General features: G+C 56.7%; 35 protein-coding genes and 1 riboswitch. Of the genes, 19 read left to right on the forward strand and 16 right to left on the reverse strand.

Going from position 1 to position 43294, the window contains the following annotated elements; all coding sequences use genetic code 11:
- Window positions 1-12: 12 nt before the first annotated feature.
- A complete protein-coding gene (gene zapB, locus AC0TOY_RS03725; RefSeq protein ID WP_010436935.1) occupies window positions 13-252 on the forward strand; it encodes a septal ring assembly protein ZapB in 240 nt (79 codons plus the stop codon).
- 567 nt (window positions 253-819) lie between these two features.
- Here the strand turns inward: zapB and rraA are convergent.
- The 7 genes from rraA to priA form a co-directional block, all read right to left on the reverse strand.
- Window positions 820-1305 carry a ribonuclease E activity regulator RraA gene (gene rraA / locus AC0TOY_RS03730; protein WP_023309687.1) on the reverse strand — a complete coding sequence of 162 codons (486 nt, stop codon included), beginning with the start codon at window positions 1303-1305 and terminating at the stop codon, window positions 820-822.
- Between the two features lie 92 nt (window positions 1306-1397).
- The gene (gene menA / locus AC0TOY_RS03735; RefSeq protein WP_032648463.1) at window positions 1398-2318 is read right to left on the reverse strand and encodes a 1,4-dihydroxy-2-naphthoate polyprenyltransferase; all 921 of its coding nucleotides are present in this window, start codon (window positions 2316-2318) and stop codon (window positions 1398-1400) included.
- A gap of 68 nt (window positions 2319-2386) precedes the next feature.
- Entirely contained in the window at window positions 2387-3721 is a 1335-nt protein-coding gene (gene hslU / locus AC0TOY_RS03740) for an HslU--HslV peptidase ATPase subunit (protein WP_023309685.1), read from the reverse strand.
- 9 nt (window positions 3722-3730) lie between these two features.
- Window positions 3731-4261, reverse strand: coding sequence for an ATP-dependent protease subunit HslV (gene hslV / locus AC0TOY_RS03745; protein ID WP_008501802.1), 531 nt, complete (start codon window positions 4259-4261; stop codon window positions 3731-3733).
- Between the two features lie 94 nt (window positions 4262-4355).
- Window positions 4356-5351, reverse strand: coding sequence for a cell division protein FtsN (gene ftsN / locus AC0TOY_RS03750; protein WP_148769941.1), 996 nt, complete (start codon window positions 5349-5351; stop codon window positions 4356-4358).
- A gap of 93 nt (window positions 5352-5444) precedes the next feature.
- Entirely contained in the window at window positions 5445-6470 is a 1026-nt protein-coding gene (gene cytR, locus AC0TOY_RS03755) for a DNA-binding transcriptional regulator CytR (protein ID WP_023309683.1), read from the reverse strand.
- 119 nt (window positions 6471-6589) lie between these two features.
- Window positions 6590-8785, reverse strand: a complete 2196-nt coding sequence (gene priA / locus AC0TOY_RS03760; RefSeq protein ID WP_473721506.1) for a primosomal protein N' — start codon at window positions 8783-8785, stop codon at window positions 6590-6592.
- Between the two features lie 200 nt (window positions 8786-8985).
- On the opposite strand from priA, the gene rpmE reads away from it, so the two are divergent.
- A complete protein-coding gene (rpmE, locus tag AC0TOY_RS03765) occupies window positions 8986-9198 on the forward strand; it encodes a 50S ribosomal protein L31 (protein ID WP_003862040.1) in 213 nt (70 codons plus the stop codon).
- A 48-nt stretch (window positions 9199-9246) separates the two neighbouring features.
- On the opposite strand, the gene metJ is transcribed toward rpmE, so the two are convergent.
- On the reverse strand, window positions 9247-9564 hold the full coding sequence (metJ, locus tag AC0TOY_RS03770; RefSeq protein ID WP_015966498.1) for a met regulon transcriptional regulator MetJ: 318 nt from the start codon (window positions 9562-9564) through the stop codon (window positions 9247-9249).
- 276 nt (window positions 9565-9840) lie between these two features.
- Between metJ and metB the strand changes: the two genes are divergently transcribed.
- From metB to katG, 4 genes are all read left to right on the forward strand, one after another.
- The gene (gene metB / locus AC0TOY_RS03775; protein ID WP_148769937.1) at window positions 9841-11001 is read left to right on the forward strand and encodes a cystathionine gamma-synthase; all 1161 of its coding nucleotides are present in this window, start codon (window positions 9841-9843) and stop codon (window positions 10999-11001) included.
- Between the two features lie 2 nt (window positions 11002-11003).
- Complete coding sequence (locus tag AC0TOY_RS03780) at window positions 11004-13436, forward strand: bifunctional aspartate kinase/homoserine dehydrogenase II (protein WP_024909187.1); 2433 nt, start codon at window positions 11004-11006, stop codon at window positions 13434-13436.
- Between the two features lie 226 nt (window positions 13437-13662).
- On the forward strand, window positions 13663-14553 hold the full coding sequence (gene metF / locus AC0TOY_RS03785; protein WP_024909186.1) for a methylenetetrahydrofolate reductase: 891 nt from the start codon (window positions 13663-13665) through the stop codon (window positions 14551-14553).
- 209 nt (window positions 14554-14762) lie between these two features.
- Window positions 14763-16943 carry a catalase/peroxidase HPI gene (katG, locus tag AC0TOY_RS03790; protein ID WP_473721507.1) on the forward strand — a complete coding sequence of 727 codons (2181 nt, stop codon included), beginning with the start codon at window positions 14763-14765 and terminating at the stop codon, window positions 16941-16943.
- An 83-nt stretch (window positions 16944-17026) separates the two neighbouring features.
- Here katG and gldA read toward each other — a convergent pair whose 3' ends face one another.
- From gldA to ptsP, 3 genes are read right to left on the reverse strand one after another with little or no spacing between them, the layout of a single operon-like run.
- A complete protein-coding gene (gene gldA, locus AC0TOY_RS03795; protein ID WP_008501794.1) occupies window positions 17027-18130 on the reverse strand; it encodes a bifunctional L-1,2-propanediol dehydrogenase/glycerol dehydrogenase in 1104 nt (367 codons plus the stop codon).
- Window positions 18131-18142: 12 nt separating this feature from the next.
- Window positions 18143-18805: a fructose-6-phosphate aldolase gene (gene fsa, locus AC0TOY_RS03800; protein WP_148769935.1), complete on the reverse strand. Its 663-nt coding sequence runs from the start codon at window positions 18803-18805 to the stop codon at window positions 18143-18145.
- A gap of 14 nt (window positions 18806-18819) precedes the next feature.
- Window positions 18820-21321, reverse strand: coding sequence for a phosphoenolpyruvate--protein phosphotransferase (ptsP, locus tag AC0TOY_RS03805; RefSeq protein WP_248166383.1), 2502 nt, complete (start codon window positions 21319-21321; stop codon window positions 18820-18822).
- Between the two features lie 303 nt (window positions 21322-21624).
- Between ptsP and AC0TOY_RS03810 the strand changes: the two genes are divergently transcribed.
- The 5 genes from AC0TOY_RS03810 to AC0TOY_RS03830 are packed head-to-tail and all read left to right on the forward strand — an operon-like array spanning window position 21625 to window position 26588.
- Entirely contained in the window at window positions 21625-22704 is a 1080-nt protein-coding gene (locus tag AC0TOY_RS03810; protein ID WP_024909181.1) for a PTS fructose transporter subunit EIIC, read from the forward strand.
- 14 nt (window positions 22705-22718) lie between these two features.
- A complete protein-coding gene (locus tag AC0TOY_RS03815; protein ID WP_024909180.1) occupies window positions 22719-23039 on the forward strand; it encodes a PTS fructose-like transporter subunit IIB in 321 nt (106 codons plus the stop codon).
- A gap of 51 nt (window positions 23040-23090) precedes the next feature.
- Window positions 23091-25388: a formate C-acetyltransferase gene (locus AC0TOY_RS03820; RefSeq protein WP_290094198.1), complete on the forward strand. Its 2298-nt coding sequence runs from the start codon at window positions 23091-23093 to the stop codon at window positions 25386-25388.
- Window positions 25354-26229 (forward strand): [formate-C-acetyltransferase]-activating enzyme, encoded by an 876-nt coding sequence (locus AC0TOY_RS03825; protein ID WP_267217757.1) that lies wholly within the window; start codon window positions 25354-25356, stop codon window positions 26227-26229. Before AC0TOY_RS03820 ends, AC0TOY_RS03825 begins: the two co-directional genes overlap by 35 nt.
- Before the next feature lie 2 nt (window positions 26230-26231).
- Window positions 26232-26588: a PTS fructose-like transporter subunit IIB gene (locus AC0TOY_RS03830; protein WP_024909177.1), complete on the forward strand. Its 357-nt coding sequence runs from the start codon at window positions 26232-26234 to the stop codon at window positions 26586-26588.
- Here AC0TOY_RS03830 and AC0TOY_RS03835 read toward each other — a convergent pair.
- From AC0TOY_RS03835 to argE, 3 genes are all read right to left on the reverse strand, one after another.
- Window positions 26575-27423 carry a helix-turn-helix transcriptional regulator gene (locus tag AC0TOY_RS03835; RefSeq protein ID WP_267217756.1) on the reverse strand — a complete coding sequence of 283 codons (849 nt, stop codon included), beginning with the start codon at window positions 27421-27423 and terminating at the stop codon, window positions 26575-26577. The two genes, AC0TOY_RS03830 and AC0TOY_RS03835, sit on opposite strands and share 14 nt — an antisense overlap.
- A gap of 93 nt (window positions 27424-27516) precedes the next feature.
- Window positions 27517-30168, reverse strand: a complete 2652-nt coding sequence (gene ppc, locus AC0TOY_RS03840) for a phosphoenolpyruvate carboxylase (protein ID WP_024909175.1) — start codon at window positions 30166-30168, stop codon at window positions 27517-27519.
- 271 nt (window positions 30169-30439) lie between these two features.
- The gene (gene argE / locus AC0TOY_RS03845) at window positions 30440-31591 is read right to left on the reverse strand and encodes an acetylornithine deacetylase (RefSeq protein WP_008501790.1); all 1152 of its coding nucleotides are present in this window, start codon (window positions 31589-31591) and stop codon (window positions 30440-30442) included.
- An 88-nt stretch (window positions 31592-31679) separates the two neighbouring features.
- Between argE and argC the strand changes: the two genes are divergently transcribed.
- From argC to oxyR, 4 genes are all read left to right on the forward strand, one after another.
- Complete coding sequence (argC, locus tag AC0TOY_RS03850) at window positions 31680-32684, forward strand: N-acetyl-gamma-glutamyl-phosphate reductase (protein ID WP_024909174.1); 1005 nt, start codon at window positions 31680-31682, stop codon at window positions 32682-32684.
- 6 nt (window positions 32685-32690) lie between these two features.
- Window positions 32691-33467, forward strand: a complete 777-nt coding sequence (gene argB, locus AC0TOY_RS03855; RefSeq protein WP_090420882.1) for an acetylglutamate kinase — start codon at window positions 32691-32693, stop codon at window positions 33465-33467.
- Window positions 33468-33544: 77 nt separating this feature from the next.
- Window positions 33545-34918, forward strand: a complete 1374-nt coding sequence (argH, locus tag AC0TOY_RS03860; protein ID WP_048989422.1) for an argininosuccinate lyase — start codon at window positions 33545-33547, stop codon at window positions 34916-34918.
- Window positions 34919-35225: 307 nt separating this feature from the next.
- On the forward strand, window positions 35226-36152 hold the full coding sequence (gene oxyR, locus AC0TOY_RS03865) for a DNA-binding transcriptional regulator OxyR (protein ID WP_023333839.1): 927 nt from the start codon (window positions 35226-35228) through the stop codon (window positions 36150-36152).
- Here the strand turns inward: oxyR and sthA are convergent.
- Window positions 36126-37526, reverse strand: coding sequence for a Si-specific NAD(P)(+) transhydrogenase (gene sthA, locus AC0TOY_RS03870; protein WP_008501785.1), 1401 nt, complete (start codon window positions 37524-37526; stop codon window positions 36126-36128). The two genes, oxyR and sthA, sit on opposite strands and share 27 nt — an antisense overlap.
- A gap of 196 nt (window positions 37527-37722) precedes the next feature.
- On the opposite strand from sthA, the gene fabR reads away from it, so the two are divergent.
- A complete protein-coding gene (gene fabR, locus AC0TOY_RS03875; protein WP_008501784.1) occupies window positions 37723-38361 on the forward strand; it encodes an HTH-type transcriptional repressor FabR in 639 nt (212 codons plus the stop codon).
- Between the two features lie 9 nt (window positions 38362-38370).
- A complete protein-coding gene (locus AC0TOY_RS03880) occupies window positions 38371-38730 on the forward strand; it encodes a YijD family membrane protein (RefSeq protein WP_008501783.1) in 360 nt (119 codons plus the stop codon).
- A gap of 89 nt (window positions 38731-38819) precedes the next feature.
- Here AC0TOY_RS03880 and trmA read toward each other — a convergent pair whose 3' ends face one another.
- The gene (gene trmA / locus AC0TOY_RS03885; RefSeq protein ID WP_473701775.1) at window positions 38820-39920 is read right to left on the reverse strand and encodes a tRNA (uridine(54)-C5)-methyltransferase TrmA; all 1101 of its coding nucleotides are present in this window, start codon (window positions 39918-39920) and stop codon (window positions 38820-38822) included.
- A gap of 104 nt (window positions 39921-40024) precedes the next feature.
- Window positions 40025-40200, forward strand: a riboswitch (cobalamin riboswitch).
- Between the two features lie 66 nt (window positions 40201-40266).
- On the opposite strand from trmA, the gene btuB reads away from it, so the two are divergent.
- Together btuB and murI are read left to right on the forward strand one after the other, a co-directional pair.
- Window positions 40267-42120: a TonB-dependent vitamin B12 receptor BtuB gene (gene btuB / locus AC0TOY_RS03890; protein ID WP_061716301.1), complete on the forward strand. Its 1854-nt coding sequence runs from the start codon at window positions 40267-40269 to the stop codon at window positions 42118-42120.
- The gene (murI, locus tag AC0TOY_RS03895; RefSeq protein ID WP_048989427.1) at window positions 42065-42916 is read left to right on the forward strand and encodes a glutamate racemase; all 852 of its coding nucleotides are present in this window, start codon (window positions 42065-42067) and stop codon (window positions 42914-42916) included. The genes btuB and murI overlap by 56 nt, the downstream gene beginning before the upstream one ends.
- The last annotated feature ends 378 nt before the right edge of the window (window positions 42917-43294 follow it).

Raw genomic sequence — 43294 nt, forward strand, 5'->3', positions numbered from 1 at the left:
AGAGGTAGCATCATGTCTTTAGAAGTGTTTGAGAAACTGGAATCGAAAGTACAGCAGGCGATTGACACCATCACCCTGCTGCAGATGGAAATTGAAGAGCTGAAAGAGAAGAACAACAGCCTGGCGCAGGAAGTACAGAACGCGCAGCACGGCCGCGAAGAACTGGAGCGCGAAAACAACCAGCTGCGCGAACAGCAGAACGGCTGGCAGGATCGCCTGCAGGCGCTGCTGGGACGTATGGAAGAAGTCTGATTCCCATTGGGATGAACTGAACAGGCCGGGTAAGGCGATGCCGCTACCCGGCTTTTTTTATGCCAGTTATAAAAAAGGCCGCCAGAGGCGGCCTTAACGCTACTTGTCCTGCGCTGTCATAGCAAAAGCAACGAACACATTCGGTTCATCACTCTTTACAACGAGTACGCTGGCGACAATGAACGCGATACATAAATAGCGTTTCATTATGCGGTCCCTGCAGCTAACCGCTCCACCGTTCACCACCGGTGATAAGTCGGTGGACACAAGCCCGGTTAAAGGTTGCTTTACGGTTGTGAATACACCTTTCCCTGGACCGATGCCCATGTGCGAGATGGCGGAAAGGGACGATGCATCATAATGAGCAGCAGCAGCGTAGTTAAGGTTTTAATAGTTAATTAGGAATTTATAAAGGGTCGATGGGGTTACCTGAGATTTGAACCAGGGTAAGATAAAAATCCTGGTTAAAGGTTGCAAAACTTCCCAACGGACCGCGAATCCCGAGGGACAAAAAAAACCGCCACATTGCTGCTGGCGGTTTTTTTATGGTTCACGCTTACGGTTTTACTACTCGATATCCAGCGGATCTTCGGAAAGGATAATGCCGGTGTTATCGGCGTAGAGATGGTCGCCGGAGAAAAAGGTCACGCCGCCGAAGTTAACGCGCACGTCGCTTTCGCCGATGCCGTCACCCGCCGCCCCTACCGGTATGGCCGCGATGGCCTGAATCCCGATATCCAGGTCTTCCAGATCGTCCACCTGGCGCACGGAGCCGTATACCACAAGGCCTTCCCACTCGTTCTGCACGGCAATGCCGGCCAACTCAGCATCAATCAATGCACGGCGCACGGAACCGCCGCCATCGACCACCAGTACGCGGCCGCGGCCGTTCTGTTCGAGCAGATCGTACAGCAACCCGTTGTCCTCGAAACATTTCACCGTGACGATCTGTCCGCCAAACGACGACCGCCCACCAAAGTTGGAGAACAGCGGTTCAACGACGTTGACATCTTCCTGGTAGATGTCACAAAGCTCGGAGGTATCGTATTTCATAGGTTTAACGCTCAGTTGCTGCGAATGTGTTCAGTATATCGTGCGAAATGCGTTGTTGGCAAAATCATCAATTGTTAATTGATATTTGTCAGCTAACTTAGCGTCTGGCTTAATACAATCCCGATGACGAACAACAGGTTAGTCAGCAGCGCGCCTTTTACCGTGCGCTCCAGCATCGGCGGCATGGCGGACGGGCTGAGCTCACGCATCACAAAGCGGGCCTGCTTAATCAGCAGCGGCGCGGCAAGCACAAACAGCCAGCCCCACACGCTCTGCAACGAAATCAGGTTAAACAGCGCCAGGCAAACCAGCGCGCCAGTGAGCAGGCAGGCATGATAGCGGCGCGCATTCACCGGCCCCAGACGCACGGCCAGGGTATTTTTGCCATTCTCGCGATCGCTGTCGATGTCGCGCAGGTTGTTGATGTTGAGCACCGCCGTCGCCAGCAGGCCGCAGGCGGTCGCGGGCAGGAACAGGGCAGGGATCACCGTATGCGCCTGCAGGTACCAGCTTCCCATCACGCTCAGCCAGCCGAAGAAAACCAGTACGGAGATATCACCGAGCCCAATATAACCGTAAGGACGCGTGCCGACGGTGTAGGTAATGGCTGCGATAATGGCCAGTAAACCCAGCACCAGGAAGCCAATGAAATCGCTGGGAGTCTTAGACGCCACCGTCACCAGCGCCAGGCCGGATGCACAGATCAACACCACGGTGATAATCAGCGCGCGCTTCATCTGCGCCTGGGTAATCACCCCTTTCTGCATTCCGCGCAGTGGCCCTATGCGGTCCGGCTTGTCGCTGCCTTTTACCGCGTCACCGTAGTCGTTGGCGAGATTGGAGAGGATTTGCAGCAGGCCGGCGGTAATCAATGCCAGCGCGGCGACCAGCGGATCAAAATAACCCTGCCACCAGGCAAGGGCGGTGCCGACGATAATCGCGGCAAAGGCCAGAGGAAGTGTTTTAGGGCGCAGACTTTCGAGCCACGCCTGAGTACGGCTGATGTCAGTCATAAGTATTTAGCCAATAAAAATGGGGGCATTAGCCCCCATTAAACGTGATGAGAATCCAGTAACCGCGATTATAGGATAAAACGGCTCAGATCTTCATCTGCCACTAACGCATCCAGATGTTTACTCACATATTCTGCGTCAATGGTAACGGTTTGACCGTTCAGGTCGCTCGCGTCGTAAGAGATATCTTCGACCAGGCGTTCCAGCACGGTATGCAGACGACGCGCACCAATGTTTTCGGTGGTTTCGTTCACCTGCCATGCAGCCTGAGCAATACGTTTGATACCGTCTTCGGTGAACTCGAGGTTCACGCCTTCGGTCGCCATCAGCGCTTTGTACTGTACGGTAGCAGAGGCGTTTGGCTCAGTCAGGATACGTTCGAAATCTTCGGTGGTCAGCGCCTGCAGCTCAACGCGGATAGGCAGACGGCCCTGCAGTTCCGGGATCAGATCCGACGGGCTGGCAACCTGGAAGGCACCTGATGCGATAAACAGGATGTGGTCCGTTTTCACCATGCCGTGCTTGGTGGAGACGGTGCAGCCTTCAACCAGCGGCAGCAGGTCGCGCTGAACGCCTTCGCGGGACACGTCCGGGCCGGAGCTGTTGCCGCCGCGCTTACAGATTTTGTCGATCTCGTCGATAAACACGATGCCGTGCTGCTCAACCGCGTCGATAGCGTCCTGCTTCAGCTCTTCCGGATTCACCAGCTTCGCGGCTTCTTCTTCAATCAGCAGCTTCATTGCGTCTTTAATTTTCAGCTTACGCGCTTTCTGCTTCTGGCCGCCCAGGTTCTGGAACATGGACTGCAGCTGGCTGGTCATCTCTTCCATGCCCGGAGGCGCCATGATTTCCACACCCATTGGTGCGGCAGCGAGATCGATCTCAATCTCTTTGTCGTCCAGCTGGCCTTCACGCAGTTTCTTGCGGAACGCCTGACGCGCAGCGGACGGTTCCGCCTGCTGTTCTGCCTGGCCCCAGTTGTTTTTTGCCGGTGGGATCAGCACGTCGAGAATGCGCTCTTCGGCCATCTCTTCCGCGCGATAGCGGTTTTTCTCGATCGCCTGGACGCGCACCATTTTGATCGCCGAGTCGGTCAGATCGCGGATGATGGAGTCCACTTCTTTACCCACGTAGCCCACTTCGGTGAACTTGGTGGCTTCAACTTTGATGAACGGCGCGTTGGCCAGCTTCGCCAGACGACGGGCGATTTCGGTTTTACCGACGCCGGTCGGGCCGATCATCAGAATGTTCTTCGGCGTGACTTCGTGGCGCAGCTCTTCGTCAAGCTGCATACGACGCCAGCGGTTACGCAGGGCGATAGCCACGGAGCGCTTGGCGTTATCCTGGCCGATAATGTGTTTGTTCAGTTCGCTGACAATTTCGCGTGGGGTCATTTCAGACATGGGAGATCCTTACGCTTTGGAGGTCAATTCTTCGATGGTGTGGTTGTGGTTGGTATAGATGCAGATATCACCTGCAATATCCAACGCCTTCACCGCGATATCACGCGCGTTCATGTCGGTATTTTCCAACAGCGCGCGGGCTGCAGCCTGGGCATAAGGGCCGCCAGAGCCGATGGCAATCAGGTCATTTTCCGGCTGAATCACGTCACCGTTACCGGTGATGATAAGCGATGCGGTCTCATCGGCTACCGCCAGCAGCGCTTCGAGCTTGCGCAGCATGCGGTCGGTACGCCAGTCTTTCGCCAGCTCAACGGCAGCTTTCACCAGATGACCCTGGTGCATTTCCAGTTTGCGTTCAAACAGTTCAAACAGCGTGAAGGCATCCGCCGTGCCGCCTGCAAAACCGGCGATCACTTTGTCGTTGTAGAGACGGCGCACTTTCTTCACGTTGCCTTTCATGACGGTATTACCCAGCGTGGCCTGGCCATCACCGGCGATTACCACATGGCCGTTACGGCGTACACTTACTATTGTTGTCACGAGCAGACCCCCTGGTTACAGAATCGGGAAACAGAAGCCCTGAGCCTGTGCTCAGGGCTGAATTAAATGATAGATGGGGGGGATTTCGGGGGTTTCAACCCCCGGAGGCGAGTCGAATGCAGTTTGTGTGGCCGGCGACTTTCAAACGCGAAATGGTGCCATCGGCATTTTCTTTGCCTTTGACCGGACCAATCACCACGCGATTCCAGCCGTTATTGGTGGTAATACGCGAATCAAACCCTTCAAAGGCCAGCTGAGCACGTACCGTTTCCGCCTGCTCGGCACCTTTGAACGAACCGCACTGTACCATCCAGCGGCGCTCATCTTTTTTCTCGGTCGTCTGCTTCGGCGCTTCGGTCTCTTTGGTGACCGGTGCGGCCTGCTGCGTTTTCGGCTGCTGCGCGGTGGTATGCGCTGGCGTCTGGAGCAGATCCTGATACGGCTGAGCCGCCTGTTTCTGCGGCTGCGTTTTCGGCTGCTGTTGGACAGGCTGAGACTGCACCGTACGCGTCTGCTGCTGGTATGGTTGTTCCGTTACCCGCGGCTGCGCTTTAGGCTGCTGCACCGGCTGGGTTTGCGCCCACTGCTGCTGCTGTTGCTGCTGAATCTGCTGTTGTGCCTGACGTCGCTGCAGCGTTTGCTGGCGCTGCGCTGGCGTCTGTTCATTCCACGGCACTTCGTTCAGCTGCGTAGGCTGCTGGCGCATATCGGCCTGCATTTGTGCCAGCAGCTGACGCTGTTCATCCGTCAGCTGATTCGCATTCTGTACTTCACCACCCGCAGAAGGTTCGGTTGGCGCACGTACCCCAGGCTGACGGCTTTCCAGCTCTTTGATATAGCGCCAGCGCTCTTCAGGCTTCGGAGGAAGGCCGTTTCCGGCGACTTTACTGGCCTGAAGCGCCTCAGACTCTTCTTTTTTATGGTGCGTGATAAAGTACAGGCCACCAATAAAGGCGACGACTACAGCCGCAGCAATAGCGACCATTGCTGGCGAGACAGCAGGCAGGTTACGTTGCTTTTTTCTTGAGCTACTCTTTTTGCGTCGCGAAGGTGCCGGCTGGCCGCGACGTACATAATCTCGTTGTGCCACTATCGTTTCGCTGTATTTATTCGTTCGTCAGCCCGCCATGTTACTTAAGCGGCGGGGCTTTGACCAGATAAGGGTATCCGAAAGACGTTTACTTTAAGTCAATGCCTGGGTCGTGCCGCGAACAATCAGTTCGCAGTCCAGCAACCGCGAGCCGCTGCTAACTGTTTGACCGTGAAGCTGATCCAGCAGCAGAAGCATCGCTTCGCGGCCGATTTGATAGCGCGGCTGAGCGACCGTTGAGAGCGGCGGATCGCAAAACTCCGAAAGCGAAATATTATCGAATCCGATGATCGATAAATCTTTCGGTATGCGAAGGCCGCGACGTTTGGCATACGATAATGCACCCAGCGCCATCACGTCGCTGTGACAAAATACGGCGGTTGGCGGCTCAGGCAGGTCCAGAAGTTTCTCCAGCGCCTGTCCACCCGCAGCGAAGGTAAAATCACCGCGCGCAATGTAGTGCGGATCGACGGTGACGCCGGTACGGCGCAGCGCCTGAACGTAGCCCTGTAAGCGGTAGTGACACAGCGGCATCTCTTCCGGTCCGGCAATACAGCCAATACGCTTATGCCCCAGTTCCTGGAGATAGTTTACGGCGTTGAACGCGGCGGTAAGGTTATCGATATGGACCGTCGGCAGCTCCAGCTCCGGCGCAAACTCGTTGGCCATGACCATCGGCGGTAAATTACGCTGCTCTTCGATGCTGGCATCAAACGGCAGGCGAGAGCCAAGCAGCAGCATGCCGTCGATCTGCTTGGTGATAATGAGGTCGATGAAGGTTTTTTCCTGTTGGTTCTGATGGGCGCAGTCGCCAATCAGCACCAGGTAACCCTGTTCCGCTGCGGTGACTTCAATACCGCGGATAATCTCGCTGAAGAAAGGGTCACAGATGTCCGGTACAATCACCAGGATGGTGCGCGACTCATTGCGTTTGACGTTACGCCCCATCGCCTGTGGGAAATAGCCCACTTCAAGCGCAGCCTGCTCCACCCGGTTACGGGTCGCCTGGGAGACTTTATCCGGGTTCATTAATGCGCGGGATACCGTTGCCGTAGAGACCTGCGCTTTCTGGGCAACGTCTTTCATGGTCGCCGGTGCAACCTCTTTCCTGGACTTCAACGTCTTCTCCTCGCCTGAACACCGAACTTCTGACATCACCATTTTTACAGATAGTTAATGGAATCGGTTACAGAATTTTCATAAAAAGTGTGAGGAGCGTTAAATTTTTCGATCCAGCTTCAGCCTTCGATAGGGTCGACGTCCAGGACCCACTTCACTTTTCGCGCTTCGGGCAGGGTGTTAATCAGCACCAGCGCGCCGCTAACAATATGCTGAAGACGAATGCGCGAGGGGTGCTGGAGCAAGATCTGCCAGCGGAAACGGCCGCCGCGTTTTGGCGCGAGGGCAGGGACCGGGCCCAAAATCCACAGCTGACTATCCACCAGCGGGCTGGCCTGCAGGAGGTTTCTCAGCTGCTGCAGGAAAAGTGGCGCCTGCTGGTTGTTATGATCTTCCGCGCGGATGATGACGTGGCTGGTCCACGGCGGTAGCTGCATGGTCTGGCGTTCGGCCAGTGCCTGCTCGGCAAAGGCGTCATAGCCTTTGTGCAGAAGGGTTTGCAGCAGCGGGTGCTCCGGGTGGTGCGTTTGCAATACCACTTCGCCCTGTTTACCAGCACGTCCGGCGCGCCCTGCCACCTGGGTATAAAGCTGAGCGAAGCGCTCGGCTGAGCGAAAATCTGCCGAGAACAGCGCGCCGTCCACGTCCAGCAGGGCGACCAGCGTCACGTCCGGGAAGTGGTGGCCTTTTGCCAGCATCTGAGTGCCAATCAGGATGCGTGCGCCGCCGCGATGCACTTCCGCCAGCTGCTGCTCCAGCGCCCCTTTGCGGCTGGTGGTGTCCCGGTCGATTCGGGACAGGGGCACGTCGGGGAAGAAGGGCGCAAGGGCCTGTTCCAGCTGTTCCGTTCCCAGCCCCACCGGCACGATATGCGTTGAGCCACATGACGGACACTGGCGCGGCACCGGACGCTGGCTGTCGCAGTGGTGGCAGCGTAAATGCCGCTGGGCCTGGTGGAAGGTATAGTAGTGGTCACAGCGCGGGCACTCGGCAATCCATCCGCAGTCGTGGCACAGCAGGGCAGGTGCAAATCCGCGACGGTTAAGAAACAGGATCACCTGATTGCCCGCCTGCAGGTGCTGGCGCATGCGGGTAATCAGTGCAGGCGCAAGCCCGGCCTGGACCTGCTGACCTTTCAGATCCAGTACGTGCTGAATGGCCGGACGGGCATTCCCCGCGCGACGCGTCAGGCGCAGCATATGGTATTTACGCTGGCGCACGTTGTGCAGCGTTTCGAGCGCAGGCGTGGCGGAGCCGAGAATAATAGGAATTTGCTCGCTGTGGGCGCGATAAACAGCCAGATCGCGGGCGTGATAGCGCCAGCCTTCCTGCTGTTTATAGGAGCTGTCGTGTTCTTCGTCGATCACGATAACGCCAAGATTTTTAAACGGCGTAAACAGCGACGAGCGAGTGCCGATCACAATCGCCGCTTCGCCGTTTTTCGCTTTCAGCCAGGCGCTGAGGCGTTCGCTGTCGTTCAGGCCAGAGTGCAGCACCTCAACCGGCGCATTAAAGCGTTCGCGAAAGCGGGCGATGGTTTGCGGCGTCAGGCCAATTTCCGGCACCATCACCAGCGCCTGTTTGCCCTGCGCAAGCACGTTTTCCAGCACGCTCAGGTAGACTTCCGTCTTGCCGGAGCCCGTCACGCCCGCCAGCAGCCAGGCGGAGAAATGATCGGAGGCGCTATGAATCGCGCCCACGGCGGTGGCCTGTTCGGTATTCAGACGCAGGCGATCCCCTGAAACGGAGAAACTCTCGCGCCAGTCGTAAAGGGCAGGCGCTTCGCTTGCCAGGTCGCTCAACCCTTTCTTTCTTAATGCCTGTAGCGCCGTTTCGCTGACTTCAAGTTCGTCGATCTGATGCCGCCAGATTTTCCCCTGACGCAGCGCCGCCAGGGCCTGCTGCTGTTTCTGTGAGCGCTTGAGGCTGTTAATGTCGACGGCCTGGCCATCTTCCGTAGCAAACCAGTACCACATCGGCGCATGGCTGGCGCTTTTGCCCTGGCGCAGCATGATGGGCAGGGCGTGGAACAGGACGTCGCCAATGGGGTGATGATAATAATCCGCCGCCCATAGCAGCAGTCGCCAGGTGCTGGTGGAATAAACGGGCTCGCTGTCGAGCACCTCAACCACCGACTTCAGTTCATTGAGCGGCAGTTCGCTTCGATCGCTGACGGAGACAATAATTCCCACGCGCTGCTGCTTGCCAAACGGCACGGTCACGCGACAGCCCGCTTTGGCGCTCATGCTGTCGGGCAGCAGGTAGTCAAAGGTGCGGGGAAGCGGAACGGGCAGGGCAACGTGAGCGACGGGCATCGAATCTTCCTGACTTGAAAAGTGGCGCGTTAGTATACACATTAGTGAAAGCGGCGTGCGGATCAGTTTGCATACGTTGGTCAAATTCTGTATGATTCGCCGCCTTTGGTGTACTTTACGCCAAAGAACTTACAATCAACATCGCGTGGTGTCTGGCGTTAGGGCTGGAAGAGCGACGCGGCCTTAACTGAGGTTCTCCCATGAAAAAAGATATTCACCCGAAATACGAAATGATTACTGCAAACTGTTCTTGCGGTAACTCTATCCAGATCCGCTCTACCGTGGGTCACGATCTGAACCTGGACGTGTGCGGCAAATGCCACCCGTTCTACACTGGTAAGCAGCGTGATGTTGCAACCGGTGGCCGTGTTGACCGCTTCAACAAGCGTTTCAGCATCCCGGGCGCTAAATAAGTTTCCCGAAAAAAAGGCACCGCAAGGTGCCTTTTTTGTATCCGCTTCTCAGTATTCCCACGTCTCCGGGTCAATACCCAGTTCACGCATGATCACCTTCGCCTCTTCCGGGATTTCATCACTGCGTTCTTTACGCAGATCTTCATCGTTCGGCAACGGTTGACCGGTAAACGCATGCAGAAACGCTTCGCACAGCAGCTCGCTGTTGGTTGCGTGGCGCAGGTTGTTCACCTGACGACGCGTACGTTCATCGGTGAGGATCTTCAACACCTTCAGAGGAATAGAAACCGTAATTTTTTTTACTTGTTCACTCTTCTTACCGTGCTCAGCGTATGGGCTGATATATTCGCCGCTCCATTCAGCCATGAGATACCTTTAATCCTCTCAGTCATTTATCTAAAGGTGCAAAACCTGTAACCACTCGTTTTGAACCGCAATCTTGCCTAGTTTACCGTAGAGACGATACCGTGGCACGGATATTGCCGCTGCAGCGTGCACTAAAGCATATAATTTTAACGGCTATTTGCGCATTGCTCAATCTATACGCAAAGAAGTTTAGATGTCCAGATGTATTGACGTCCATACTTTCAATGTTTACTCTGGTGCCTGACTTTTCACCTCATTCGCCAGGAAGCCCTCACCATGACGCGTAAACAGGCCACTATCGCAGTGCGTAGCGGATTAAATGATGACGAGCAGTACGGCTGCGTTGTCCCGCCCATTCATCTTTCCAGTACCTACAACTTCACCGGATTTAATGAACCCCGCGCGCATGATTACTCGCGTCGTGGCAACCCTACGCGTGACGTGACCCAGCGCGCGCTGGCCGAGCTGGAATGTGGCGCAGGCGCCGTATTAACCAATACGGGGATGTCCGCCATTCACCTGGTGACCACCGTGTTCCTGAAACCAGGTGACCTGCTGGTTGCGCCGCACGATTGCTACGGCGGCAGCTATCGCCTGTTTGATAGCCTGGCAAAACGCGGCTGCTATCGCGTACTGTTTGTCGATCAAAACGATGAACAGGCGCTGAAACAGGCGCTGGCAGAGAAGCCAAAGCTGGTTCTGGTGGAAAGTCCAAGCAATCCATTGTTGCGCGTTGTCGATATTGCGAAAATTTGTCAGCTCGCAAGGGATGCGGGAGCGATAAGTGTAGTGGATAATACGTTCCTCAGTCCGGCCCTTCAGAACCCACTCGCACTGGGTGCCGATCTGGTATTGCATTCATGCACTAAATATCTGAACGGCCATTCTGATGTGGTCGCGGGCGTGGTGATTGCCAAAGATCCCGACGTTGTCACCGAACTGGCATGGTGGGCCAATAATATTGGCGTCACCGCGGGCGCCTTCGACAGCTATCTGCTGTTGCGCGGCATTCGCACGCTGTCGCCGCGCATGGAAGTGGCGCAACGCAATGCCCAGGCGATTGTCGATTTCCTGAAAACCCAGCCGCTGGTGAAGAAGCTCTATCACCCGTCGCTGCCGGAAAATCAGGGGCACGAGATTGCCGCGCGCCAGCAGAAAGGGTTTGGCGCGATGTTAAGTTTTGAACTGGACGGTGACGAGCAAACGCTGCGTCGCTTCCTGAGCGGGCTGTCATTGTTTACGCTGGCGGAATCCTTAGGTGGGGTTGAAAGCTTGATCTCCCACGCCGCGACCATGACGCACGCAGGTATGGCACCGGAAGCACGTGCCGCCGCCGGGATTTCTGAGACGCTGCTGCGGATCTCAACCGGTATTGAAGATTCTGAAGATTTAATTGCCGATCTGGAAAATGGCTTCCGGATCGCAGCCAAGGGGTAATCATGAGTGTGATAGCGCAGGCAGGGGCGAAGGGTCGTCAGCTGCACAAGTTTGGTGGTAGTAGTCTTGCTGATGTGAAATGTTACCTGCGTGTCGCAGGGATCATGACGGAATATTCACAGCCGGGTGACATGATGGTTGTCTCGGCGGCGGGCAGCACCACCAACCAGTTGATTAGCTGGCTGAAACTAAGCCAGACCGATCGCCTTTCTGCGCATCAGGTGCAACAGTCCTTACGCCGTTACCAGAGCGAGCTGATTGCCGGCCTGCTGCCTGCGGACGTAGCGGACGGGCTGATCAGCGCCTTCACGCATGACCTTGAGCGTCTGGCCGCCCTGCTGGACAGCGGGATCACCGATGCGGTGTATGCCGAAGTGGTGGGCCACGGTGAAGTGTGGTCCGCGCGCCTGATGGCCGCCGTTCTGCAACACCTGGGCGTGGAGGCGGCCTGGCTCGATGCGCGTGATTTCCTGCGCGCCGAACGCGCCGCGCAGCCGCAGGTGGATGAAGGCCTGTCCTACCCGCTGCTGCAACAGCTGCTGGTGCAGCATCCGGGCAAACGTATTGTCGTCACCGGCTTTATCAGCCGTAGCAACGCGGGTGAAACCGTGCTGCTGGGCCGTAACGGCTCCGACTACTCGGCAACGCAAATCGGTGCCCTGGCGGGCGTGTCCCGCGTCACCATCTGGAGCGACGTGGCCGGTGTTTACAGCGCCGACCCGCGTAAAGTGAAAGATGCCTGTCTGCTGCCGCTGCTGCGTCTCGACGAAGCCAGCGAGCTGGCGCGTCTGGCGGCGCCGGTACTGCACGCGCGTACGCTGCAGCCGGTTTCCGGTAGCGATATCGACCTCCAGCTGCGCTGCAGCTACACCCCGGATCAAGGCTCTACCCGTATTGAACGCGTGCTGGCCTCCGGTACGGGCGCGCGTATTGTCACCAGCCACGACGACATCTGCCTGATTGAGTTCCAGGTGCCTGCGGGCCAGGACTTCAAACTGGCGCATAAAGAGATCGACCTGGTGTTAAAGCGTGCTCAGGTGCGCCCGCTGGCCGTTGGCGTTCACAATGACCGCCAGCTGCTGCAGTTCTGCTATACCGCTGAAGTGGCGGACAGTGCCCTGAAAATTCTGGATGAAGCGGGCCTGCCGGGCGAGCTTCGCCTGCGTCAGGGGCTGGCGCTGGTGGCGATGGTGGGCGCGGGCGTCACCCGTAACCCACTGCACTGCCACCGCTTCTGGCAGCAGCTGAAAGGCCAGCCGGTGGAATTTACCTGGCAATCGGAAGAGGGTATCAGCCTGGTGGCAGTTCTGCGCAAAGGGCCAACCGAAAGCCTGATTCAGGGTCTGCATACCTCCCTGTTCCGCGCGGAAAAGCGCATCGGCCTGGTGCTGTTTGGTAAAGGCAACATCGGTTCCCGCTGGCTGGAGCTGTTCGCCCGCGAACAGGTCACGCTCTCGGCGCGTACCGGGTTCGAATTCATTCTCGCGGGCGTCGTGGACAGCCGCCGCAGCCTGCTGAACTACGAAGGGCTGGACGCCAGCCGCGCGCTTGCCTTCTTTAATGATGAAGCCGTAGAGCAGGATGAAGAGTCGCTGTTCCTGTGGATGCGCGCGCACCCTTACGATGACCTGGTAGTGCTGGACGTGACCGCCAGCGAGCAGCTTGCCGATCAGTACCTTGATTTCGCCAGCCACGGTTTCCACGTTATCAGCGCGAACAAGCTGGCGGGGGCGAGCAGTACCGATAAATACCGTCAGATCCACGACGCGTTTGAAAAAACGGGGCGCCACTGGCTTTATAACGCCACGGTAGGGGCTGGCCTGCCGGTTAACCACACCGTGCGTGACCTGATTGAAAGCGGCGACAGCATTCTGGCGCTGAGCGGTATCTTCTCCGGCACGCTCTCCTGGCTGTTCCTGCAGTTTGACGGCACCGTTCCGTTCACCGACCTGGTGGATCAGGCGTGGCAGCAGGGCTTAACGGAACCCGATCCGCGTGTTGATCTCTCCGGTAAAGACGTGATGCGCAAGCTGGTGATCCTGGCGCGGGAAGCCGGTTATGACATCGAACCGGATTCCGTCCGCGTCGAGTCGCTGGTGCCTGCCGGTTGTGAAGAAGGTTCTGTGGACCATTTCTTTGAAAATGGGGAAGAGCTTAACGAGCAGATGGTACAGCGTCTGGAAGCCGCGAACGAGATGGGGCTGGTGCTGCGCTACGTGGCGCGTTTCGAGGCCAACGGAAAAGCGCGAGTCGGTGTCGAGGCGGTGCGTCCTGAACATCCGCTGGCGGCGCTGCTGCCGTGCGATAACGTCTTCGCCATCGAAAGCCGCTGGTACCGTGATAACCCGCTGGTGATCCGCGGTCCGGGCGCCGGGCGCGACGTTACCGCCGGGGCCATCCAGTCCGACATCAACCGTCTGGCTAAACTGCTGTAAAAACTCAATTTCCCTCTCCCTGTGGGAGAGGGTTAGGGTGAGGGCATCAGACTGCACTCACCCCCATCATGAATTTCCCTCATCTTCCCTGAGCAAACCTCACCGTTATTGTTGATTATTTCTATTGACGTCCCTCCGCTTTTCCGTCATTTTTACATCTGGACGTCTAAACGTATAGAAGTTCACAACACAACAGACAATGACACGCGATTGATAGGGGTAGGGTATGAGCTTTTTTCACGCCAACCAGCGGGAAGCACTGAACCAGAGCCTGGCTGAAGTAAACGGCCAGATTAACGTCTCTTTTGAATTTTTCCCGCCGCGCACCAGTGAAATGGAGCAAACCCTGTGGAGCTCTATCGATCGTCTCAGCAGCCTGAAACCGAAGTTTGTCTCCGTGACCTACGGTGCGAACTCCGGCGAGCGTGACCGTACCCACAGCATCATTAAAGGCATCAAAGATCGTACCGGTTTGGAAGCGGCGCCGCATCTCACCTGTATCGACGCCACCCGCGACGAGCTGCGTGCCATCGCCCAGGATTACTGGAATAACGGCATTCGGCATATTGTTGCACTGCGCGGCGATCTGCCGCCGGGCAGCGGTAAGCCGGACATGTATGCCGCCGATCTGGTCGGGCTGTTGAAGGGCGTGGCTGACTTTGATATCTCCGTTGCCGCCTATCCTGAGGTTCATCCGGAAGCGAAAAGCGCCCAGGCGGATCTGCTTAACCTCAAGCGTAAGGTGGATGCCGGCGCGAACCGCGCCATTACCCAGTTCTTCTTTGATGTCGAAAGCTATCTGCGCTTCCGTGACCGCTGCGTCTCCGCGGGCATCGACGTTGAAATTATCCCGGGTATTCTGCCGGTCTCTAACTTCAAACAGGCGAAGAAATTTGCTGATATGACCAATGTGCGTATTCCGCTCTGGATGTCTAAAATGTACGAGGGGCTGGACGATGACCCGGAAACACGCAAGCTGGTGGGCGCAAACATCGCGATGGACATGGTGAAGATCTTAAGTCGTGAAGGGGTGAAGGATTTCCACTTCTACACGCTGAACCGTGCTGAGATGAGTTACGCCATATGCCACACGCTCGGCGTTAGACCAGGCGTGTAACAAAAAAGAGCCCTCTTCGGAGGGTTTTTTGATTTATAAGGGTTTTATTTTCCTGCCATATCAGCAATGCTGCCTTAGACGTACAAAACTCATGTATTTTCCATGGGAAATTAAACGGATTTAACTATCGAATCTGTGGGTTATCTCAACTATACCTTATCAACAAGGGCGTATATCGTAACGGTAACACTGTAAAAGGGAGCATAGCGATGAGCACGTCAGACGAGACCAATAAAGCGGCATCAGTCGGCAAATGCCCGTTCCATCAGGGCGGCGTCGATCACAGCGCGGGCGCAGGTACAGGCAGCCGCGACTGGTGGCCAAAACAACTCCGCATCGATCTTCTTAACCAACATTCCAATCGTTCGAACCCGCTGGGTGAAGACTTCGACTACCGCAAAGAATTCAGCAAACTTGATTACTCTGCCCTTAAAGGCGATCTTAAAGCACTCTTAACCGACTCTCAGCCGTGGTGGCCAGCCGACTGGGGCAGCTATGCGGGCCTGTTTATCCGTATGGCGTGGCACGGCGCGGGTACCTATCGCTCCGTTGACGGGCGCGGTGGGGCTGGACGCGGTCAACAGCGCTTTGCGCCGCTGAACTCCTGGCCGGATAACGTGAGCCTGGATAAAGCGCGCCGTCTGCTGTGGCCCATCAAGAAAAAATACGGACAAAAAATCTCCTGGGCTGACCTGTTTATTCTCGCGGGTAACGTGGCGCTGGAGAATTCGGGCTTCCGCACCTTTGGTTTCGGTGCCGGGCGTGAAGACGTCTGGGAACCGGATCTGGACGTGAACTGGGGTGATGAAAAAGCCTGGCTGACCCACCGCGATCCGGAAGCGCTGGCGAAGCGTCCTCTGGCCGCCACCGAAATGGGCCTGATCTACGTGAACCCGGAAGGGCCAAACGCCAGCGGTGAACCGCTGTCAGCGGCGGCAGCGATTCGCGCGACCTTCGGCAACATGGGCATGAACGATGAAGAGACCGTGGCGCTGATTGCAGGCGGCCACACCCTCGGCAAGACTCACGGCGCGGGTGAAGCCACCCACGTGGGCACCGACCCGGAAGCCTCACCAATTGAAGCGCAGGGCCTGGGCTGGGCGAGCACGCTCGGCACGGGCGTGGGCGCTGATGCCATTACCTCCGGTCTGGAAGTCATCTGGTCACAAACCCCGACGCAGTGGAGCAACTACTTCTTCGAGAACCTGTTCAAATACGAATGGGTGCAGACCCGCAGCCCGGCAGGGGCGATTCAGTTTGAAGCCGTTGATGCACCGGAAATCATGCCCGATCCGTTCGACCCGTCGAAAAAACGCAAACCTACCATGCTGGTCACCGACCTGACGCTGCGTTTTGACCCGGAATTCGAGAAAATTTCCCGCCGCTTCCTGAACGACCCGCAGGCCTTCAACGAAGCCTTCGCGCGTGCCTGGTTCAAGCTGACCCACCGTGATATGGGGCCAAAATCGCGTTACCTTGGCCCGGAAGTGCCGAAAGAAGATCTGATTTGGCAGGACCCGCTGCCGCAGGCGGTGTTCAACCCGTCGAAAGAAGACATTGAAAGCCTGAAGGCGGAAATTGCGGCCTCTGGTCTGTCAGTGAGCGAACTGGTTTCCGTTGCCTGGGCGTCAGCTTCAACCTTCCGCGGTGGCGATAAGCGTGGCGGCGCTAACGGCGCGCGTCTGGCGCTGGCGCCTCAGCGCGACTGGGATGTGAACGCCGCGGCGGTTCGCGCGTTGCCGGCTCTGGAAGCTATTCAGCGCACCACCAACAAAGCCTCACTGGCCGATATCATCGTGCTGGCGGGCGTGGTAGGCGTTGAGCAGGCCGCAAAAGCCGCAGGCGTGTACGTCACCGTACCGTTCGCCCCAGGCCGCGTGGATGCGCGTCAGGATCAGACGGATATCGAGATGTTTAACCTGCTCGAACCGGTTGCCGATGGTTTCCGCAACTATCGTGCGCAGGTGGATGTGTCTACCACGGAGTCACTGCTGATCGACAAGGCCCAGCAGCTGACGCTGACCGCACCGGAGCTGACGGTGCTGATCGGCGGCCTGCGCGTGCTGGGTGCCAACTTTGATGGCAGCAAGAATGGCGTGTTCACTGACCGCGAGGGCGTGCTGAGCAACGATTTCTTCGTGAACCTGCTGGACATGAACACGCAGTGGAAGGCGACCGACGAATCCAATGAGCTGTTTGCCGGAAGCGATCGCGCCAGCGGTGAAGTGAAATATACCGCCACCCGCGCCGATCTGGTCTTCGGTTCGAACGCCGTTCTGCGCGCGCTGGCAGAGGTTTACGCCAGCGATGATGCGCATGAGAAGTTTGTCCGCGACTTCGTTGCCGCATGGGCGAAGGTGATGGATCTGGACCGGTTTGATCTGCAGTAACCCTTGTGCCGGGTGGCGCTAACGCTTACCCGGCCTACGGGCAAAAAAATCCCCGCTGATGCGGGGATTTTTATTCACGCTATTTACTCCCACTCCTGCAGGAACCGTTGCCCATACTGGTCGGCTACCAGCAGTGCCGCATACACCTGATCCGGCGTTACGCCGCCGGGCATGTTGTGGATGGTTTCTCCTTCCGCACAGGACGCTTCCGCGATCAGACGCATTTTGGCCGGAATATCCTCTTTGATGTTCAGCTGTGCCAGGGTGATCGGCAGCCCAACGCTGTGACAAAGCGCGGCGACGGTCTCTATTTCTTCTACCGGCGCGTTTTCCAGTACCAGCTGCGTCAGCGTACCAAACGCCACTTTTTCGCCGTGATAGAAGTGATGCGCGTCCGGCACTGCCGTCATGCCGTTATGAATAGCGTGTGCTGCCGCCAGCCCGCCGCTTTCAAAGCCTACGCCGCTGAGATAGGTGTTGGCTTCGATAATGCGTTCCAGCGCCGGTGTAACCACATGCTGTTCCGCCGCCAGCATGGCTTTTTCACCCTCTTCAACCAGCGTGTTGTAGCACAGCTCGGCCAGCGCGAGTGCTGCCTGCGTACATTTGCCGCCCGCCATGGTGGTCGCACCGCTGCGTGAGCAGGCGCGTGCTTCAAACCACGTCGCCAGCGCATCGCCAATCCCGGCGGCCAGCAGACGTGCCGGCGCACCCGCCACCACTTTGGTATCGACGATAACCATGTTCGGGTTGTGCGGCAGCATCAGGTAGCGATCGAACTCACCGCTGTCGGTGTAAATGACGGAAAGGGCGCTGCATGGCGCATCGGTGGAGGCGATAGTTGGCGCAATGGCGACGGGTACGTCCATGAAATGGGCCAGCGCTTTGGCGGTATCCAGCGTTTTACCGCCGCCAATGCCCAGCACTGCCAGGCAGTCGGCGCTGTCGGCCAGCTTTTTCAGGCGATCGATTTCATTTTGTGAACATTCACCACCAAACGGCGCGATTTCAGCATGCAGTTCGGCTTTTTTAAAACTCTGACGCAGGGTCTCTTCGGCAAAACCCAGCACAAATTTATCGCCGACCACCAGCCAGCGATTGGCCAGGGGTTTCAGGTAGTCGCCGAGACGGGTAAGCACATCAGCGCCCTGGATATATTTCCCCGGCGATTGAATGATACGGTCCATAACAGTTCTCCCTTAGAGGTTGAGGTTACCAAACGCGTTTTTCCAGTCCTGCTCAAACTTCTCTATGGCTGACTCTACCGCTGGCGTGCCGAGCATGTGTTGCGCTACGTCTAAGGGAAGCGTGATTGCCTCGCATCCCGCCAACAGACAGTCCAGCGCCTGACGCGGCGTTTTGAAGCTGGCGGCCAGCATCTTGCTTTCCGGCGCGTGCAGTTCCAGCAGAGACTGCAGCTCCTGCACCATGCGAATGCCGTCACCGCCCTGCGCATCAACGCGGTTTACGTACGGCGCGACATATTTCGCCCCGGCCAGCGCGGCGAGCAACCCCTGTGCGGCGCTATAAACGGCGGTCCCCAGCGTGATTATCCCCTCTTTTTTCAACGCCTTGATCGCGGTAAGGCCCTCAGCCGTGACAGGGATTTTCACCACGATGTCCGGTATGGCATTACTCAAACGTTTGGCTTCCGCCACCATGCCTTCGGCATCGCGGCTCATGGTTTGAGCAAACAGCGTGCCTTCCGGTCCGATGGCTTTTTGCAGACGCGGCAGCACGTCCCAGATGGATTCGCGGCTGGCGGCGATGATGCTCGGGTTGGTGGTGACGCCCGCAATAGGAAAGATGCGCGCCAGACGTTCAACTTCCGCCACGTTGGCGGTATCCAGATACAGTTCCATTACTCTTCCTCGTTTCAGAGTTCTAATTCGTGTTGCAGCAGGGAGGCGATGGCCTCTTCTGAGCTGGCGTTGACCAGCGCGCTGCGGAAATCGTCATGCATGATGCGGCGTGCCAGACGGGAGAAAATACGCATATGCTGATCTCCCGCGGCGTGTTTATTCAGCGTCAGCATGATGATGAATTGCGCTTCTTCATCGCCCCACATGACCGGCGATTTCAGGCGTGCGACGCTGATGGTGGATTGCTCAATGTGCTCAGACTTGCTGTGCGGAATGGCGAAGCTGAAGCCAAGACCGGTAGAGAATACGGCTTCGCGCGCCCACAGATCGGCCTCCAGCTTGCGGGGGTAGCGGCAACGTCCGGCGAGCAGCAGGTTATCGGTCATCCCTTTCATGACCTCTTCTTTACTGTTCCAGTCATTGTCCAGCGAAATACAGCGAGGTGTGACCAACGGCGTGTCCTGCTGATTCATGCGGAACTGTGCCAGCAGGTGTTCCACTTCAAGCGAGGTGCGGCACGCCATGGCCTGGTTCAGCAGCTGGCGGCAGGCGCGGCTATCAAGCTGTGCCAGACGCGCTTTGGTTGCCGGAATGGCGGGCGACCCCATGCTCAGTTCGTCCAAACCCAGACCCACCAGCAATGGCAGCACCGAACCTTTTGCACCCAGTTCGCCGCACAGGCCAATCCATTTCCCCTGGCGATGGACGGCTTGCACCGCGTAATCCAGCGCCCGCAGGAAGGCTGGGTTCAGGCTGTTGTAGTGGCGTGTGACTTTGGCGTTGTCGCGGTCGACGGCCAGCAGATATTGCGTCAGGTCATTGCTGCCGATGCTAAAGAAATCAATCTCTTCACAGCACTGATCGATGATGAACATTACCGAAGGCACTTCCAGCATGATGCCGAGCGGGATTTTTTCATCAAACGGAATATGTTCAGCCCGGAGCTGCTGTTTCGCTTCGGCAAGTTTCTCTTTCACCCACAGGATCTCTTCCATAGAAGAGATCATCGGGATCATGATCTTCAGGCTGCCGTGAGCAGAGGCGCGCAGGATCGCCCGAAGCTGGGTGGTGAAAAGCGCTGCATACTCTTCGTAAATGCGTACGGCGCGGTAGCCGAGGAACGGGTTGTTTTCGGCCGGGATATTCAGGTACGCCACCGGCTTATCGCCGCCGATATCCATGGTGCGCACGATAATGCTGCGCCCGTTTGCACTCTCCAGCGCCTGACAGAAAATGTTGTACAGCTCGTTTTCACCGGGTGCGCTGCTGCGGTCCATATACAGCATTTCGGTGCGAAACAGGCCAACGCCCTCGGCGCCGTTCCCGAATGCTGCCTGCGCTTCCACCGCGTGGGCGATGTTCGCGGCAATCTCAACGCGCAGGCCATCGGCGGTTCTGGCTTCCCGATCGAGCCAGATACGCTGCTGCTCGCGTAGTGCCTGTTGTACTCGTGCTTCCTGGCGGTAGTAGCGTGCCACCGCATCGCTGGCGTTGACCACGACCGCACCGGCATTGCCATCAATAAATACGGGTTTATTGCGCCACTGCAGCAGGCTTTCACTGTCGACGCCCACCAGCGTCGGAATATTAAAGGAACGTGCAAGAATGACAGTGTGCGAGGTGGTTCCGCCGCTTTTTAACAGCAGCCCCTTAAGTAAGGTTTTATCGAGTTCCAGGAACTGGCCGGGCGTAAGATCATCAGCCAGACAAACGCTCTGTTGAGTGAGCTGTCCCGGTGCGGGGAAGCGTTGTTCACCATAAATCTGTTGTAAAAGTTGATAGCAGACATCGCGCACATCCAGCGCACGTTCCCGTAAGTAGCTGCTGCTGGAACGAGAGAACGTATCGCAGAAATGGTTGGCTGTGGCGATTGTCGCTTGCGCACAGCTTAGCCCCTGGCTTACGCCCGCAAGAAGATGCTGGCGCAAAGAGGTATCCGTAGCCAGCGAACGATGGGCTTCAAGAATGGCGCTGGCGGTGCTGTCGCTGTCCAGCGCGCGCAGCTCAATATTTTTCACCAGCAGGGTGAGGCCGCTATCCAGCGCTGACTGCTCTTCTTCCACGTTTTTCGCGTCGGGTAAATCCGTCAGTGCATTGAGATCCAGCGAGGTCAGCAAGGTCAACACGCCCTGGGCGCTACCGCTGCAAACGGGCAGGGCGCGGAAAAGCGTTGGATTAAGGCGCGCGAGGGATTCTGGCAGCGGATCGCGCTCAATATTGATGGCTTCTGCGAGCGTCGCATCACAGTGTGGAAACTCTTCCCGGAGCCATTGTTCCAGCTGTTGATGGGCGCTCTGCTCATCTTCACCGTGGATCACCAGACGACAGGCGTCGCCTGCCAGCGTGTCGGTGCCAATAAGTGCCAGTGCGCTCTTGGCATTCCCTTTTCGGTCGGTGCGCAGATTATGCCATTCGATCTGTGAGATAAACGTATTGCACAGCGTCTCCACATGACTTGCCGGACGCGCGTGAACCCCGTTGGGTAATTCACAGGTAAATTCCACTACCAGAGCCATACACACTCCTGAAAGCAATCAACATTCATTGGGGAACAGCATACGAGCGTGGTGATGATGCGCGCCATGTGACAAATATGCCAAACACTGGATAAATGTAATATCACGCGAAAAGTGAGATTTGACTCACAGGTTATTAATTTTTGCTTAGCGCCGGAGTGCTTCGAAATGTCGAGGCGGATCGCATTTTCATTTCGACATTACAAAAATCCAGTAAATGGCCTTTTTGTCTCCTGTCCGCCGTCTTCCTGATTGCCTATTGTTTGCCACAACATCTTTATGGTTTTAGGCCTGGAGCGACATATGAAAGAGTTGGTGCATATTCTCAAGAACACGCGGCAGCATCTGATGACCGGGGTGTCGCACATGATCCCGTTCGTGGTCGCGGGCGGTATTTTGCTGGCGGTTTCAGTCATGCTGTACGGCAAGGGCGCGGTACCGGATGCCGCAACCGATCCCAACCTCAAAAAGCTATTCGATATCGGCGTGGCGGGGTTAACGCTGATGGTGCCTTTCCTGGCCGCCTATATTGGCTACTCCATTGCCGAGCGCGCCGCGCTTGCTCCCTGTGCTATTGCCGCGTGGGTTGGTAACAGCTTCGGTGCGGGTTTCTTCGGCGCCATTATTGCCGGGATCCTCGGCGGGATTGTGGTCTGGTATCTGAAAAAACTGCCGGTCCCGAAAGTCCTGCGCTCCGTCATGCCTATCTTCATCATCCCTATCATCGGCACCTTTGTTACCGCGGGCATCATGATGTGGGGTCTGGGCGAACCTGTTGGTGCGTTGACGACGGGCTTAACCCAGTGGCTGCAAGGGATGCAGCAGGGCAGCATCGTCGTGCTGGCCATCATCATGGGGTTGATGCTGGCCTTCGACATGGGCGGCCCGATTAATAAAGTCGCCTATGCCTTCATGCTGATCTGCGTTGCTCAGGGCGTCTACACCGTGGTGGCGATTGCGGCGGTAGGCATCTGCGTGCCTCCTCTGGGCTTAGGCCTGGCGACGTTGATTAATCGCAAGAATTTTACCGGTGAAGAGCGCGAAGCGGGCAAGGCTGCATTAGTGATGGGCTGCGTGGGGGTCACCGAAGGGGCCATTCCGTTCGCCGCAGCCGACCCTCTGCGTGTCATTCCCTCCATCATGTTGGGATCCGCGTGCGGCGCAGTGACGGCTGCCGTGATGGGCGCGCAATGTTATGCCGGATGGGGCGGGCTTATCGTTCTCCCTGTGGTGGAGGGCAAGCTGGGCTACATCGCGGCGGTTGCCGTAGGGGCTGTGGTGACTGCCATTAGCGTCAACGTGCTGAAGAGTATTGCCCGCAAGAATGCAAAACAGGTCGATGAAAAAGAGGACGACCTGGATCTGGATTTCGAAATTAACTGAGTGAGGAAGAGAACATGGCCCGAATTATCGCAGTAACAGCATGCCCGTCAGGTGTTGCCCATACCTACATGGCGGCCGAAGCGCTGGAAAGCGCCGCTAAAGCCAAAGGCTGGGAAGTGAAGGTTGAAACGCAGGGGTCGATTGGTCTTGAGAACGAACTGAATGCTGAGGACATCGCCGCAGCGGATATGGTGATCCTGACCAAAGATATTGGCATTAAGTTCGAAGAACGTTTTACCGGGAAAACCATCGTGCGCGTCAACATCAGCGACGCGGTGAAACGCGCTGACGCCATCATGAACAAAATTGATGCCCACCTGGCGCAAACCGCCTGACGCTCTCCCGCCCTTCGGGGCGGGCTCGTTTTCCGTTACAGGAGTTCCCTCATGACGAATCGTACCCAGCGTTTGAAAGACGCACTTTTTGCCAGCCCTCGTGAAATCTCGCTTGAGCGTGCTTTGCTCTATACCGCCAGCCATAAGCAGACGGAGGGCGAGCCGGTTATCCTCAGGCGTGCAAAAGCCACGGCGTACATTCTTGACCATGTGAACATCGCGATTCGTGATGAGGAACTGATTGCCGGAAACCGGACCGTTAAACCGCGTGCGGGCATTATGTCTCCTGAGATGGATCCCTACTGGCTGCTTAAGGAGCTGGACCAGTTTGCCAGGCGTCCGCAGGATCGCTTTGAAATCAGCGATGAGGATAAGCAGATCTACCGTGACGTGCTGTATCCCTACTGGGAAAAACGGTCGATGAAGGATTTCATTAACAGCCAGATGACGGATGAGGTGAAAGCCGCTGTGGGGACGCAAATTTTCAGCGTCAACCAAACGGACAAAGGGCAGGGGCATATCATTATTGATTATCCGCGCCTGCTCAATAACGGCCTGGGTGTGCTGGTGGAGGAATTGCGCGAACACTGCGCCCGCGATGCGCAGAACACGTTCTATGCCGCCGCGCTGATTCTGCTTGAAGCGTCCCAGCGTCATATTCTGCGCTACGCCGCGCTGGCTGAAACCCTTGCTACCGTCTGTGATGAAGCTTCACGGCGTGAAGAATTACGGAAGATGGCAGAAATCTCGCGCCACAACGCGCAGCATAAGCCGCAAACGTTCTGGCAGGCGTGTCAGCTCTTCTGGTACATGAACGTCATTTTGCAGTATGAATCTAACGCCAGCTCGCTCTCCATCGGGCGCTTTGACCAGTACATGCTGCCCTTTTATCAGGCCTCGCTCTCACAGGGCGAAGAACCCGCGTTCCTGAAAGAGATTCTGGAATCGCTGTGGGTGAAGTGCAATGACGTGGTGCTTTTACGCTCCACCAGCAGCGCCCGCTATTTTGCCGGGTTCCCGACCGGGTATACCGCACTATTGGGCGGCCTGACGGAGAGCGGGCGTAGCGCGGTTAACGTGCTCTCCTTCCTGTGTCTGGATGCTTACCAGAGCGTTCAGCTTCCTCAACCGAACCTCGGCGTGCGGGTTAACGAACTCATCGACCGGGCATTCCTGCTTAAAACGGCGGAAACGATCCGCCTGGGTACCGGCATCCCGCAGATCTTTAACGATGAAGTGGTGGTGCCTGCCTTCCTCAACAGGGGAGTGTCGCTGGAAGATGCGCGCGACTACGCGGTGGTTGGCTGTGTAGAGCTGTCAATTCCGGGTAAAACCTACGGTCTGCACGATATCGCGATGTTTAACCTGCTGAAGGTGATGGAAATCGCGATGCAGGAGAACGAAGGCAACGTAGCGCTGAGTTATGAAGGCTTGCTGGAGCATATTCGCGCCAAAATTAATCACTACATTGCGCTGATGGTTGAGGGGAGCAATATCTGCGATATCGGCCATCGTGACTGGGCTCCGGTGCCATTGCTCTCTTCTTTTATCAGCGATTGCTTAGCATCAGGGAAAGACATCACCGACGGTGGCGCGCGCTATAACTTTTCCGGCGTGCAGGGCATCGGGATAGCGAATTTGAGCGACTCGCTGCACGCCCTGAAAGGGCTGGTCTTTGAACAGCAGCGCTTAAGTTTTGACGCGCTGTTAGCCGTGTTAAACGCTAACTTTGCCACGCCTGAGGGCAAAAAAATCCGCGCCCGGTTGATCAATCGCTTCGAAAAATACGGCAATGATATCGATGATGTCGACAACATCAGCGCTGAACTGCTGCGCCACTACTGTAAAGAGGTCGAAAAATACCGCAACCCGCGCGGCGGGCAGTTCACCCCGGGTTCTTATACCGTATCGGCACACGTGCCGCTGGGGGCGGTGGTGGGGGCAACGCCCGATGGCCGTTTTGCCGGGGAACAACTGGCAGACGGTGGGCTTTCGCCGATGCTTGGACAAGATATGCAGGGCCCGACGGCGGTACTGAAATCGGTAAGTAAGCTGGATAACTATCTGTTATCTAACGGCACGCTGCTAAACGTTAAATTCACCCCTGCGACGCTGGAAGGCGATGCCGGGCTGCAAAAGCTGGCGGATTTCCTTCGCGCCTTCACCCAGCTTAAGTTGCAGCATATCCAGTTCAACGTGGTGAATGCGGAAACACTGCGTGAAGCGCAACAGCGTCCGCAGGATTTTGCCGGGCTGGTGGTACGCGTTGCAGGCTACAGCGCCTTCTTTGTTGAGCTATCGAAGGAGATCCAGGATGACATTATCCGCCGCACAGCGCATCAGCTGTGACGTGGTTGAAACGCGCGTCGACGTGGCGCGTATTTTCAATATCCAGCGCTACTCATTAAATGACGGACGCGGCATCCGCACGGTAGTTTTTTTTAAAGGCTGCCCTCACCGCTGTCCGTGGTGCGCGAATCCGGAGTCGATCTCGCCGAAAATCGAAACGGTGCGTCGGGAAAGTAAATGCCTGCACTGTGTTCCCTGCCTGCGGGACGCAGATGAATGTCCGTCCGGTGCCTTCGGGCATATCGGAAGAGATGTGACCCTGGATGAGCTGGAAAACGAGGTAATGAAAGACGATGTCTTCTTTCGTTCCTCGGGAGGCGGGGTGACGCTTTCGGGCGGGGAAGTGTTGCTGCAGGCGCCTTTCGCGACAAAGTTTCTACAGAGGTTGCGTCGTTTCGGCGTGCATACGGCCATCGAAACGGCAGGCGATGCGCCGTTGTCCCGACTAATGCCGCTGGCGCGCCAGTGTGATGAAGTGCTGTTTGATTTGAAGATCATGGACACGGCGCTGGCCCAATCAATTGTGGCAATGAATCTTCCCAGAGTACTGGATAATTTCCGTCAGCTGGTGGCTGACGGGATAAACGTGATTCCCCGCGTCCCGCTTATTCCTGGCTATACGCTTAACGAAACGAACATGGCGCGCGTGCTGGCTTTCCTGCTACCTTCAGGAATACGGCAGCTGCATTTATTGCCCTTCCATCAGTATGGGGAGCCAAAATACCGCCTGCTGGGGCAGAAGTGGGGAATGCGGCAAGCGAGCCCGCCGACAGAAGATGAGGTGTCAGCGATGCGTCTACTGGCCGAGCTCGAAGGTTTCAATGTTACCCTGGGAGGCTGAACATGACAGTGATAGCGGGACGTCATCTGGTGGCGGTGACCGCGTGCGTCAGTGGCGTCGCACATACCTATATGGCTGCCGAACGGCTGGAAAAGCTCTGCCAGCAGGAGAAGTGGAGCGTTAACATCGAGACGCAGGGAGCGCTGGGCGTTGAGAGCGAGCTTACGGAAGAGGACATCCGGCGTGCCGATGTCGTATTGCTCATTACTGATATCGAACTGGCGGGCAGTGAACGTTTCGAGCATACGCGCTACGTGAAGTGCGGTATTAACGCCTTTTTACGTGATCCCCAAAAGGTGATGGGAGCGGTGCGTAAAATGCTATCCGCTCCGCAGCATACTCAGGTCATTCTGGACTAGCTGCCTTTCCGGTGAGCTGGCTGTGATACTGGCGGCGGTATTCTGACGGCGAACGCTCCGTGTTCTTGCGAAATAACCGGCAGAAATAGTTGCTGTCGACAAATCCGCAGGCATGCGCCACCTCTTTCACTTTTAAATCATACCCTTTCAACAGCTGGCGCGCGTGTTCAAGCCGTGTATGCGTCAGGTATTCATTGAAACCCACTGCGCCCGTTTTCTGGAACAGATGCGACAGGTAGTTTGGGGAGATATAAAACGCCTGCGCGACGGATTCCCGGGTAAGCGGAGTGGCGAAGTGTTCGTCAATATAGACCCGAATCGCTTCAAACAGAGCCTGACTGCGGGAGGCGGTTTGGATCTGACTCCCCAGCAGGTCGACGCAGTGGCTAAGCAGGCTGGCGATAATCAGCCGCGCGGTTTGCTGCTCGTGCGGTTGCATCTGCATTTCATGGAGCGTCTGTAAGAGAAGCGAGCCAATGCGCGGACCGCGGCGGGCAACGTGCTGCTTCGCCAGGTTACGAACGTCTACACCGTCCCAGTGCAGGAGGCTAAACCCAAGCTGCTGTTTGCCAAACAGGATGCTCAGCGTTGTTGCGGGGGCTTGCCATTGTGGATTATTCCAGCCGCCAGCCGGGACGTATAAAACATCACCCTGCTGTAAAATGCAGGCAGCAAGGTCTTTCATCGAACCTTCGATCACAATCTCCAGACGCGGAAAATCGACCTGCAAGGCAAGTTCGGGGGCGGAGATCGCTGGGTTTGCAAAATGCACCTGACGCAGCGGCGTTGTGCTGTTGATCAGGTCCGTCAGGATGCGGGTAATGTCGTGGTGCATGGTGGATACCAGGGTATTGCCGGGTGGCGCTAACGCTTACCCGGCCTACTTAACGTAGGCCCGTGCAAGCGCAGCGCCGCCGGGCATAAAGCATTAGCCGGTGTTACGCATACCCGCCGCAACGCCCGCAATCGTCACCATCAGCGCCTGTTCAACGCGCGGATCCGGTTCTTTCCCTTCTTCTTCCGCCAGACGCGAACGGTGCAGCAGCTCTGCCTGCAGGACGTTCAGCGGGTCGGTGTAAATGTTACGCAGCTGAATAGACTCGGCAATCCACGGCAGGTCCGCCATCAGATGTGAGTCGTTGGCGATGTCCAGCACCACTTTGATGTCGCCTTCCAGCAGTTCGCGCAGCTCTTTACCCAGCGCCCACAGTTCAGGTTTCACCAGACGCTGGTCGTAGTATTCCGCCAGCCACAGGTCAGCTTTCGAGAAGACCATCTCCAGCATTCCCAGACGGGTAGAGAAGAATGGCCAGTCGCGGCACATGGTTTCCAGCTCGTTCTGTTTGCCGTCTTCCACCACTTTTTGCAGCGCAGCACCGGCACCCAGCCAGGCGGGCAGCATCAGGCGGTTCTGCGTCCAGGCAAAGATCCACGGGATCGCGCGCAGAGACTCTACGCCACCGGTTGGGCGACGCTTCGCAGGACGTGAGCCCAGCGGCAGTTTACCCAGCTCCTGCTCAGGGGTGGCTGAGCGGAAGTAAGGGACGAAATCTTTGTTTTCACGCACGTAGCCGCGGTACAGATCGCAGGAGATAGCCGACAGCTCGTCCATGATATGGCACCAGGAGGCTTTCGGCTCCGGCGGTGGCAGCAGGTTGGCTTCCAGGATCGCGCTGGTATAGAGCGACAGGCTGCTGATAGTCACTTCCGGCAGGCCGTATTTGAAGCGGATCATCTCGCCCTGCTCGGTGACGCGCAGGCCGCCTTTCAGGCTTCCCGGCGGCTGTGACAGCAGCGCCGCGTGCGCCGGTGCGCCGCCACGGCCAATTGAGCCACCGCGTCCGTGGAAAAGGGTCAGTTCAATACCGGCTTTCTCGCAGGTTTTGATCAGTGCGTCCTGCGCCTGATACTGCGCCCAGGATGCCGCCATCACGCCCGCGTCTTTCGCGGAGTCGGAATAGCCGATCATCACCATCTGCTTGCCCTGAATAAAGCCGCGGTACCAGTCGATGTTCAACAGCTGGCTCATGACGTCGTTGGCATTGTTCAGGTCGTCGAGGGTCTCAAACAGCGGGGCGACCGGCAGGGCGTAGTCGATTCCCGCTTCTTTCAGCAGAAGGTGAACGCCAAGCACGTCGGACGGGGTCTTCGCCATGGAGATCACATAGGCGGCCACCGATCCTTTCGGCGCATCAACGATCGCTTTACAGGTGTTGAGCACTTCGCGGGTTTCGTTGCTTGGCTCCCAGTTGCGAGGCAGCAGAGGGCGCTTCGAGTTCAGCTCGCGGATCAGGAACGCCTGCTTGTCAGCTTCGGACCAGCTTTCATAATCGCCGATGCCGAGATAGCGGGTCAGCTCGCCCAGGGCTTCGGTATGACGGGTACTTTCCTGACGTACGTCGATACGCACCAGCGGCACGCCGAAACACTTCACGCGACGCAGGGTGTCGAGCAGTTCGCCGTTAGCGATGATACCCATCCCGCAGGCCTGCAGTGATTTATAACAGGCGTAAAGCGGCTCCCAGAGCTGTTCGTTCTGGCTGAGCAGGCCTTCTGGTTTTGGCAGGCGCTGGCCTTTCAGGCGCGCTTCCAGCCAGGCCTGAGTGGCCATCAGCTGACCACGCAGCTTTTTCATCAGGAAACGGTACGGCTCGCTGGCGCCTTCTTCGCCGGCGAGCGCGCGCAGTTCCGGCGTTGCTTCAACCATCGACAGCTCGGAGATCAATACCTGAATATCTTTCAGGAACAGATCGGTCGCTTTCCAGCGGCTCAGCAGCAGGACGTGGCGGGTGATTTCCGCGGTCACGTTCGGGTTGCCGTCGCGGTCACCGCCCATCCAGGAGGTGAAGCGCACCGGCACGAAATCGACCGGCAGGCGGTAGCCGAGGTTCTCTTCCAGCTGTTCGTTCAGCTCGCGCAGGTAGTTAGGCACCCCTTCCCACAGGCTGTTTTCCACCACCGCAAAGCCCCATTTGGCTTCGTCGACCGGGCTTGGGCGATGCTTACGAATTTCATCGGTGTGCCAGGACTGGGCAATCAGCTGGCGCAGACGGCGCATCAGCTGGTTGCGTTCGTAGTCGGCAATGTCTTTGTTATCCAGCTGCTTGAGGCAGTTGTTCACTTCCACCATTTTGTGGATCAGGGTGCGACGGGTAATTTCGGTTGGGTGTGCGGTCAGCACCAACTCCAGCGAAAGCGACTCCACCGCTTTTTTGATGGTGGCTTCGTTGAGGTCTGGCTGGTCTTTCAGTTTACGAAGGGTGCGGGCAATGACTTCCGGGTTGCTGGCCGCTTCGCCGTTTGGCGAAATGCTGTGGTATTGCTCAGCGGTGTTGGCCAGGTTCAGGAACTGGCTGAATGCGCGTGCAACGGGCAGCAGCTCATCGTTAGAGAGGTTCTGCAAGGTGGTGAGCAGCTCCTGACGACTGGCCTCGTTACCGGCGCGGGAAGATTTAGACAGCTTGCGGATGGTTTCAACGCGGTCGAGGATGTTCTCCCCCAACGCATCTTTGATGGTATCTCCAAGCACTTTGCCGAGCATACTGACATTACTACGCAACGCGGAATATTGTTCGTTCATAAAAACCCAGTCACCCCATCATTTTTGTTTATGCCCAGGCGAAAATCTTCTGGACATTATTTTGTCATCTCCCTTTATAAAGCCACGTAAAACCCCCGTCGTCAATTGCTGCGAAAACGGTTCAGCAAACGAATAAATGCGGGCAATTTACGAAATTTAATTCGCATTGCGTCAGATAAGAGATGCTTATGGGAATGTGACGGAGATCATGCGATTTGTTGCCCTCACCCTAACCCTCTCCCACAGGGAGAGGGGACTCTTCGGTGCGGTTTTAATGCCAGCAGAAGTGATGCACAACCTGGGTAATCAGTTCGCGGGTGGGTTTGATAAAGCGGGTTTCCAGATATTCATCCGGCTGGTGCGCCTGGTTGATGGAGCCAGGGCCAAGGACCAGGGTAGGGCAAAGCGTCTGAATAAACGGCGCTTCGGTGCAGTAGTTCACCACGTCGGTTTTCTCACCGAGCAGTTTTTCCACAACTTCAACCAACTGATGGTCCGGCGGGCATTCATAACCCGGGATCGGCGGATGCAGTTCGGAGACCGTCAGGCGGCCCGGCCAGCGTTCGCTCACCGGTGCCAGCGCTTCATTCAGCAGGCCGTCGAGATCGCTCAGGGTCATGCCCGGCAGCGGGCGGATATCCATATGCAGTTCGCAGCAGGCACAGATACGGTTGGAGGCATCACCCCCGTGCAGGCTGCCGAGGTTCAGGGTCGGATACGGCACGGTGAACGCCTCGTAGTGATAGCGTTCTTTCAGATCGTCGCGCAGGGTCATGATGCGGCCGATGGCGTCATGCATCAGCTCGATGGCGTTCACGCCGCGCGCCGGATCGCTGGAGTGGCCGGACTGGCCCAGCACGCGCACGGCGGTAGAAATATGGCCTTTGTGCGCGCGGATCGGTTGCAGCGACGTTGGCTCACCGATAATGGCGCAATCCGGGCGAATCGAGGTGTTTTCAGAGAAGTAGCGCGCGCCCGCCATGCTGGTCTCTTCATCAGCGGTCGCCAGAATGTAGAGCGGTTTTTTCAGCTTCGTCACGTCCACATCACGCAGCGCGTCGAGGATAAAGGCGAAGAAGCCTTTCATGTCGGCGGTGCCCAGACCGTAGAGCTTGTTGTCGTGCTCGGTCAGGGTGAACGGATCGCGCGTCCAGCGGCCATCATCAAACGGCACGGTGTCGGTATGACCGGCCAGCAGCAGGCCGCCCGCACCGGTTCCGGTGCTGGCGAGCAGGTTAAATTTGTGGCGAGTGCCGGGGACGGGCTGAACCTCAACGTTAAACCCAAGATCGCTAAACCAACCCGCCAGCAGATTGATTAAAGACTCATTGCTCTGATCCAGCGCTTCTTCCGTTGCGCTGATAGACGGTGTGGCAATCAGGGCGCGGTAGATCTCGATAAATGGCGGTAAGTTCATTTTCATTGTTGACACACCTTAGGTCGTGATAGTATCAATATTCATGCAATAAATGTGAATAAAAATACATTAACGTTGAGCATAAAGGAACCCGATGTTGAATACGCTGATTGTAGGCGCTAGCGGTTATGCGGGCGCAGAGCTTGTAAGCTACGTGAATCGCCATCCACATATGACCATAACCGCTTTGACCGTGTCAGCGCAAAGCAATGATGCAGGAAAGTTAATTTCCGATTTGCATCCGCAGCTTAAGGGCCTGGTCGATCTGCCGCTACAGCCCATGTCTGACATCAGCGAGTTTACCGACGGCGTCGACGTGGTGTTTTTAGCCACCGCGCATGAGGTCAGCCACGACCTGGCGCCGCAGTTTCTGGCGGCCGGCTGCGTGGTCTTCGACCTCTCCGGCGCGTTCCGCGTTAACGACGGCGCGTTCTACGAAAAATATTACGGTTTCACCCATCAGCACCCTGATCTGCTTGAAAAAGCGGTGTACGGTCTGGCGGAGTGGAGCGCAGATAAACTGAAAGAAGCGGACCTGATTGCCGTTCCGGGCTGCTACCCGACGGCGGCGCAGCTTTCCCTGAAGCCGCTGATCGACGCGGGTCTGCTGGATCTGAACCAGTGGCCGGTGATCAACGCCACCAGCGGCGTGAGCGGTGCAGGACGCAAGGCGGCGATCTCCAACAGCTTCTGCGAAGTGAGCCTTCAGCCGTATGGCGTGTTTAATCACCGTCATCACCCTGAAATCACGACGCATCTGGGCGCGGACGTCATTTTCACCCCGCACCTGGGCAGCTTCCCGCGTGGGATCCTCGAAACCATCACCTGCCGCCTGAAACCGGGCGTGACCAAAGAGCAGGTGAGCGAGGTCTTCACGCAGGCGTATGCGGATAAACCGCTGGTGCGCCTGTACGACAAAGGCGTGCCGGCGCTGAAAAACGTGGTCGGTCTGCCGTTCTGCGATATCGGCTTTGCCGTTCAGGGTGAGCATCTCATCGTGGTGGCCGCAGAAGATAACTTACTGAAAGGCGCTGCCGCACAGGCAATGCAGTGTGCAAATATTCGTTTCGGTTTCCCGGAAACGCAGGCTCTTATTTAAGGTGTGATGATGAACCCATTAATTATCAAACTCGGTGGTGTACTGCTGGACAGCGAAGAAGCGCTGGAGCGTCTGTTTACCGCGCTGGTGAACTATCGCGAATCACATCAACGTCCGCTGGTGATTGTGCACGGCGGTGGCTGCGTGGTGGATGAGCTGATGAAAGGGCTCAACCTGCCGGTGAAAAAGAAGAACGGCCTGCGCGTGACGCCTGCTGACCAGATTGACATCATTACCGGCGCGCTGGCGGGTACGGCGAACAAAACGCTGCTGGCGTGGGCGAAGAAACACCATATCGCGTCCGTGGGCCTCTATCTGGGCGATGGCGACAGCGTAAAAGTGACCCAGCTCGACGAAGAGCTCGGCCACGTTGGACTGGCGCAGCCAGGTTCGCCTAAGCTGATTAACACGCTGCTGGAAGGCGGTTTCCTGCCGGTGGTGAGCTCCATCGGCGTGACCGAAGAGGGCGAGCTGATGAACGTTAACGCTGACCAGGCGGCGACCGCGCTGGCGGCAACGCTGGGTGCGGACCTGATCCTGCTCTCCGACGTGAGCGGCATTCTGGACGGCAAAGGCCAGCGCATTGCGGAAATGACGGCTGAGAAAGCCGAGCAGCTGATTGCGCAGGGCATTATTACCGACGGCATGATCGTCAAAGTGAACGCCGCGCTGGATGCGGCACGCACGCTGGGCCGCCCGGTGGATATCGCCTCCTGGCGCCACGCGGAGCAGCTCCCGGCGCTGTTTAACGGCACGCCGATTGGCACGCGTATTTTAGCGTAATCGATTTAATGTTTTGTAGGCCCGGTAAGCGCAGCGCCACCGGGCAATGAAATTCAAAGATATTAAGGAAGCATGTTATGGCACTTTGGGGTGGGCGTTTTACACAGGCAGCGGATCAGCGGTTCAAACAGTTCAACGACTCTTTGCGCTTCGACTACCGCCTGGCCGAACAGGATATTGTCGGCTCTGTGGCCTGGTCCAAAGCGCTGGTAACGGTAGGCGTACTGACCGCAGACGAACAATTACAGCTGGAAGAAGCGCTGAACAATCTGCTGGAAGAGGTGCGTCTGGATCCGCAGCAAATCCTGCAGAGCGATGCCGAAGATATTCACAGCTGGGTGGAAGGCAAACTGATCGACAAGGTCGGCCAGCTGGGTAAAAAGCTGCATACCGGCCGCAGCCGTAACGACCAGGTCGCCACCGACCTGAAGCTGTGGTGTAAAGATACCGTCGGCGAACTGCTGGCGGCCAACCGTCAGCTGCAGAGCGCGCTGGTGGAAACCGCGCAGAACAACCAGGACGCGGTGATGCCGGGTTATACCCACCTGCAGCGCGCCCAGCCGGTGACCTTTGCGCACTGGTGTCTGGCCTACGTTGAGATGCTGGCGCGTGACGAAAGCCGTCTGCAGGATACCCTGAAACGTCTGGACGTCAGCCCGCTGGGCAGCGGCGCGCTGGCGGGTACGGCGTATGAAATCGACCGTGAACAGCTGGCAGGCTGGCTGGGCTTTGCCTCCGCCACCCGTAACAGCCTGGACAGCGTGTCCGACCGCGACCACGTGCTGGAGCTGCTCTCCAATGCGTCTATCGGGATGGTTCACCTCTCGCGCTTTGCCGAAGACCTGATCTTCTTTAACTCCGGCGAAGCGGGCTTCGTCGAGCTGTCCGACCGCGTGACCTCAGGTTCATCCCTGATGCCGCAGAAGAAAAACCCGGACGCGCTCGAGCTGATCCGCGGCAAATGTGGCCGCGTGCAGGGTGCGCTGACCGGCATGATGATGACCCTGAAAGGGCTGCCGCTGGCGTACAACAAAGACATGCAGGAAGACAAAGAGGGGCTGTTCGACGCGCTCGACACCTGGCTGGACTGTCTGCACATGGGCGCGCTGGTGCTGGACGGCATTCAGGTGAAACGTCCGCGCTGCCAGGAAGCGGCGCAGCAGGGCTATGCGAACTCTACCGAACTGGCGGATTATCTGGTGGCGAAGGGCGTACCGTTCCGTGAAGCGCACCATATTGTCGGTGAAGCGGTTGTGGAAGCCATTCGTCAGGGTAAACCGCTGGAGGATCTGGCGCTGGCCGATCTGCAGAAGTTCAGCGCGGTTATCGGGGATGATGTGTATCCGATTCTGGCGCTGCAGTCTTGTCTGGACAAGCGTGCCGCGAAAGGCGGCGTGTCGCCGAAGCAGGTGGCGCAGGCGATTGCGGATGCGAAAAACCGGCTGGTTTGAACCGTGCGGGCTGGTGCCCTCACCCCGGCCCTCTCCCACAGGGAGAGGGAGAAAAACGGAGCCTGGCTTAGCGCTGGGCTTTTTTTTTACGCAAAAAAAAAGCGGACCACGGGGTCCGCAAAAGTTCACGTTGGCTTTAGTTGTTCGAGTTTTTAGAGAAACTCGCTGACGGTGCGGGGACGTCAAGGGTCAAACACGTGCCGCCTCGTCTATGTGGTGTATTATTCAACAGAATGCTTGATAGGGATAATCGTTCGTTGCTATGCTATCTATCGCCATGAACTATCGTGGCGACGGAGGATGAATAATGAATATTCGTGATCTTGAATACCTGGTAGCGTTAGCCGAGCATCGTCACTTTCGCCGCGCGGCAGATTCCTGTCACGTCAGCCAGCCCACGCTGAGTGGCCAGATCCGTAAGCTGGAAGACGAGCTGGGCGTGATGCTGCTTGAGCGCACCAGTCGTAAGGTTCTGTTCACACAGGCAGGTCTTCTGCTGGTGGATCAGGCGCGCACCGTGCTGCGCGAGGTCAAAGTGCTCAAGGAAATGGCAAGCCAGCAGGGGGAGGCGATGTCCGGCCCGCTGCATATTGGCCTGATCCCAACCGTTGGCCCGTACCTGTTGCCGCACATCATTCCGATGCTGCACCAGACGTTTCCGAAACTCGAAATGTACCTGCACGAAGCGCAAACCCATCAGCTGCTGGCACAGCTGGACAGCGGCAAGCTCGACTGCGCCATTCTGGCACTGGTAAAAGAGAGTGAGGCCTTTATTGAAGTGCCGCTGTTCGATGAGCCGATGATGCTGGCGATCTATGAAGATCACCCGTGGGCGAACCGCGATCGCGTGCCGATGGCCGATCTGGCGGGTGAAAAGCTGCTGATGCTGGAAGATGGCCACTGCCTGCGCGACCAGGCGATGGGCTTCTGCTTCGAAGCGGGTGCGGATGAGGATACCCATTTCCGCGCAACCAGCCTGGAAACGCTGCGTAACATGGTCGCGGCGGGAAGCGGTATAACGCTGCTGCCTGCGCTGGCCGTGCCGCGCGAGCGTAAGCGTGATGGCGTGGTCTATTTGCCGTGCATCAAGCCGGAGCCGCGTCGCACTATCGGCCTGGTATATCGTCCGGGTTCACCGCTGCGCAGCCGCTATGAGCAGCTGGCAGAGGCCATCCGTGGTTCGATGGATGGCCATTTCGACAGCGCGTTAAAACAGGCGGTTCAGGCCGTTTAGTGCCGCGACCCGATAGGCTTCCGCCATGGTCGGGTAGTTAAAGGTGGTGTTAACGAAGTACTCAATGGTGTTACCACCACCTTTCTGCTCCATGATGGCCTGGCCGATATGAATGATTTCCGCGGCGCGTTCACCAAAGCAGTGAATCCCGAGGATCTCTTTCGTCTCGCGGTGGAACAGGATCTTCAGCGTACCCACGCTCATCCCCACGATTTGCGCCCGCGCCAGATGTTTAAACTGCGCACGACCCACCTCGTAAGGCACCTTCATTGACGTCAGCTGCTGCTCGGTTTTCCCTACGGAACTGATTTCCGGGATGGTGTAGATGCCCGTCGGGATATCTTCAATCAGATGCGCCGTCGCTTCGCCTTTCACCAGCGCCTGAGCCGCAATGCGTCCCTGGTCGTAAGCGGCTGAGGCCAGGCTTGGATAGCCAATCACGTCGCCGACCGCGTAAACGTGCGGCAGGGCGGTCTGATACATGCTGTTGACCTTCAGCTGACCGCGGCTGTCGGTTTCAAGCCCGATATTTTCCAGCTGCAGGGAATCGGTATTGCCGGTACGGCCGTTGGCGTACAGCAGGCAGTCCGCTTTCAGCTTCTTGCCGGACTTCAGGTGCATGATCACCCCGTCGTCACAGCCTTCGATCTTCTCGTACTCTTCGTTGTGTCGAATGACCACGCCGCTGTTCCAGAAGTGGTAGGAGAGCGAATCTGACATCTCCTGATCGAGGAACGCCAGCAGGCGGTCGCGGGTGTTGATCAGGTCAACTTTGACGTCCATTCCGCGGAAGATCGACGCATATTCGCAGCCGATGACCCCTGCGCCATAGATAATGACGTGGCGGGGTTCATGGTGCAGGCTCAGAATCGAATCGCTGTCGTAGACGCGCGGGTGCGAGAAGTCCACGTCGGCCGGATGGTAAGGACGTGAGCCGCAGGCAATTACAAATTTTTCAGCCGTGATGGTTTCAACCGACCCGTCGTGGCATTCGAGTGCCAGAGTGTGTTCATCCACAAAATGCGCGTTGCCCTGCAAAATTTCGCAGTGGTTACGCTCATAAAACCCCTGACGCATACGCGTCTGCTGGTTAATGACGGTATCCGCGTGATTCAGGATGTCGGCAAAAGATGAACGAAGAAGTCGGGAATGGTCGCTGTAAAGAGGGTTCTGGTTAAATTCGATAATGCGGCTAACGGCGTGGCGGAGGGCTTTCGAAGGGATGGTGCCCCAGTGGGTGCAACCGCCGCCGACATTATGGTAGCGCTCGATGACCGCTACTCTGGCTCCCTGTTTCACCAGACCCATAGCAGCGCCTTCGCCGCCGGGGCCGGAACCAATAACTATTGCGTCGTAATCGTAGGAATGTGGCATGGCAAGGCTTACCTGTTCTTATACATAAAAGCAACAGAATCATAACATCATTGCCAGAGTAACCCAATTATCGTTGTGCTTTTTTCCGGCAGTGGAGCACAAACCGCACGTAAACAATCATTCACAAAGCCAGGCAAACAGATTAATTTTATTCTCTGGTATAGTGCCATCAGGCCTTTGGAAGGATTCAACTATCGTGATGGGCGTAAGAGCACAACAAAAAGAGAAAACCCGGCGTTCGCTGGTGGAAGCCGCATTCAGTCAACTGAGTGCCGAGCGGAGTTTTGCCAGTTTGAGCCTGCGCGAAGTCGCACGCGAGGCCGGGATTGCGCCAACGTCCTTCTATCGTCACTTCCGTGATGTGGATGAACTGGGCCTGACCATGGTCGACGAGAGCGGCCTGATGCTGCGTCAGCTGATGCGCCAGGCGCGTCAGCGTATCGCCAAAGGGGGCAGCGTGATCCGCACCTCCGTATCGACCTTTATGGAATTTATCGGCAACAATCCCAACGCGTTTCGTCTGCTTCTGCGCGAGCGTTCGGGCACATCGGCAGCGTTTCGTGCCGCCGTCGCGCGCGAAATTCAGCACTTCATCGCGGAACTTGCCGACTATCTTGAACTCGAAAACCATATGCCGCGTGCGTTTACTGAAGCACAGGCCGAGGCGATGGTGACGATTGTATTCAGCGCGGGTGCCGAAGCGCTGGATGTCAGCATTGAACAACGCAAGCAGCTCGAAGAGCGACTGGTATTACAGCTCAGGATGATCTCCAAAGGCGCGTACTACTGGTATCGCCGTGAACAAGAGAAACTGGCACATCAAACCGAAGAGTGAAGGTGAGTAATGAAACAGTCAGGTCAGGATAAAGGGACGCTGTTGCTGGCATTGATCGCTGGCTTATCCATTAATGGTACGTTTGCCGCTATTTTTAGCTCAATCGTGCCGTTTTCGATTTTCCCGCTTATTGCGCTGGTGCTGACGGTGTACTGCCTGCATCAACGTTACCTGAACCGCACCATGCCGGTGGGGTTACCGGGGCTGGCCGCCGCCTGCTTTATTCTGGGCGTATTGCTGTACAGCACCGTGGTTCGCGCGGAATATCCGGATATCGGCTCTAACTTCTTCCCTGCGGTACTGTCTGTGGCGCTGGTGTTCTGGATTGGCTCGCGCATGCGTAGCCGTAAGAGCCAGTTACCAGAGTAAAGGGTTTTGTCATTGTAGGCCGGATAAGCGAAGCGTCATCCGGCTTTTTTGGCAGGTGGCACTTCGCTTACCTGCCCTACAAGGCCACATTACTTCGCCGTGAGGAGTACACCGCACTCCATATGGTGCGTATACGGGAACTGATCGAACAGCGCCAGACGTTCAATACTGTGCGTCTGGCCTAATGTTTCGAGATTCTTGCACAACGTCTCTGGGTTACAGGAGATGTACAAAATACGCGGGTACGCCTGCACCATCTTCTCTGTTTCGCTGTCCAGGCCACTGCGCGGCGGGTCGACAAAAATCGTCTCACACTGGTAGCTCTTCAGATCGATCCCTTCCAGGCGGTTAAACTGGCGAACGCCGTTCATGGCCTGGGTAAACTCTTCAGCGGCCATGCGAATGATCTGCACGTTGTCGATATGGTTAGCGGCAATGTTGTACTGCGCGGCGGCCACCGACGGCTTGGCGATTTCCGTTGCCAGCACGCGATCGAAGTTACGCGCCAGCGCCAGCGAGAAGTTGCCGTTACCGCAGTAGAGCTCAAGCAGATCGCCCGTTGACCCTTCCGTCGCCTTCAGCGCCCACTCCAGCATCTGCACGTTCATCGCGGCGTTCGGCTGGGTGAAGCTGTTCTCGACCTGACGGTAAACCATCTCTCTACCCGCTACCGGCAGGCGCTCGTCGATGTAGTCCTGATCCAGCATGATTTTGGTTTTGGTCGCGCGGCCAATCAGGTGAACGTTGATGTTCTGCGCGCGCAGCGCATCGCGCAGCGCTTCTGCCTGCTCGCGCCACTCGTCGTTCAGGGCTTTGTGGTACAGCAGGGAGACAATCGCCTGATTGCTTTGCGTGGTCAGGTAGTCAATCTGGAAAAGCTTGTTACGCAGTACCGGATTGTTACGCACACCGTCCATTATCAGCGTCATTAACTGGTTAATGAGCTCGCTCGCCGCCGGAAAGCTGTCCACGCGGATACGGGATTTTGTCTGCTGATCGAAAATGATGTGGTACAGGTCGTCACCGTCGTGCCAGATGCGGAACTCGGCACGCATGCGGTAGTGGCTGACAGGAGAGCGGAACACCTCGGGAACGGGCGCGTTGAAAGGCGTCATCATACTTTGCAGGCGGACAACTTTCTCTGCCAGCTGCGCGTCGTACTGTTCTGTCGGGAGGTGTTCTGGGGTCATGATGCGTCCTGAGTGATAAAGAATTACGCGGCGATTGTAGGCATTGTTCAGGGGATGTCCAGATTTAATGGCCAATAGCTGTCTGGACATCCATACGTGTCTAATTGTAGCATTCTGTTTCCGGTCTCCTGAGAGTGAAAAGGGAATCCAGTGTAAATCTGGAGCTGACGCGCAGCGGTAAAGACTGGCGGGATGAGCGTTGTAGACACTGTGTAAATGGGAAGTCTTCATCCTTATATAGCCACCTAGCCCGAAGACCTGCCGGGATCACGTCGCATTTGGTTTCATCATCGCGTGCTATCGATGAGGCCTGCGGCATCCTTCTTATATTGTGGATGCTTTAACAATGATTAAAAAAGTATCGCTGTTGACGGCGTTGTCCGTCACGGCATTTTCGGGCTGGGCGCAGGACAGCGCCGACTCGTTGGTGGTGACGGCAAATCGTTTTGAACAACCGGCAAAAACTGTTCTGGCACCGACGTCCGTCGTGACGCGTGAAGACATTGAGCGCTGGCAGGCAAAGAGCGTGGTGGAAATCATGTCACGTCTGCCTGGCGTGGATATCGCGCAAAGCGGTGGAATGGGCTCGAACTCTTCGACTTTTATTCGCGGAACGGAATCTCGCCATGTGCTGGTGCTGGTTGACGGTATTCCTTTGAATAACGCCGGGATCAGCAACGTTCCCGATCTGAGCCAAATCCCGACCTCGCTGATTCAGCGTATTGAGTACATCCGTGGTCCGCGTTCAGCCCTGTATGGCTCCGACGCGATTGGTGGCGTGATTAACATCATTACCGGACGTGATAAGCCGGGTGCAGAAATCTCAGCGGGCGTTGGCTCTAAGGGATATCAGACCTATGATGGCGCTTTCCAGCAGGTGCTGGATAAAACCAAAATCACCATGGCGGGTAACTACACCTATACCCGGGGTTTTGACATCGCCGCAAAAGATGCGCCGCGCCAGCCTGACCGCGATGGCTTTATGAGTAAATCGCTGTACGGCTCCGTGGAACAGCAGATTACCGACAGCGTGAGCGGCTTCTTCCGTGGCTTTGGTTATGACAACCGCACCGCGTATGACGGTTACGATCACTACGACGCCAACTTTATGGTGGATGGACGACCTGATACTCGCCAGCTCTACAGCCAGAACTGGGATACCGGTCTGCGTTACAACCAGGGAATTTTCCAGTCACAGCTGGTGGCGGGTTACGGTCGCAGTAAAGATCAGAACTATGATCCGAAGAAAGGGCGTTACGCTGATTCCGCCACCATGGATGACGTGAAGCAGTACACCACCCAATGGCTCAACACCGTAGAAGTCGGTCACGGCAACATTGGCGCAGGTCTGGACTGGCAAAAGCAGAAGACCCAGGCTGGAACGGGCTATCTGGAGAAAGGTTACGAGCAACGCAATACCGGCGTGTTTGTTTCGGCGATGCAGCAGTTCAGCAGCGTGACGCTTGAAGCGGCGGCGCGTAATGACGATAACTCTAACTTCGGCAACCATGGCACGTGGCAAACCAGCGCAGCGTGGGAGTTTGTGGAGGGCTATCGCGTCATTGCCTCCTACGGTACCGCATTTAAAGCACCGACCATGAGCCAGATCCACAGTGCCTCTTACGGTAATCCGGACCTTAAACCAGAGGAGAGTAAGCAGTGGGAAGGGGGCTTTGAAGGCCTGACGGGACCGGTCAACTGGCGTATCACCGGTTATCGCAATGACATTGATAATCTTATTAGCAGCGATCCGCATACGTATCGTTACTACAACGTTGACGAAGCACGTATTAAAGGTGTGGAAGCGACGGCACAGTTCGATACTGGCCCGGTCAGACATCAGATTTCCTATGATTATGTCGACCCGCGTAATGCCAAAACCAACGAAGTACTGGCCCGTCGTTCTAAGCAGCAGGTTAAGTACCAGCTTGACTGGCAGGTATGGGATCTCGACTGGAACCTTGCCTACCGTTATCTGGGCACCCGCTATGATGTCGCGATTGATCCAGACACCTATTCGTCAGAACGCGTGAAAATGGGCGGTGTCAGTCTGTGGGATGTCGCAGTTTCGTATCCTGTCACCTCACATCTCACAGTTCGTGGTAAAATAGCCAATCTGTTCGATAAAGATTACGAGACAGTTTATGGCTACCAAACTGCAGGACGGGAATACACCTTGTCTGGCAGCTACACCTTCTAATCCGCGTCCCACCGTGCTGGTGTTTGATTCCGGCGTCGGTGGGCTTTCGGTCTATGATGAGATTCGGCATCTTCTGCCGGATCTCCATTACATCTACGCCTTCGATAACGTCGCTTTCCCGTACGGGGAAAAGAGCGAAGATTTTATTGTTGAGCGTGTCGTTGAAATCGTCACCGCGGTACAAAAGCGCTATCCCCTTGCGCTGGCCGTCATCGCCTGTAATACGGCGAGCACCGTTTCTCTTCCCGCCCTGCGTGAAAAATTCCAGTTCCCGGTTGTGGGCGTCGTTCCTGCAATAAAGCCTGCCGCGCGTCTGACTGCGAACGGCATTGTGGGTTTGCTGGCCACGCGAGGCACGGTAAAGCGTCCTTATACCCGCGAGCTGATCGACCGTTTTGCCAACGAATGCCAGATAGCGATGCTGGGTTCGGCTGAGCTGGTGGAGATGGCTGAAGCGAAGCTGCATGGCAAGGCGGTATCACTCGAGGAGCTGCGTCGTATTCTTCGTCCGTGGCTGCGAATGCCCGAACCTCCGGATACCGTTGTGCTGGGCTGTACCCACTTCCCGCTATTACAGGAAGAGCTATTGGAGGTGCTGCCGGAGGGGACGCGCCTGGTGGATTCCGGTGCGGCTATTGCCCGTCGTACGGCCTGGTTGCTGGAGCATGAAGCGCCGGATGCGAAATCTACCGATGCGAATATCGCGTTTTGTATGGCCATCACGAAAGAGACTGAGCAACTTTTACCCGTTTTACGCCGTTATGGCTTTGAAACGCTCGAAAAACTGGCGCTGTAGCACGGTTTTGAGCAAAAAAGAGACGGTTGAAAGTTTTTTTTAAAAGAGGGGTTGTCAACGTCTGAGAACTCCCTATAATGCGCCTCCACTGACACGGAACAACGGCTTACAGGCCGCCGAGTTAGCGGGGTTCAGAGATGAACGCCAGCAGAGAAAAGCGAAAATAATCACTTGACTCTGAATGAGGAAAACGTAATATACGGGACCTCGCAACGGTGAGCTTAACGCCGCGTTGCAACTGCTCTTTAACAATTTATCAGACAATCTGTGTGGGCACTCAAAGTGACATGGATTCTTAATGTCTTCGGACAATAAATGAATACCAAGTCTCTGAGTGAACATACGTAATTCATTACGAAGTTTAATTCACGAGCATCA

It is taken from the genome of Enterobacter sp. PL_is379 (assembly GCF_055817355.1).

What these genes read in the sequence shown, in the direction of transcription:
- zapB (WP_010436935.1), top strand. Translation starts at nt 13, where the DNA reads ATGTCTTTAGAAGTGTTTGAGAAACTGGAATCGAAAGTACAGCAGGCG.
- rraA (WP_023309687.1), bottom strand. Translation starts at nt 1,305, where the DNA reads ATGAAATACGATACCTCCGAGCTTTGTGACATCTACCAGGAAGATGTC.
- menA (WP_032648463.1), bottom strand. Translation starts at nt 2,318, where the DNA reads ATGACTGACATCAGCCGTACTCAGGCGTGGCTCGAAAGTCTGCGCCCT.
- hslU (WP_023309685.1), bottom strand. Translation starts at nt 3,721, where the DNA reads ATGTCTGAAATGACCCCACGCGAAATTGTCAGCGAACTGAACAAACAC.
- priA (WP_473721506.1), bottom strand. Translation starts at nt 8,785, where the DNA reads ATGCCCGTCGCTCACGTTGCCCTGCCCGTTCCGCTTCCCCGCACCTTT.
- rpmE (WP_003862040.1), top strand. Translation starts at nt 8,986, where the DNA reads ATGAAAAAAGATATTCACCCGAAATACGAAATGATTACTGCAAACTGT.
- metJ (WP_015966498.1), bottom strand. Translation starts at nt 9,564, where the DNA reads ATGGCTGAATGGAGCGGCGAATATATCAGCCCATACGCTGAGCACGGT.
- metB (WP_148769937.1), top strand. Translation starts at nt 9,841, where the DNA reads ATGACGCGTAAACAGGCCACTATCGCAGTGCGTAGCGGATTAAATGAT.
- AC0TOY_RS03780 (WP_024909187.1), top strand. Translation starts at nt 11,004, where the DNA reads ATGAGTGTGATAGCGCAGGCAGGGGCGAAGGGTCGTCAGCTGCACAAG.
- metF (WP_024909186.1), top strand. Translation starts at nt 13,663, where the DNA reads ATGAGCTTTTTTCACGCCAACCAGCGGGAAGCACTGAACCAGAGCCTG.
- katG (WP_473721507.1), top strand. Translation starts at nt 14,763, where the DNA reads ATGAGCACGTCAGACGAGACCAATAAAGCGGCATCAGTCGGCAAATGC.
- gldA (WP_008501794.1), bottom strand. Translation starts at nt 18,130, where the DNA reads ATGGACCGTATCATTCAATCGCCGGGGAAATATATCCAGGGCGCTGAT.
- fsa (WP_148769935.1), bottom strand. Translation starts at nt 18,805, where the DNA reads ATGGAACTGTATCTGGATACCGCCAACGTGGCGGAAGTTGAACGTCTG.
- ptsP (WP_248166383.1), bottom strand. Translation starts at nt 21,321, where the DNA reads ATGGCTCTGGTAGTGGAATTTACCTGTGAATTACCCAACGGGGTTCAC.
- AC0TOY_RS03810 (WP_024909181.1), top strand. Translation starts at nt 21,625, where the DNA reads ATGAAAGAGTTGGTGCATATTCTCAAGAACACGCGGCAGCATCTGATG.
- AC0TOY_RS03815 (WP_024909180.1), top strand. Translation starts at nt 22,719, where the DNA reads ATGGCCCGAATTATCGCAGTAACAGCATGCCCGTCAGGTGTTGCCCAT.
- AC0TOY_RS03820 (WP_290094198.1), top strand. Translation starts at nt 23,091, where the DNA reads ATGACGAATCGTACCCAGCGTTTGAAAGACGCACTTTTTGCCAGCCCT.
- AC0TOY_RS03825 (WP_267217757.1), top strand. Translation starts at nt 25,354, where the DNA reads ATGACATTATCCGCCGCACAGCGCATCAGCTGTGACGTGGTTGAAACG.
- AC0TOY_RS03830 (WP_024909177.1), top strand. Translation starts at nt 26,232, where the DNA reads ATGACAGTGATAGCGGGACGTCATCTGGTGGCGGTGACCGCGTGCGTC.
- AC0TOY_RS03835 (WP_267217756.1), bottom strand. Translation starts at nt 27,423, where the DNA reads ATGCACCACGACATTACCCGCATCCTGACGGACCTGATCAACAGCACA.
- ppc (WP_024909175.1), bottom strand. Translation starts at nt 30,168, where the DNA reads ATGAACGAACAATATTCCGCGTTGCGTAGTAATGTCAGTATGCTCGGC.
- argE (WP_008501790.1), bottom strand. Translation starts at nt 31,591, where the DNA reads ATGAAAATGAACTTACCGCCATTTATCGAGATCTACCGCGCCCTGATT.
- argC (WP_024909174.1), top strand. Translation starts at nt 31,680, where the DNA reads ATGTTGAATACGCTGATTGTAGGCGCTAGCGGTTATGCGGGCGCAGAG.
- argB (WP_090420882.1), top strand. Translation starts at nt 32,691, where the DNA reads ATGATGAACCCATTAATTATCAAACTCGGTGGTGTACTGCTGGACAGC.
- argH (WP_048989422.1), top strand. Translation starts at nt 33,545, where the DNA reads ATGGCACTTTGGGGTGGGCGTTTTACACAGGCAGCGGATCAGCGGTTC.
- oxyR (WP_023333839.1), top strand. Translation starts at nt 35,226, where the DNA reads ATGAATATTCGTGATCTTGAATACCTGGTAGCGTTAGCCGAGCATCGT.
- sthA (WP_008501785.1), bottom strand. Translation starts at nt 37,526, where the DNA reads ATGCCACATTCCTACGATTACGACGCAATAGTTATTGGTTCCGGCCCC.
- AC0TOY_RS03880 (WP_008501783.1), top strand. Translation starts at nt 38,371, where the DNA reads ATGAAACAGTCAGGTCAGGATAAAGGGACGCTGTTGCTGGCATTGATC.
- trmA (WP_473701775.1), bottom strand. Translation starts at nt 39,920, where the DNA reads ATGACCCCAGAACACCTCCCGACAGAACAGTACGACGCGCAGCTGGCA.
- btuB (WP_061716301.1), top strand. Translation starts at nt 40,267, where the DNA reads ATGATTAAAAAAGTATCGCTGTTGACGGCGTTGTCCGTCACGGCATTT.
- murI (WP_048989427.1), top strand. Translation starts at nt 42,065, where the DNA reads ATGGCTACCAAACTGCAGGACGGGAATACACCTTGTCTGGCAGCTACA.